The sequence below is a fragment of the Alloyangia pacifica genome, from assembly GCF_020524285.1.
Taxonomy (GTDB): Bacteria; Pseudomonadota; Alphaproteobacteria; order Rhodobacterales; family Rhodobacteraceae; genus Salipiger; species Salipiger pacificus_B.
Genome location: NZ_JAIVKX010000014.1, coordinates 1 through 47,073, shown reverse-complemented (window position 1 = coordinate 47,073; position 47,073 = coordinate 1). Strand labels below are relative to the sequence as shown.

Genomic DNA, 47,073 nt, shown 5'->3' with positions numbered 1-47,073 from the left:
CGTCTGGCGTCCCGCTCAGCGCCTCAGCGCCGCCGGTGAGGGGCCTTTTACGGATACCCCCCGGGGCCTGCAAGCGGATTTTTCCGGGGAAGCCGAAGTTTTTTGGAATTTCCTCGAAAGACACGCGATTTCAATTGGTTGACCCGCATATTTTTTGCGCATCCCCGCAGGTCGGCGGACTTTCCGCAGGGTCCGCCGGTGGGGCCAAAACCCACATCTTGCGGCGCCCACAGGGTTATCCACAAAGCCATCCACCAAGAGCCCGGAAAACGCCCGAGTCACGGGCCGAAACGGACGAGTCGCAGCAGCCCCGCAGGGCCATCCTACATGAGCAGCAGAGGCGCGCCACGTGGCCTCCACTTATAAGGGCGCGAGTCCTCGCCCCCTGCCCTTCCGCCACCAATCCGCTTACGAACAGCCCGACCATCAAGCCCGGCCCGCCCCCGCCAACGCGACCAGACCGCCCCACTGCGCCACTTTCTTGCCGCAGGCGCCTTGCCTTGTGCCGCCTGCGATGCATCTTCAGGGGAGCGCCCGTGCGAGGGCGCGTTTCGTTCCGCCTACAGCCACACCGCCGAGATGACATCCCAGGACAGCTTTCCCAGAACCCTCGGCGACTACATCCGCAAGTCACGCATCGCCCTCGCCGTCTCGAGCGTCGAGGAGGATGCGCCGCTGATCGTGGTGAACGATGCCTTCTGCAAGCTCACCGGATATGCGCCGGAAGACGTGCTCGGGCAGAACTGCCGTTTCCTGCAGGGCGAAGGCACCACCGATGAGATGCGCCGGCCGCTGCATGACTTCGTCCAGGGCACGGGCCCGGCCAACGGCCGCTTTCCGATCCTGAACTACCGCAAGGACGGCAGCGACTTCTTCAACTTTGTCTTCATGACCCGGCTCTTCGATGCCGGCGGCACGGCGCGGTTCATCCTCGCCTCGCAGTTCGACATGACCTCGGCGCTGCGCCGGGCCGGGCTGCCGCAGAACGACGAGGTGCTGAAACGCACGCTGAGCGATGTGGAGCAAATCGGACGCGAGTTCGGCCTGGCGATGGTCGGCTCGGCACAATTGATTGCGGACTCCGTTGCGCTCATGGCACGGCTGTCCCTGGATGAAGACAGCCGATGACACGGGCGGAAAGGTCCCGTGGGTGACGTGCAGCACATGAAAGAGCGCGAATGAAAGACAAGGACAGCCAGCAGGCCGCAGCCCAGGGCGGCGACAGCGAGCGTCTGTGTATCGTCGGCATCGGCGCCTCGGCCGGCGGGCTCGAGGCGATCCGCGAGATGCTGGCCGGGGCGCGGGCCTCGAGCAACCTCGCCTACGTGGTGATCCAGCACCTCGACCCCAACCACGAGAGCCTGCTGGCCGAGCTGCTCGCCCGCCACACCGAACTGCGGGTGCGGCAGGCCTCGGGCGGCGAGCGCATCGCGGCGGGCAATGTCTATATCATCCCCCCCGGCCACGGGCTCTCGGTCACGGAGGGCGTTCTGAACCTCACCGAGTTCGCGCAGCCGCGCGGGCTGCGCCGCCCCATCGACGATTTTTTCGAAAGCCTCGCGCTCGACCAGGGCCGCTTTGCCGCCTGCGTGATCCTTTCGGGCACCGGCGCCGACGGCAGCGCCGGGCTGCGCGCGATCAAGGAGCACGGCGGGCTGTGCCTCGTGCAGGCGCCGGAGACGGCAAAGTACGACGGCATGCCGACCTCGGCGCAGAACACCGGGCTGGTGGATTTCGTGCGCCGCCCCAGCGAGATCGTCGAGGCCATCGAGCAGTTCTACTCGCACACGCTGGTCGACACCGCCGACCGCGAGCTGGCCAATACGGTCGAGGCGCATCTCGAGGACATCTGCGGCGTGGTGCGCAACTTCGTCGGGCATGATTTCTCGGGCTACAAGAAATCGACGCTGATCCGCCGCGTGCAGCGCCGCATCCAGGTGCTCGATCTCGACGACGCCAGCGCCTACCTCAAGCGCGTGCGCTCGGATCCCAAGGAATGCGAGATCCTGTTCCGCGAGCTGCTGATCAACGTCACCCGCTTCTTCCGCGATCCCGATCACTTCGAGCGGCTGCACAAGCTCGCCGTGGCGCCGCTGGTCAAGGGCGCCGGCCCGGAGGACGAGATCCGCATCTGGATCCCCGGCTGCTCCAGCGGCGAGGAGGCCTATTCGCTGGCGATGATGTTCGCCGAGGAGGCGCGGCAGCAGAAGCGCTCGGTGAAAATCCAGATCTTCGCCACCGACATCGACGAGCAGATGCTGCGCATCGCCCGCGACGCGACCTACCCGCAATCGGCGCTGGCCGACATCCCCGAGGAGATGCGCGATCTCTACACCATCGCGCTCGACGGGCGGTTCCGGATCTCGGCGAAGATCCGCGACATGATCCGCTTCTCTGTGCATTCCATCGTCCGCGACCCGCCGTTCTCCAACATCGACCTGCTGTCGTGCCGCAACTTGCTGATCTACTTCGGCGACCAGCTGCAATCGACCGCCCTGCCGATCTTCCACTACGCCCTGAAGCCCGGCGCGACGCTCTTCCTCGGACCCTCCGAGACGGTGGGCCGGCATGACCACGTCTTCAAGCCGCTCGACCAGAGCGCCCGTATCTTCCAGCGCAACAACGGCCGGCCCGAATACCCGTTGCACCTGCGCAGCACGCAGCGCAGCCAACCCTCGGGGCGCCGCCACGCCGCCGAGGATGCCGAACCCCCGGCCCGGCTCGACTGGCAGGAGAGCGACGTCGCCGAGCGCATCCTCTCGGCCTATGCGCCGCCGACCCTGCGGGTGACCCAGCGCGGCGAGATCCTGCGCTCGACCGGGCGGCTCGGCAAATACCTCGAGGTCACCCCCGGCCCCGACAGTGAAACCTTTGCGCCCGCCCTCGCCCGCTCCGGCGTGCGCGAGGCGCTCTCGGCGATCCTGCGCCAGGTGACCCGCAGCAAGAAGCGCACCATCTCGCGCGATCTCACCGCGCGCTCCGAGTTCGGCACACAGGCCTTCGACCTGATCGCCGATCCGCTCGAGGACGGCAGCATCCTGCTGGTGTTCCGCGAGCGCGACCGCTTCGAGCCGCTGGAGGACGACAGCTTCGAGGAACTCGACCCCACCGACAGCCACGTGCAGAGCCTCGAGCACGAGCTGCGCGACACCCGCGCCAGGCTGCACACCACGGTGGAGGAGCTGGAGACGGCGAACGAGGAGCTGAAAAGCTCCAACGAAGAAATGATGTCGATGAACGAAGAGCTGCAGTCGACCAACGAGGAACTCTCGACAGTCAACGACGAGCTCAAGAGCAAGGTCGACGAGCTTTCCGTGGCCAATGCCGACCTCACCAACTTCTTCGCCTCGACCGCGCTGCCGCTGGTGGTGGTCGACTCGAAGATGGCGATCCGCAACTTCACCGACGCGATCCAGTCGATCTACCCCTTCCGCGGCGCCGACCGCGGCCGGCCGCTGGCCGAGGTGACCTCGTCGCTGCGCAGCAACGAAGAGGTGCTGCAGGCGATCGGCGAGGTGATGCGCAACGGCGAGCTGCGGCACATGCGGGTCAGCGACCGCACCGAGGCGCGCACCTGGTCGCTGGTCATCACACCCTACCGCAGCCGCGACGGCGATCTCAACGGCGCCACGCTGGTGTTCACCGAGGTGACAGACGCGCTGCGCCTGGAAGCGGCGCTCAAGCACGAGGGCGAGCGCCTGCGGCTGGCGCTGGATGTCTCGGGGCTGGCCGTCTGGGAGTGCGACCCGCGCGGCGGCACCGTCACGCTGGACGATTCCGGCTGCAATCTGCTCGGCGTCGAGGACCACAGGCTGCAGATCGACGCGCTGCTGCAAGGGCTGGACGACGACAGCCGCATCGGTGTGCGCCGCGCCATCTCGGCGGCCATGCAGCATGGCGAGCCGATCGACGTGATCGCCCGGCTCGACGGCGACGGCCAACACAGCCGCTCGATCCAGTTCGTCGGCCGTCGCATCGCCACGCCGCGGGCCGAGCGCGTGCTCGGCGTGCTCTTCGACGTGACCGAGGAGCAGGACGCCAAGAACGTGCGCGAGATGATGCTGCGCGAGATGAACCACCGCGTGAAGAACATGTTCTCGATCATCTCGAGCATGGTGCGCATGGCCGGGCGCCGCGCCGAGAGCGTGCCCGACCTGGTCGAGGGGGTGCAGACCCGGATCAACGCCCTCGCCCGCTCGCACGACCTGACCCAGAAGACCCCGCGCGGCCGCAAGTTCGGCCTCGAGGACGCGATCCGCGCCTCGCTGGAGCCCTACTGCGGCGACATGGAGCTGACTCCGGGAGGCCCCGAGGTGCCGGTGGCCACGCATGAGCTGACCTCGCTCTCGCTGCTGCTTCACGAGTGGTCGACCAATGCCTCGAAGTACGGTGTTCTGGGCCACAAGCCCGGGCGGCTCGAAGTCGGATGGCACCGCGACGGAAAATTCGTCGAACTCGTGTGGAACGAAATTCACGAAGAGCGTGTTGAACCTGACGACGGGGCAGCGGGCTTCGGCTCGACGCTGGTCCAGCTTTCGGCTGTTCAGCTGAACGGCACGGTCTCTGTCGATTACGGTGAAAAAGAACGAAGGATGATACTGCGTTATGTCCCTGACGAGCAGTGAGAAGACCCCCGCCCGGGGACGCGTGATGATCTGCGAGGACGAGGTCATCGTCGCGATGGATCTGCAGATGCTCGTCGAGGATTTCGGCTACGAGGTCATCGGCCCCTTCCCCGGCCTGCGCGAGGCCTTCGCCGCGCTCGGCGATCAGCGCCCGGACATCGCGCTTCTCGATGTGCGCCTGAAGGACGGAGAGGTCTTCCCCCTCGCCGACAAGCTGAACGACATGGGCGTCGGCCTCGTCTTCCAGTCGGGCCACGTCTACGACGACGAGATCCACGCCAAGTACCCTGGGGCCGGATGCTGTCTGAAGCCGATCAACCCGGCGGGACTGCGCAGCGCCCTACAAAGCGCCGAGACTGTCGGCACCGCCTGAGCCATTCCTGCCGGACGGCTCAGCCTCGCAGCACCGCCGCCAATCTTGCCGGGCGCCTCAGCCCGGCAGAACCGCCGCCATGCCGCCGATGGCAATGAGCCAGGCGGCGGCGACCGCGCCTGCAACGCGCCCGAGCCGCGCCTGCGCGAGATCGACCACCCCCCAGCCCAGCAGAACGAAGGCGGCGATCCCGAGGACGCTGCCGAGCGCCCCGAGCAGCCCCTCGCGCGTGGCGCTCACGGCGTCCCCCGAGAGCGCCGCGAGAGCCGCCCCCGCCATCGCCAGCCCCGCCAGCAGGCCGCGCGGCAACGCCCTGCCCCAGAGCGCCAGTGCGGCCAGCGCCAAGGCGACGAGCGCGCCCAGTCTTATGGAAATGGAGACCTCGGGCCACACCCCGTGCAGCGCGATGACCAGCGCCGCCGCCAGCACGGCCGCCGGATAGGCGACCCGCACCCCGGCCAGAGGCTGCCGCGCCAGCAGCAGCGCCACCGCCGCGAGCAGCAAGGTCTGCAGCGGCGCCATCACCGGATGCAGCAGCCCCGCGTAGAACGGTCCGAGATCGCCAAAGGCGTCATGCGCCAGCGCGACCTGCGGCACCAGCGCAAGCGCCGCCGCCGCCAGGACGCAGCGCCTCACAGCGCGCCGATCAGGAAACCCGCGCCAAGCGCCGCGATCACACCGCCCGCACCGCGCACCGCCAGCGCGCCCGCGCGCGAGCGGGTCAGCAGGCCGAAGGAGATGCCGCAGAGGTGCAGCAGTCCGGTGCCGATCACGAAGCCGCCCGCATAGGCCAGCGGGCTCACCGCCCCCGGCATCTCGGCGCCATGCGCATGGCCGTGGAAAATGGCAAAGAAGGCGACGATCACCGCCGCCACCGGCAGCGGCGGGCGCGCGGCGAAGAGCACCGCGAGTCCGATCACCAGCCCCGAGGCGGCGATCCCGGTCTCGATCCCCGGCAGCGGCACGCCCGCCGCTCCGAGCATCCCGCCAAGCGCCATGACCAGCGGGAATGTCACCGGCAGCAGCCAGACCGCGGGCGCCCCGAGAAAGGCCCCCCAGAGCCCGACCGCGACCATGGCGATCACGTGGTCCCAGCCGAGGATCGGGTGCAGGAAGCCCGTGACGAACCCGCCCGCGGCGGCGTCCCCGGTGTGCGCAAGCGCCGGCGAGGCGATCCCGAACGAGACGAGGGTGAGCATGACCGCGACCGCGGCGAGACTTTTGGAATACATGGCAAAATCCTTTCAGGCGTCGAAATACCCGGCCCGCGCGGAGAGTGCCATGCCCCCTCGTCAATGGCGAGGAGATTTGCGGCGGATCACTCCGGGCGGCGGGCCTCGGCCAGCATGGTCATCTCGGGGATCATCGCCCGCACGCCGACCTCGGCAAAGCCCGCCGCTGCCAGCGCCCCGGCCAGCCCCGCCGCATCCAGCGAGGCTGCCTGCGGGGTGAAGGCGGTGTGCTGCAACTGCCAGAGCGCGGTCAGATGCGGCCCGCTCCGGTCCCCGCGCACGATGAAGTCATGCAGCAGCAGTCGCCCGCCCGGGCGCAGCGCGCGGAAGGCCGCGTCGAAGAGCGGCGCATGCGCCTTGGCGGGCACGCCCGACAGCAGGTAGGACATGAGCACCACGTCCTGCCCGCCCGGCCAGTCGAGGTTCGTCGCATCCGCCTCGACATAGATGATCCGGTCCGACAGGCCCGCCGCCGCGACCTTCTCGCGCCCCACGGCCACCACGTTGGGAAAGTCGACGATGGTCGAGCGCAGCTGCGGGAAGGCCTTGCAGAAGGTGATCGAGAAGGCCCCGGTGCCGCCGCCCACGTCGAGCATGCTGCCCGCCTCCGACAGGTCCAGCCGTTTCGCCAGCACCCCAGCCGGGCCGAGCGATCCGGCGTGCTGGCTGTCGGAATAGAGCCGCGCCTCCTCGGCGTCGGCGAACCACTCGGCATAGGAGCCCGTTGCCTCCTCGGGCAGCTCGTCCTTCAGCGCCGGTTCTAGCTGGCTCATCAACGGATACATCTGTCGCCCGACCTGCAGCCGCAGGTAGTCGCTGAAGTCGTATTTCTCGCCCTTCACCAGGAAAGAGGCCGCGGCGGGCGAGTTGGAGTACCGATCGCCTTCCACCGAGACCACCCCAAGCCCGGCCAGCGCGGTCAGCAGGGTGCGGGCCCGCTCCGGGTGCAGATCGCAGGCCGCCCCGAGTTGCTCGGCGCTCAGCGGCCCGTCGGCCAATGTGTCGAATATGCCGAACTCCAGCGCCGCGAAGAGCGCCTTGGAGGCCATGAAGCCAAAGGCAATGTCCGAAATTTCATGTGCTTCGGTGAGCAAAGCCATGCCGTCTCCCTCTCCCTGTGCTGCCCCAGACCTAGCAGGCAGGGGCCGCAAAAGACAGGCCGCGGCCGGAACGGACGCCGCGTCGCGACAGGATGACCGCACAGAAGATGCCAGATGCGGCGCCGCGCGGCTGCATGGGGCCGCCAGCCCACAGGCCGCGCGGCTGCGGAAACCCGCACTTGACGCGCCTCCGAGAAGATCGCCATCTCTCTCGCAAAAGACATCCGGCACTTTGCACTACCGACAGGAAACTCCACGCATGTTCGACTTCTTCTCCGCCCGACGCCCCAGCACGCTGGCCTCGCAGGCGATGATCGCCACTTCGCACCCGCTCTCGACCGCTGCCGGGCTCGAGATCCTCTCGACCGGCGGCTCGGCGGTCGACGCGGCCATCGCCGCCGTCGCGGTGCAATGCGTGGTCGATCCGCTGATGACCGGCATCGGCGGCGACTGCTTCGCGCTCTATGCGCCGAAGGGCGGCGCGGTGAAGGCGCTGAACGGCTCGGGCCGCGCCCCCGCCGCCGCGTCGATCGCCGCGCTGAAAGAGGCCGGGCTGACCGGCGAGATCCCGCAGACCAGCCCGCATGCGGTGACCATCCCCGGCGCCATCTCGGCCTGGTGCCTGCTGCACGCCGATCACGGCACGATGCCGCTCGCGAAACTCTTCGCCCGCGCCATCGGCTACGCCGAGAACGGCTACGCGGTGACCCCGCGGGTCGCGCAGGACTGGGCCGAGGAAGCCGCGCTGATCGCCGGTGACGAGCACGCCGCCAAGGTCTTCCTGCCGAACGGCCTCGCCCCGCACGCAGGGGAACGCCACGCCCAGCCCCTGCTGGCGGACCGCCTGCGCGAGATCGCCGAGAAGGGCGCCGCCGGTTTCTACCAGGGCGACACCGCCGCGAAGATGGCCGCCCACCTGCGATCGCTTGGCGGGCTGCACACCGAACAGGACTTCCACGACGGCACCGATGCGGCCTTCTGGACCGATCCGATCTCGGCCAGCTACGCCGGCCACGAGGTGCTCGAATGCCCGCCCAACGGCCAGGGCCTCGCCGCGCTGCTGATCCTGCGCATCCTGTCGAAGTTCGACATGGGCCGGCAGATGTCCGAGGCCGACCGCATCCATCTGCACGCCGAGGCCAGCAAGCTCGCCTACCACCACCGCGATGCGCTGATCGGCGATCCGGAAAGCTGCCCGGGCCTGGTCGAGATGCTGCTGTCCGACGCGGTGGTCGACAGCCTCGCCGCGCGCATCGACATGACCCGCGCCATGGAGCCCGCGCTCTGGGACGAGCCCGAGCACAAGGACACCATCTACCTCTGCGTCGTCGATGCGAACGGCAACGCGCTGTCCTTCATCAACTCGATCTTCCACGGCTTCGGCTCCACCCGGCTCGATCCGGAAACCGGCGTGCTCTTCCAGTCGCGCGGCGCCTCCTTCCGGCTGATCGAGGGGCACCCCAACGCCATCGCCCCCGGCAAGCGCCCGATGCATACGATCATCCCCGGCATGGTCCGCAAGGACGGCGAGATCATCATGCCCTTCGGCGTCATGGGCGGCCAGTACCAGGCGGCGGGCCACGCGGCCTTCCTGTCGGGCGTGCTGGATCTCGGCCTCGACCTGCAGGCGGCGATGGATGCGCCGCGCAGCTTTGCCCATGACGGCGAACTGCAGATCGAGCCCGGCGTTTCCGCCGAGGCCTGCGCCGAGCTGGAAAAGCGCGGCCACAAGCTCAAGGTGATGACCAGCCCCATCGGCGGCAGCCAGGCGATCCGCATCGACGCCGAGACCGGCCTGCTCTCGGGCGGCAGCGACAGCCGCAAGGACGGCATGGCCCTCGGCTTCTGAGCCGCCGCCACCGCGAGCCATCCACACCGCGCCCCCGGGCGCGGTGTTTTCGTATCCGGAGCCGGGCAACGTTCCTGCCCGCGCATGGCTGCCCTGCGCAGCGCTGCATTGAACGCCCTTGCCACTGCTCTTATCTGGACCGCAGTCCAAGAACTCTTCGCACCCCGGGGGCGATGTCCTCTTCCGCGCCCCGGTTTCTCCCGCCACGCCCGCCGACCGGCCCGCACGGCACTCCGAAATTTTTCTGCGACGGGAAATCCTTGGCCGCCCGTGTAACCCCTTCGGAACGTCAAAAGCGAAGGTTTCAGGAGCCCGCAATGAGCATACGCAAGACAGGTCTGATCATCGGGCTGCTCACCCTCATCGGGGCGGGCGCAGGCTGGGCCTATCTCGACCGCACCTCCACCCCTGCAGAGACCGCGCCGCAGACCGTCGCCGTGACCCGCGGCACCGTGTCGAGCACCGTGCTCGCCACCGGGCTGATCGAGGCCACCGACCTGGTCTCGGTCGGCGCGCGCACCTCGGGGCTGATCGAGGAGCTGGCGGTCGAGGTCGGCGACGATGTGGCGCAGGGCGATCTCATCGCCCGCATCGACTCGCTCGAACAGCAGAACGCCGTCGCGCAGGCCAAGGCCGACCTGACCCAGATCGACGCAGAAATCGAGGCGAAGAAGGCCGAGGTCCGCCAGTCCGAACTGGCGGTGGACCGGCAGAGCGGGCTCAACGCCAAGAAACTCTCGGCCACCTCGGAGCTCGAGGCCGCTCAGGCGACGCTGGCGATGAACAAGGCCAACCTGCAATCGCTCGAGGCGCAGCTGGCGCGGGCGCGGATCGAGGTCGCCAGCGCCGAGCTGGACCTCGAACGCACCAGGATCACCGCCCCCATCGACGGCACCGTCGTGGCCGTGGTCAACGGCGAGGGCACCACGGTCAACGCCTCGCAGGAGGCGCCTACAATCGTCAAGCTCGCACAACTGGACCGGATGGAGGTGAAGGCCGAGATCTCCGAGGCCGACGTGGTCAACGTGCACGCCGGGCAGCAGGTGGAATTCACCCTGCTAGGCGCGCCCGACCTGACCTACAGCGCCACCCTCGCCTCGGTCGAGCCCGCGCCCTCGTCGATCAAGGACAGCGACGAGATCGATACCGACACGGCGATCTACTACAATGCCCGCTTCACCGTCGACAACGACGACCGGCTGCTGCGCATCGGCATGTCTGCGGATGTGACGATCTTCCTCGGCAAGGCAGAGGACGTGCCGACGCTGCCGCTCTCGCTGCTGCCCGCCAAGGGGCCCGACGGGCACTACAGGATCGAGGTGCCCGGCACCGGCGACAGGCCGGAGTTCCGCGAGATCGAGATCGGCCTGAAGGACGCCACGCGCTTCGAGGTCCTCTCCGGCCTGGAGGCGGGCGAGCAGGTCATCTCCACGGCGGCGCCCCCCGCCCCGGCCTCGGATGCTGGCAGCCGGGGTCCCGGCGGCCGCGGCGGCCCGCCGCCGATGATGGGCCTGTGAGGCGCGCACCATGGCTCTCATAGAAATCGAAGGCGTTGAACGCTCCTTCACGGCGGGCGAACAGGTGGTCCGCGTGCTGCGCGGCATCGACCTGTCGATCGAGGCGGGCGAGATGGTGGCGATCATCGGCCAGTCCGGCTCGGGCAAATCGACGCTGATGAACATCCTCGGCTGCCTCGACCGCCCCAGCGCGGGCAGCTACCGTTTCGACGGGCGCGACGTGCAGCAGCTTGGCGATCTCGAACTGGCCGAGCTGCGCCGCGACCACTTCGGCTTCATCTTCCAGCGCTACCAGCTCATGGCCGAGCTCGATGCCGTGGGCAACGTCGAGATCCCCGCCATCTACCGCGGCGCCGCGCGCAATGCACGGCGCGAGCGGGCCAAGGCCCTGCTCACCCGGCTCGGGCTCGGCGAACGGCTCGGCAACCGGCCCGGCGCGCTCTCGGGCGGCCAGCAGCAGCGGGTCTCGGTGGCCCGCGCGCTGATCAACGGCGGCGAGGTCATCCTCGCCGACGAGCCCACCGGCGCGCTCGACAGCGCCTCCGGGGCCGAGCTGATGGCGCTGCTGCGCGAGCTGCACGCCGAGGGGCACACGGTGATCCTCGTCACCCACGACCCGCAGATCGCCGAGGCCGCCGACCGGGTGATCGAGATCAGTGACGGCGAGATCGTCGCCGACACCCGCAAGCGCCCCTTCAGCGCCCCGGCCCGCGTCGAGACCGCCCACCCCGCCGCCTCCGGCCTCGGCGCGCTCGCCGACCGCCTGCGCGAGGCGACGCGCATGGCGCTGAGATCCATGGCGGCGCACAAGCTGCGCTCCTTCCTGACCATGCTCGGGATCATCATCGGCATCACCTCGGTGGTCTCGGTGGTCGCGCTCGGCAACGGCAGCCAGCAGAAGGTGCTCGAGAACATCTCCTCGATCGGCACCTCGACCATCGACATCCGCCCCGGCACAGGCTTCGGCGACCGCCGCGCCAACCGCGTCGACACGCTGGTCGGCGGTGACGCTGACGCGCTCGCCCCGCTCGCCTTCGCCGCCTCGGTCTCGCCCGAGGTCTCGACCAGCGCCACGGTGATCCACGGCGGCACCAGCGCCTCGGCCTCGGTCAAGGGCGTCTCGGCGGGCTACTTCCAGCTCGGCGCCTACACGGTGACCGATGGGGCGGCCTTCACCGAAACCGACCTTCAGGCCCGCGCGCAGGTCGCGGTTCTGGACAGCGACGCCGCCGAGACCTTCTTCGGCAGCGAAAGCCCGGTCGGACAGCGGGTGATGATCGGCCGGGTGCCGCTGCAGGTGATCGGCGTGGTCGACTCCTCCGGCGCCAGCTTCGGCCCGCAGTCGATCAAGGTCTTCACCCCCTACACCACCGCCATGGCACGGATCACCGGCAGCCGCACGGTGGACTCGATCTCGGTGCAGGTGGCCGACGGCTACGACATGACGCAGGCCGAGACCGAGATCACCGAAGTGCTGGCCCGCCGCCACGGCACGGTCGATTTCTTCCTGACCAACACCGACACGATCCGCGAGACCATCCAGAGCACCTCGAAGACGCTGACCTGGCTGATCTCGGCGATCGCGCTGATCTCGCTCTTCGTCGGCGGCATCGGGGTGATGAACATCATGCTGGTCTCGGTCACCGAGCGCACCCGCGAGATTGGCATCCGCAAGGCGGTGGGCGCGCGGCGCTCGGACATTACCGCGCAGTTCCTGATCGAGGCGGTTCTCGTCTGCCTGATCGGCGGCGCGCTCGGCGTGGCGCTGGCCTACGGGCTGGGCGCGGTGCTGGAGGTGGTCCTGCCCTCGATGCGGCTGGTCTACTCGGGCGCGACGGTGGCCGCGGCCTTCGGCTCGGCGACGCTGATCGGGGTGATCTTCGGCTACCTGCCCGCCCGCTCGGCGGCGCGGCTCGACCCGGTGGTGGCGCTGGCGCGGGAGTGAGGTAGAGACCGGGGCCGCCGCCGGGCGGGCGATCGCCCGGCGGTTGCGCCGTGTCTCCGGCCGCCCCCTATGCGCGACCCGAGCCGTTTTACCGATACGCCCCCGCCTCCTGCAGCCGCTGCTCGAAGCGGGTGATATTGGCCAGCGCCTCCCCGGACTGCACCACCATGCTCGCCACCAGCGCCTCGACAAGGGCGAAGGTGCCGATCATGCTCGGCAGCGGCTGCGGCCCGTGCATCTCGGGCAGCATCACCACGTCGGCGCCGCGCGCCAGCGGCCCCTTGGGATCGTCGGTGATCGCGATCGTCCGCGCGCCCTGCCGCAGCGCCAGCTCATGCGCCGCGATCGTCTCCACCGAGTAGTGCCGGAAGCTTATCGACAGGACCACGTCCTCGGGCCCGGCCAGCGCGATGCGGTCGCGGATGTCCCCCGGCGTGCCCGCCCGCGGCGCGAAGTTGTCAAAGGCCATGCGCGCGGTATAGCCGAGGTAGTCGGCGATGGCGTAGCAGCTCCGCACCCCCACCACGTAGACCTGCCGCGCCTCGATCATCAACTGCGCCGCCCGGTCGATCGCCGCCCGGCTCTCGGTGGTGAAGGCCGACTCGAGGTTGCGGTGCCCGGCCTCGCGGATCGCATCCAGCACCGACGCGCTGTCCTTCCCCGTAAGCTCCCCTGCCCGACGGCCGTAAAGCTCCCCTTCCCGGTCGCCCCCGTGGCGCAGCGCATCCTGAAAGGCGTTGCGGCAGGCCTCGTAGCCGGCGAACCCCAGCGCCTGCGACAGGCGCACGACGGTGTTGGCATTGGCCCCGGAGCGTTCTGCAAGGCTGCGCACGGAGTTCAGCGCGATTTCCTCGGGCTGGTCCGAGGCCCAGCGGGCCAGCGCCGCGACCCGCGGCGTGCCGCTGTGCCCGAGCTGGCGCAGGGCGCGGGCCAGATCGTCGAGGGAAGAAGGTGTCGTCAGCTCGGCCTCCAAGGTCTTTACGCGCAGGCGTTTCGTCTTAGGTGGTGGGTTTGGCAAGCGTGATACATTTGTATTGTTTACCTTGACCCGGCGCAATGAAATGTTTCACTGACACGCGAGAGCCGAATCTCGGACCAGATTTCAGGGAGACCCACCACATGACCAAACCTCTGATCGGCGCGCTCGTCGCCGCCTCCACCGCGCTCGGCGCAGGTGCAGTCTCGGCGCAGGAGCAGACCTTCATCTCGATCGGCACCGGCGGCGTGACGGGCGTGTATTACCCGACCGGCGGCGCGATCTGCCGTCTGGTGAACCGCGGCCGCTCCGAGCACGGCATCCGCTGCGGCGTCGAGTCGACCGGCGGCTCGGTGTTCAACATCAACGCCATCCGCGGCGGCGAGCTGGAATTCGGCGTCGCCCAGTCCGACTGGCAGTACCACGCCTACAACGGCACCTCGCGCTTCGAGGAAACCGGCGCCTTCGAGGGCCTGCGCGCGGTCTTCTCGGTGCACCCCGAGCCCTTCACCGTGGTCGCCCGCGCCGATGCCGGGATCGAGACCTTCGAGGACCTCAAGGGCAAGCGCGTCAACGTCGGCAACCCCGGCTCCGGCCAGCGCGGCACGATGGAAGTGCTGATGAACAAGCTGGGCTGGACCATGGATGACTTCGCCGTGGCCTCCGAGCTGCAGGCGGCGGAACAGTCGCAGGCGCTCTGCGACAACAACATCGACGCCATGGTCTACACCGTCGGCCACCCGTCGGGCTCCATTCAGGAAGCCACCACCGCCTGCGATTCCGTGCTGGTCGAGGTCTCGGGCGAGGCGATCGACGAGCTCGTCTCCGAGAACCCCTTCTACCGCACCGCCACCATCCCCGGCGGCATGTACCGCGGCAATGACGAGGACGTGCACACCTTCGGCGTCGGCGCGACCTTCGTGACCTCCGAGGATGTCCCGGAAGAGGTCGTCTACCAGGTCGTCAAGGCGGTCTTCGACAACATCGACCAGTTCCGCGGCCTGCACCCGGCCTTCGCCAACCTCGACCCGGCCGAGATGGCCAGCGCGGGTCTCTCGGCACCGCTGCACCCCGGCGCCGAGCGCTATTTCCAGGAAGCGGGCCTGATGGAGTAAGCTCGCGCGACAACGTGTGACACCCGGCCCGGGCGCTGCAAAGGCGCCCGGGCCTTTCAGGAAGGCGGCATCAGAGGGGCGCGCAGCATGACCGACAACCCACAGCAGGGCAAGGACGCCCAGGGCGGACGCCAGTTCAGTGACGAGGAGCTTCAGGATCTCGTCGCCAGCACCGACAGCGGCGCCCGCGCGCCGACCAACCGCGCCGTCGCGATGCTCATCGCCGGGCTGGCGCTGGCCTGGTCGCTTTTCCAGCTGTGGATCGCGCAGCCGCAGCTTTGGTTCGCCAACGTGCTGCCCGCGCTGAACTCGTCGCAGACCCGGCCGATCCACCTGACCTTCGCCATCCTGCTGGCCTTCCTCGCCTACCCGGCGCTGAAATCCTCGCCGCGCGACCGGGTGCCGCTGACCGACTGGCTGCTCATGGCCGTCGGCGGCTTCTGCGCCTTCTACGTCTTCCTCTTTTCCGACCACCTGGCGATGACCGCCCGTTCGGGCCTGCCGACGCAGATGCAGGTGATCATCGGCGCGGTCGGCCTGCTGATCCTGCTCGAGGCCAGCCGCCGCGCGCTCGGCCCGGCGCTGACCATCGTCGGCGCGCTGTTCCTGCTTTACGCGTACATGGGCACGGGCTGGCTGATCCCCGAGCTGATCGAGCACGAGGGCCTGTCGTTCACCGCGCTGATCAACGCGCAATGGCTCGACACCGCCGGGGTCTTCGGCATCCCGCTCGGCGTCTCGACCGCCTTCGTCTTCCTCTTCGTGCTGTTCGGCTCGCTGCTGGATAAGGCGGGCGCGGGCAACTACTTCATCAAGCTCGCCTTCGCCGGGCTTGGCCACCTGCGCGGCGGCCCCGCCAAGGCCGCCGTGGTCGGCTCTGCCATGACCGGCCTGATCTCCGGCTCGTCGATCGCCAACGTGGTCACCACAGGCACCTTCACCATTCCCCTGATGAAACGCGTCGGCTTCTCCAACGAGCAGGCCGGTTCGGTCGAGGTCGCCTCCTCGGTCAACGGTCAGATCATGCCCCCGGTGATGGGCGCCGCCGCCTTCCTCATGGTCGAGTTCATCGGCATCTCCTACGTCGAGGTGATCAAGCACGCCTTCATCCCGGCGGTGATCTCCTACATCGCGCTGGTCTACATCGTGCACCTCGAGGCGCTGAAGAAGAACATGCCCGCGCTCGGTCAGGCCAAGTCCTTCTCCGGCATGATCCTCAAGTTCTTCATCGGTTTCGCCGTGGCCGGTGCGGGCTTCACCGCGCTGATCTACGCCGTGGGCGCGCTGAAGTCGGTGGCCCCCGGCCTCTCGGGCCCGATCATGATGCTGGTGCTGGCGGCGGTCTACCTCTGGCTGCTGGCCATCGCCGCCCGCCGCCCCGACCTCGAGGTCGACGACCCCGGCGATCCCAACATCAAGCTGCCCACCGTGGGCGAGGTCTACGCCACCGGCCTGCACTACATCCTGCCGATCATCGTGCTGGTCTGGTTCCTCATGGTCGAGCGCCAGAGCCCGGCGAAATCCGCCTTCTACGCCACCGCGCTGATGCTGCTGATCATCATCACCCAGCGCCCGCTCAAGGCCATCATGCGCGGCGAGGGCGCACGCATGGCCGAGGAGTTCAAGGCCGGCTTCGGCGACCTGATCGAGGGCCTCATCGCCGGCGCGCGCAACATGATCGGCATCGGCGTCGCCACGGCGGCGGCGGGCATCATCGTCGCCACGGTCACCAAGACCCCGATCGGCACCGAGCTTGCCGGCCTCGTCGAGCAGCTTTCCGGCGGCAGCCTGATCATCATGCTGATCCTCGTCGGGCTGTTCTCGCTGATCCTCGGCATGGGCCTGCCGACCACAGCAAACTACATCGTGGTCTCCTCGCTGATGGCCAATGTGGTGGTCTCGCTCGGGGCGCAGGAAGGGCTGATCGTGCCGCTGATCGCGGCGCACCTCTTCGTCTTCTACTTCGGCATCATGGCCGACGTGACCCCGCCCGTGGGCCTCGCCTCCTTCGCCGCCGCGGCGGTCTCCGGGGGCGATCCGATCAAGACCGGCTTCACCGCCTTCTTCTACAGCCTGCGCACCGTCGCCCTGCCGTTCCTGTTCATCTTCAACCCGACGCTGATCCTCTACGGGGTCGACCTCGGCACCGCCTCGGGCATCGCTCATGCGGTCTTCGTCTTCATCGTCGCGACCTTCGCCATGCTGCTCTTCGCCGCCGCAACGCAGGGCTATTTCCTCGCCCGCTCGCGGATCTGGGAAAGCGCCGCGTTGCTGCTGGTGGCCTTCACGCTCTTCGTGCCCAACGTCTGGCTGAATGCCGTGCAAAGCCCGTTCGAGAACGTACCCCCGGCGGAGTTCGAGCAGGTTCTGGCCGATCTGCCCGAGGGCACCCGCATCCGGCTGGAAATCGAGGGGCCCGACTTCAACACCGGCGAGACCGCCTCGACCACGCTGGTCATGGACGCCCATGGCGCCAATGCGCAGGAGCGGATCGACAACTCCGGCCTGATGCTCTTCCCCGAGGGCGACGTGGTGAAGCTCGATGAGCCGATGTTCGGCACGCCCACTGCCGAGAAGCTGGCAAACTTCGACTTCTACGCCGACGAGCCGGTGCAGCTTGCCTCGGTGCTGGTCCCGCAGGAGCGGCTTCCGGCGCAGGTCTTCTACATCCCCGCCCTGCTGCTGCTGGGGCTGGTGATCCTGATGCAACGCCGCCGCCAGACCGTGCCGGCCTTCTGAGGAGCCTCGAGATGTACAAGACGATCCTGCTTCCCATCGACCTCTCGGCCCCCGCGAGCTGGACCAAGGCGCTGCCCTCGGCGCTGCAGCTCGGCGGCGCGGACGCGGTGCTGCACGTGGTGACCGTGGTGCCCGATTTCGGCATGTCCGTGGTCTCGGGCTACTTCCGCGAGGGCTTCGAGAAGGGCGCCCTCAAGGAGGTCGGCGCCAAGCTCAAGGACTGGGTCAACGCCAACGTGCCGGACCACGTCGAGGTGCACCCGCATGTCATGCACGGGCGCATCTACGACGAGATCCTGCGCGCCGCCGACAAGCTCAAGGTCGATGCCATCGTGCTCGCCTCGCACACCCCCGAACTCGCGGACTACCTGCTGGGGCCGAACGCCGCGCGGGTGGTGCGCCACGCCAAACAGTCCGTCTTCGTCGTGCGCGGCGAATAAGGCGAATAATCGGAGAACTTCAATGGGACATGTCTTCGGACGCTCCAACGCGCAGCTGCCCCGGGCGGTGCGCGGCGAGGGATGCTATATCCACGATGCCGCGGGACGCGCCTATCTCGACGGCTCGGGCGGCGCGGCGGTCTCCTGCCTCGGCCATTCCGACCCGGACGTGCGCGCCGCGATCCACGCGCAGCTCGACCAGCTCGCCTTTGCCCACACCGGCTTCTTCACCTCGGAGCCGGCCGAGGCGCTGGCCGACCTGCTGATCGAGAACGCGCCGCAGGGCATCGACCGGGTCTACCTGCTCTCGGGCGGCTCGGAAGCGGTCGAGGCGGCGATCAAGCTCGCCCGGCAGTACATGCTCGAGACCGGTCAGCCGCAGCGCCACCGGGTCATTGCCCGCCGCCAGAGCTACCACGGCAACACACTCGGCGCGCTGGCCGCCGGCGGCAACGCCTGGCGGCGCGAGAAATACGCCCCGCTGCTGGTCGAGACCTCGCATATCGCCGCCTGCTACGCGTACCGACTGCGCGAAGAGGGCGAGAGCGCCGAGGCCTACGGGCTGCGCGCCGCCGACGAGCTGGAGGCCGAGATCCAGCGCCTCGGGGCCGAGAGCGTCATGGCCTTCATCGCCGAGCCGGTGGTCGGCGCGACCGCGGGCGCGGTCCCGGCGGTGGAGGGCTATTTCAAGCGCATCCGCGAGATCTGCGACCGCCACGGCGTGCTGCTGATCCTCGACGAGGTGATGTGCGGCATGGGCCGCACCGGCACTCTTTTCGCCTGCGAACAGGACGGGGTCTCGCCCGACATCGTGACCATCGCCAAGGGGCTCGGCGCGGGCTACATGCCGATTGGCGCCATGCTCTGCACCGGGGCGATCTATGAGGCCATCGCGCAAGGCTCCGGCGCCTTCCAGCACGGCCACACCTACCACGGCCACCCGCTCGCCGCCGCCGCCGGGCGGGCGGTGCTGAGCGCCATTCTCGAGCGCCGGCTGTTGCCGCAGGTCCGCGCGCGCGGGCAATATCTGGACGCAACGCTGCACGACGCGCTCGGCCAGCACCCGCACGTCGGCGACATCCGCGGGCGCGGGCTGTTCCGCGGTATCGAGCTGGTGGCGGACCGGGACAGCAAGACCCCCTTCGACCCGGCGCTGAAGATCAACGCCAAGGTGAAGCGTTTCGCCATGGACGAGGGGCTGATCTGCTACCCGGCGGGCGGCACGCTCGACGGCAAGCACGGCGACCACGTGCTGCTCGCCCCGCCCTTCATCATCTCCGAAGCGCAGATCGGCGAGCTGGTCGGCAAGCTCTCGCGGGCCATAGATCGGGCCATCGCCGCATGAGCCGATTGGCAACGCTGCCGCGGATCATGCTGGCCCCGAACGGCGCGCGCCGCACGCGCGCCGACCATCCCGCCCTGCCCGAGACCATCGCGCAGACCGTTGCTGCAGCAACGGCCGCACATCAGGCGGGCGCCGAGGCGCTGCACGCCCATGTCCGCGACGCCGAGGCCCGCCATGTGCTCGACGCCGGGCTCTACCGCGAGCTGCGCGCCGAGATGGCCCGCGCGGTTCCCGAGATGCCGGTGCAGATCACGACCGAGGCGGTCGGCCTCTACAGCCCCGCAACGCAGCGGGCGCTGGTGCGCGAGGTCTTGCCCGAAGGCGTCTCGGTCGCCCTGCGCGAGATGTGGCCCGAGCCCGGCCCCGACCCCGAGGCGCAGCGCTTCTACGCCGAGACCGAGGCGGCCGGCATCGCGCTGCAGCACATCCTCTATGCGCCCGACCAGGTCACCCACCTCGCCGTGCTCTGGTCCGAGGGAATGATCCCCGCGCCGCGCCAGGTGCTCTTCGTGCTCGGCCGCTACGCGCCGCCGACCCTCGCCCGCCCCGAGGAGCTGGACGGCTTCCTCGCGGCCGCCTCAGCCCTGCCCGAGGGCGTGCAATGGGCCGCCTGCGCCTTTGGCCGCAGCGAGCAGGCCTGCCTGCTGCGCGCCGCCGGGCTGGGCGGCGGCATGCGCATCGGCTTCGAGAACAACATCGAGCGCCCGGACGGCCGCCCGGCACGGGACAACGCCGAGCAGGTCGCGGCGCTGGTGGCGGCGCTGCCAGACAACGCGTCCCCGCGGGGACAGCGGGCCTGAGCCCCGTCCCCTGCGCCCCCGTCCCTTCGGAGGCAGAAGACCCGAGCCCCATCACCGGCACGGCCTGTCCCCGTGGGGACGGAGAGCCCGAGCCCACGCGCCGCCCGTCCCCGCAGCGACGGGCGAGCCGCCTGCGGGCGAAAGTCGGCGCCGGGACACGTGGCGTCCTAGCCACCGTCGGACCGGGTGTCCCCACGGGGACGGGACGGTTGCGGGCGGCCCGACCCCGCCCCGCAAGTACCGTCCCCGCGGGGACGGTGCCGCGCGGGCCATCTCCGAAGATGTTTTCCGCCCGCCATCCCGATCCGCTCTTGACGCGGGGTCCGGACGCGCCACTCTGCCTGACATGTTCCCGATCCGAGATCACAACCCCTCGGGGCGCACGCCCTATGTCACCTACGCGCTCATCATCGCCAACACGCTGATCTTCCTCAGCTACTGGGCGCTGTTCAACGACCCGCGTGCGCTCAATGCCTTCTTCGAGCGATGGGCGCTGTTCCCGGCGCACATCACGCAGGGCTATGGCTACGGCGGGGCGATCACCTCGATGTTCCTGCATGGGGGCTTCATGCACCTCTTCGGCAACATGCTGTTCCTGTTCATCTTCGGCGACAATATCGAGGACATGCTGGGGCACGTCCGCTACCTGCTGTTCTACCTCGCCTCGGGCATCGCGGCGGCACTGCTGCAATATGTCGCCGACCCGATGTCGGCGGTGCCCACGGTCGGCGCCTCGGGGGCGATCGCCGGGGTGATGGGCGCCTACCTGCTGCTCTTTCCCAAGGCGCGGGTCGATATCCTGATCATCCTGGTCATCATCTTCAAGGTGCTGCCGATCCCCGCCTGGCTGCTGCTGGCGGTCTGGTTCGGCATGCAGATCTTCAGCGGCGTCGGCAGCGCCGGGGCCGAGGGCGGCGTGGCCTACTGGGCGCATGTGGGCGGCTTCATCGCCGGGCTGGTGATGATCGCCCCGGTCTGGCTGGCCCTCGGCGGCCCGGCCTTCTGGAACCGCACGCACGGCCAGCCGCCGCATCCTGCGGCACATTACGCCATCGGGCGCACGCATGTGCCGCGCGCCGGCACGCGGCAGAACGGGCGTAAGGGGCCCTGGTCGCGGCACTGAGCCCTGCGCCCGGACGGGCGGAGGGATCGGGACCGCCTCCGGCGGGCGTATTTTCAAAGAGAAGAAGCGCGGATGCAAAAAGGGGAGCCGCGCGGCTCCCCTTGAAGGTCGTGATCCCCGGCGTTGCGCCAGGAGCGCGCGCTCAGAGCTCGCGGATGGTCTTGGCGAAGGGATCGAAGATATTGTTGCTGGCGCAGAGGATCGAGCCGGTCTCGTAGGGATCCTGGTCCTCGCGGATGCCTTCGACCAGCGCGCCGGCCTCGGAGGCGATGAGCCCGCCCGCGGCGATGTCCCAGATGTTCAGCTCGCGCTCCCAGTAGCCGTCGTAGCGGCCCGCGGCCACATAGGCCAAGTCGAGCGCCGCCGAGCCCCAGCGCCGCACGCCGGCGCATTCCGGCATCAGGCGGGCGAGATCCTTGAGGGTCGCCGGCAGGGTCTTCTTGGCGGCGAAGGGAACGCCGGTGGCGAAGATCGCCTCGATCATCCGGTGGCGGCCCGAGACGCGCAGGCGGCGCGAGTCGTTGAGCCAGGCACCGGCGCCCTTCTCGGCGTAGAACATCTCGTCCTTGGCCGGGTCGAAGACCACGCCGGCGACGATCTTGCCCTTGTGCTCGAGCGCGATGGAGATCGCCCAATGCGGCAGGCCGTGCAGGAAGTTCGTGGTGCCGTCGAGCGGATCGACAATCCAGCGGCGGGTCGGATCCTCGCCGTCCTGACCACCGCCCTCCTCGCCGAGCCAGCCGTAGGTCGGGCGCGCGCCCAGCAGCTCGTCCTTGAGAATCTTCTCGGCGGCGATGTCGGCGCGCGACACGAAGTCGCCCGCGCCCTTCATCGAGACCTGAAGGTTCTCGACCTCGCGGAAGTCCTTGACCAGCGACCGGCCCGCCTTGCGCGCGGCCTTGATCATGATGTTGAGATTGGCACTGCCCTGCATGGCGATGTTTCCCGGAATTGGTTCAAGCCGCGCGTATACGCGGCTCGCCGGAAAAAGCCAAGTCCGTATGGCCTTGGGAGATGCGTCGAAGCGCCGCCCTAGTTGCCGGCCGGAGCGCCCACCGGGACATAGGCCCGCGGCAGCGGCGCGCCCTGCGTGGCGAGGCGGCTGCCGGCGGCGCGATCGGAGGGGTTGTGATAGACGCCGCCGGTGGGTTTGCCGCACCAGATCTGCCCGCCGAGGATCACCGGCTGCAGATCGCCGCTGCACATGTTCGGACCCGGGTAGGCCTGCACAAGCGGCTGGTCGCTGCCGCCGGTCACGAAGCCCGCGGCGCCGGGCATGTACATGTCCCCGGGGTAGCCCTGGCTGCCCGCCAGCGCCGCCCCCGCCGAGACAACCAATGCCGCTGCCGCGGCGCAAACGCTGAGAACTCGCATCCTAATCCCTCACATACCCGAACAGCGGGAAGCCTTTGGCGAGAGGCTAGCAGGCGGCGGAGGCTTGTCAAATTTTCGCCGTATTTTACTGAGCGCTCGGCGCAAGGCGAAACATTTCCGGGCAATTTGAGGTGACTGACCATGTTGAGGCAACACTGCCCAGCCCCCGAAACGGCACCAGCCGGCGCATGATTGCGCCGGCCGGGCCCCCTGACCGCATCGGCCTCATTCGGCCGGCGGCACCTCCACGGTCACCGAGGGCACGCCGTGGCGCGCGCGCAGACCGTCGCGATAGATCGCCTTGAACAGGCCAAAGCACATCAGCAGCATCACCACCGAGAAGGGCAGCGCGCCGATCACCATGGCGGTCTGGATCGCGGTGAGCCCGCCGACCAGCAGCAGCGCCCCGACTACGACGCCCAGCGTCACACCCCAGAAGATAATGTGCGGGCGCGCCTTCGGACCCTCGTCGCCCGCCGCGTTGATCGTGTTGACGATCAGCACCGCCGAGTCGGCCGAGGTGACGAGATAGGTCATCAGCAGGATCACGATGATCACCGCCATGCCCCAGCCCAGCACGTCGCCGAGCATGATGCCGGTCATGGTGAAGATCTTGGCGCCGTCGGTGGAGGCGAAGATCGCGCCATCGGCGAGGCCCGAGAGCTCCATGTCGATCGCCGTGCCGCCGGCGAAGGAGAACCAGACGAAGCACATGATCGACGGCACGATCATCGCGCCGAGCACGAACTCGCGGATCGTCCGGCCGCGCGAGATGCGCGCGAGGAACAGGCCGACGAAGGGCGCGAAGGCCACCCACCAGGCCCAGTAGAACACCGTCCAGGCGCCCTGCCAGCCCGAGAGCGCGTCGCCGGTTTCCGACCCGTCGGCGCGGTAGACGGTGAACAGCATTTTGGGCAGCGCGATCAGGTAGTCGATCATGCCCACGAACAGCGCCTGCAGGCCGAACCAGGTGGAGCCGAAGATCATCAGGAAGGCGAGCAGGAAGATCGACAGCCCCATGTTGAGGTTCGACAGCCACTTGATGCCCTTGCCGACGCCCGAGAGCGCCGAGAGGGTCGAGGCCCCCATGATGACCACCAGCGCGACGATGATGCCGGCGGGCGAGGCGTTGCCCTCGGCGGTCACCAGCCAGTCGCCGATGCCGATCTTGCTCATGCCGGCGACGAACTGCTCGACGCCGAAGCCCAGGGTCTGCGCGACGCCGAGGATGGTGGCGATCACCGCCACGATATCGACGAGGTGGCCGAGCGGGCCCGAGAGCGCCGAGCCGAAGAGCGGCGTCAGCGAGGAGCGAATTGTCAGCGGCAGGCCGCGGCGGTAGGTGAAATACCCCAGCGCAAGCCCGGCGATGGCATAGGAGGACCAGGCCGAGAAGCCCCAGTGCAGGTAGCTGTACTTGTAGGCGTTCATGAAGTTGTTCATGCTCTCGCCGTCGGCCAGCCCCTGGATCACCTCGGGGTTGTTGCGGAAGTGGTAGATCGGCTCGGCCACCGCCCAGGTCAGCATGCCGACCCCGATTCCCGCGCCGAACATCATGGAAAACCACGAGAAGTTGTCGAACTCGGGGCGTTCGTCGTCATGACCGAGCCGCAGCTTTCCGGCCGCCGGCCAGAGCGCCAGCGCGAGGCAGACGATCACGAAGAAGGCCATCACGTAGATGTACCAGGTCGCGAAGTTGGCGAGGATGAAGGTGTTGAGCCCGCCGAGCACGCCACCGGCCTGCTCGGGGAAGGCGACGGCCCAGAGCACCAGCCCGCCGACGGCGAGCTTGGAGGTCACGGTCACGTCGAGCGAGAAGCCGTTGTAGAAGCCCTTGTCGGCTGTCTTGATCGGCAGGTCAGAGAGGGGAGGTTCAATCTTTGCCATTCGGGTGTGTCCCTGTTGATCGGGCGTTGGGATAGTCCCGGCCGCAGCGCCCGTGGGCGGCCGGGTTGTGGTTGTTCGGCAGAGGCGCGCGGAAGCGACGCAAGGTCACTCGCCGCGGGGGAAGCGCGCGTTCTCCTCGACGACGTTGAGATCCATGTGGTTGCGCATGTAGCGCTCCGACGCCTTCTGCAGCGGCTGGAAGTCCCAGGGGTAGTAGTTGCCGTTGCGCAGCGCCTCGTAGACGATCCAGCGCCGGGCCTGGCTCTGGCGCACCTCGGCGTCGAAGCGGCCGAGATCCCAGCGGGCATCCGCCGCCGCGCTGAACCGCGCCAGCGTCTCGGCGTGCGCCGGGTCCTGGGCGAGGTTGGTCAGCTCGTGCGGGTCGGTCTCGAGATCGAAGAGCTGATCGGGGTCGAGCGCGCAGCGGGTGTATTTCCAGCGGCCCTGGCGCAGGCAGACCAGTGGCGCGTAGGAAGCCTCGGCGGCGTACTCCATCGCCACCGGCGTCTCGCGCGTGCCGCCCTGCCCCAGCGGCACGAGGCTCTCGCCATCGGTCCAGGGGGCGATCTCGTCGATCGCCACGCCGGCGAGGTCGCAGAGCGTCGGGCAGACGTCGATATTGCTCACCGGGGTGTCGACGCGGGCCGGTGCCATCTGCGGCGCGGCGATCATCATCGGCACGCGCGCCGAGCCCTCGAAGAAGGACATCTTGAACCACAGGCCCCGGTTGCCGAGCATGTCGCCGTGGTCCGAGACCAGCAGGATGATGGTGTTCTCTTCCTGGCGGGTGCCGCGCAGCGCCTCCATGACCTCGCCGATCTTGTCGTCGAGATAGGAGATATTGGCGAAATAGGCGCGGCGCGAGCGGCGCACGTCGTCCTCGGTGATGTCGAAGCTGCGCCAGTCGTTGGCGTCGAAGATGCGCTTGGAGTGCGGGTCGTGCTCCTCGTAGGCCATCGGGCCGACCTCGGGCAGCAGGTGCTCGCAGTCTTCGTAGAGGTCCCAGTACTTGCGGCGCGCCACGTAGGGGTCGTGCGGGTGGGTGAAGCTGACGGTCAGGCACCAGGGGCGGTCGTCGTGGCCGCGGCCGAGGTCGTAGACCTTGCGCGTGGCGTTGTAGGCGACCTCGTCGTCATACTCCATCTGGTTGGAGATCTCGGCGACGCCCGAGCCGGTGACCGAGCCCATGTTGTGGTACCACCAGTCGATGCGCTCGCCGGGCTTGCGGTAGTCCGGGGTCCAGCCGAAGTCGGGCGGGTAGATGTCGGTGGTCAGCCGCTCCTCGAAGCCGTGCAACTGGTCCGGCCCGACAAAGTGCATCTTGCCCGACAGGCAGGTCTGGTAGCCGGCGCGGCGCAGGTGGTGGGCATAGGTGGGGATCGAGGAGGCGAACTCGGCGGCGTTGTCATAGACCCCGGTGCGCGAAGGAAGCTGGCCCGACATGTAGCTCGCCCGGCCCGGCGCGCACAGCGGCGAGGCGGTATAGGCGTTGCGGAACCGGGTGGAGCGTGCCGCCAGCGCCTTGAGGTTGGGGGCGTGCAGCCAGTCGGCCGGCCCGTCGGGGAAGAGGGTGCCGTTCAGCTGGTCGACCATGAAGATCAGGATATTCGGGCGGCTCGTCTGGCTCATGCGGGGCGCTGTCCTTTCCACGCGTCGTTGCGCCCGCCGGAGGGCGGACGTGTCTGTCGCAACATGGCGCGACCCACCCGCTGGGCAAGCGGGGCGCGCGGCGATTGCGTCGGTGTCGTGATATAAGTTTTGGAGAGAGTAGTTGACTTTCACCAAGATGCACCGCGAAATCAGCTTATGCCTGATATTGACATTACTTATGGCACATTCGCGCGCTACGCTGCCGATCTGAGCCTCTTCCTGCTGGTCGCGGACTGCGGGCAGCTGTCGCGCGCCGCAGAGATCGCGGGGATGTCGCAGCCGCGGCTGAGCCAGCGGATGAAGTCGCTCGAGGAGGCGCTCGGCAAGGTGCTGCTGCGGCGCGAGCGGCGCGGGGTCGCGCTGACCCGCGACGGGCAGGCGCTGCGCGCGGCACTGGCGCCGCATCTCGGCGAGGCCGCCGCCGGCTTTGCCCGGTTCCAGCGCCCCGCGCGCCGCCGGACGGTGGTGATCGAGACCGACCTCGCCTTTGCCAGCCTGCGCTTTCTGCCGGTGTTTCCCTCGCTCTGCGCCGCCTTTCCGGACCTCGGCATCTCGCTGCTGACCCGGCAGCTTCCCGAGGCGGGCGCGGACCGCGAGGCGGACCTGCGGATCCGCATGGAGCCGCGCCACGAGGGGACGGACACCGCCTGCTGCCTGTTTGCCGAACGGGTGATGGCCGTCTGCAGCCCGGCCTTCCGCGACGCGCACCCCGGGCTCGGCGATGCGGAACCGCTGCAGGGGCTGCCGCTGATCGAGCTGACCTCGGCGACCGGCGCGCCCTGGTTCACCTGGGGCAGCTGGCTGGCGCAGCTCGAGCCGGACACAGGCGTCCGCGGCGGTGGCGAGCGGATCAGCTTCAACAGCTACGACCACGTGATCCAAGCGGCGGAAAAGGGGCTGGGCGTGGCGCTCGGCTGGCGCGGGCTGATCGACAGCCGACTGGAGACCGGCGCGCTGGTGCCCGCCCTGCCCGACGCCGCGGGCACCGAGCTGGAGAGCGGGCACGGCTACATGCTGCGGATGCTCGCCCGTCAGCCGGGCGAGGACGTGCGCGCGGTCTACGCGTGGATCCGCGACAGTTTCAGTGGCTGAGGCTCCGGCAGGGCCCGGGCTCAGCCCTCGCGGCTCAGCTTCTCGGCCCGGCGCCGCACCAGCACCCCGCGCAGGTCGTGCATGGCCAGAAGCAGCGCATCCGTGACGTCCTCGAGCTCGGCGTCGCTGGCCTTCGACTGCGCCCATTGCGCGGCGGCGTTGAGCTGGTCGACGGTGCGCAGGATCTCGTCGTGGCTGCGCCGCGCGAGCTGCGCCTTGCGCGTCTCCACCCAGTCAGCGATCGCCGCCAGTTCCTCGGGCGTGAGCTGGTGATCGCCGTGAGCGCGCACCTCGCCCTTGGCGAGGTTGACCACGGCGATCTGGTTCAGTTCGATGCGGCGCTGCCGGTTCTCGCCGTCCACGCGGAACACGAGGGCCCCGTTGTCGCGGGTGCGGAAGAAGAACTCCGGCAGCGCCCCAGACACTACTTGAGACCTTCGCAGAAGGCGGCGATGCGCTTGCAGGCCTCGGTCAGCGTTGCATCCGAGGTGGCATAGGAGATGCGGAACGCCGGCGACAGGCCGAAGGCCGCGCCGAAGACCACGGCAACGCCGTTTTCCTCAAGCAGGGCGGTGGCGAAATCCTCGTCGGTGTCGATCTTCTTGCCGCTCGCCGAGGTCTTGCCCAGCAGACCGCCGATGGTGGGGTAGACGTAGAAGGCGCCCTCGGGGGTTGGGCACTCGATGCCCTCGATGGCATTGAGCGCGTCGACCACGAGGTCGCGGCGGCGCTTGAACACCTCGACCCACTCGCCGAGGAAGTCCTGCGGCCCGTTCAGCGCCTCGACCGCCGCCCACTGGCTGATCGAGCAGGGGTTGGTGGTGCTCTGCGACTGGATCTTGCGCATGGCGGCGATCAGCGGCTCCGGCCCGCCGGCGTAGCCGATGCGCCAACCGGTCATCGCGTAGGCCTTGGAGACGCCGTTGCAGGTCAGCGTGCGCTCGTAGAGCGCCGGCTCGACCTCGGCCGGGGTGCAGAACTCGAAACCGTCGTAGGCGAGGTGCTCGTACATGTCGTCGGACATGATCCACACGTGCGGGTGCTTCATCAGAACGTCGGTCAGCGCCTTCAGCTCGGCGCGCGAATAGCCCGCGCCGGTGGGGTTGGACGGCGAGTTGAACAGGAACCACTTGGTTTTCGGGGTGATCGCCGCCTCGAGCTGCTCGGGGGTGATCTTGTAGCCGCGCTCGGGGGCGCCCTCGATGATCACCGGCTCGCCCTGCCCCAGCTTCACCATGTCCGGGTAGCTCACCCAGTAGGGCGCGGGGATGATCACCTCGTCGCCGGGGTTCAGCGTCGCGAGGAAGGCGTTGAACAGCACCTGCTTGCCGCCGGTGGAGACCGAGATCTGCGACGGCTTGTAGCTCAGCCCGTTGTCGCGTGCGAACTTGGCGCAGATCGCCTGCTTCAGCTCGAGGATGCCGTCGGGGGCGGTGTACTTGGTCTTGCCCGCGTCCATGGCGGCCTTGGCGGCGTCCTTGATGTGGTCGGGCGTGTCGAAGTCCGGCTCCCCGGCGCCAAGACCGATCACGTCCTTTCCGGCGGCCTTCAGCTCGTTGGCAAGCTGGGTCACCGCCACAGTCGGCGAGGGTTTCACGCGGGAGAGGGTCTCGGAAAGAAAGGGCATTTGGGCACCGTTTGTATTGCTGCGCCTCATGTCATAGGCTGCGCCCCGACACCGTTCAAGCGGCTTCCCCCGCGTCGCCCGATGCGGTGGCACGAATGCCGCGAAAGGAGAGTCATGATCGACGAGAACGACTGGTACGGCCCCGATGCGGCCACTTTCGGCGACCGGCTCGCCGCGGCCCGAGAAACCGCCGGAATGGAGCAGGATGCGCTGGCAAAGCGCCTCGGCGTGCAGCTCAAGACCCTGCAGGGCTGGGAAAACGACCTGTCCGAGCCGCGTGCCAACCGGCTGCAAATGCTGGCGGGACTGCTCAACGTGCCGATGGTCTGGCTGATCACCGGCGAGGGCGACGGGATCTCGGCGCCGAACGAGGATGCCCAGGAGATTTCCCCCGATCTCGATGAAACGCTGCTTGAACTTCGCGCGCTGCGCGGCGAAATGCGGGCGGCGGGCGAACGTCTCGGCCGCCTCGAGAAGAAGTTGCGCAAGATGCTCAAGGAAGGGGCCTGAGAGATGACCGCAGAACTCACCGGTGAGACCCGCGAGAACCGCCTCAAGCGGCTGCGCATGCGCTCGATGCGCCGCGGCACCAAGGAAATGGACATCATCCTCGTGCGCTACGCCGACGCGCGGCTCGAGGCGATGACCGAAGCCGAGCTCGACGCCTACGAGGCGCTGCTCGACGAGTATGACCCCGATCTCTACCAGTGGATCTCCGGCCAGCGCCCCGCGCCCGAGGAGCTGCGGCCGCTGATCGCCGAGATTGCCCGGGTCGCCGCCAACGGCTGACACGCCGCCGCAATGCGCGTCGAGCGCGCATTTCGACGTATCTGACTAGATTTAACCTATTCTTGGTCTTTTCCCTTCAGAACCTTCGGTCATTCGGCATTGGGCCGCATGGAACTGGCGGAGAAGATCATGAGCATCCACGCCCCCCTGGGTAGAAAGCCGGTCACGGGATACGTGGCGGGTTACCTCGAAACCCTGTCGCTGCTCGAGCGGCTGCACCGATTGCTGCTCGACGTGGTCAAGGACGAGTTCGAGCGCGTCGGCATTCTCGAGATCAACGCGGTGCAGGCGCTGCTGCTGTTCAACATCGGCGACAACGAGGTGACGGCCGGCGAGCTGAAGTCGCGCGGCTACTACCAGGGCTCGAACGTCAGCTACAACCTCAAGAAGCTGGTCGACATGGGCTACATGCACCACCAGCGCTGCGAGATCGACCGCCGCTCGGTGCGGGTGCGGCTGACCGAGAAGGGGCGCAATATCCGCACCCTCGTCGACGAGCTGTTCCAGCGCCATTCTGAGGGGCTGGAGGCGCGGCAGATCGTCGACCTGCAGGGGCTGGAAGACGTGAACAGCGGGCTGCGCCGGCTCGAGCGCTTCTGGACCGACCAGATCCGCTACATCTACTGACCCGCCTGGCCGGCGGCTCGGGCGGGTACGGGCGCACGACGTGTACGGGTCGCAGCGGCTATCCCTGTTGTCTCGTCCTGGGCAGGGCCGCGCGACCGCCGATCGGGCTTGTCACTGAATGGGTTGGCCACCTTGATCAGCGCTCGACTCTTGATCAGCGATCACTTCGTGTCCCAGATCATTGCTTGCGCCTTGCCCGACTGGCGGGCTCTCCGGCAACCGGCCTGATCAGCTCCAGGGACCCTCATCCCCACCACGGTCGCCGCCGCGACGCTTGCGCGGCACGGGGCGCGGGCGGCCCGCGACGCTGGGGCGGTCCGGCGAATCCTCGATCACCTCGAGACCACTGTCCCGGCCCGGCGGGCGACCGGCGAACTCGCTCCCTGCCCCGGCCCAGTCGCCGCTGCGCTGCGCCGGACGCGCCTGGCCGAAGCCGCCCTGCGCCGCCAGTTGCTGCAGGGCCGCGATGCGGTTCTCGGTGGCGGGGTGGGTAGCGAAGAGGTTGTCGCGCTTGTGCATGTGCAGCGGGTTGATGATGAACATATGCGCCGTCGCCGGGTTCCGCTCGGCCTGCGGGTTGTCGATCCGAGCGGCGCCGCGCTGGATCTGCGCCAGCGCCGATGCGAGCCACAGCGGGTTGCCGCAGATCTCCGCCCCGGCCTTGTCGGCGGCATATTCGCGGGTCCGGCTGATCGCCATCTGCACCAGCCCCGCCGCCATCGGCGCCAGGAACATCATCGCCAGCGTGCCGACGATGCCCATGCGGTTCTCGTCGCGCGAGCCGCCGAAGAAGAAGGCGAAGTTGGCCAGCATGGAAATCGCGCCCGCGAAGGTCGCGGTGACCGTCATGATCGCCGTATCGTGGTTGCGGATATGCGCCAGCTCATGCGCCACCACCCCGGCCAGCTCCTCGCGCGAGAGGCTGCGCAGCAGGCCCGAGGTCACCGCCACGGCGGCATTCTGCGGGTTGCGCCCCGTGGCGAAGGCATTGGGCTGCGGGTTGTCCATCAGGTAGACCTTGGGCATCGGCAGCCCGGCGTTGCGCGCCAGTTCCGCCACCATGTCGTGCAGCCCGAAGCGGTCGCCCGGCGAGAGCGGCTGCGCGCCGTGCATGCGCAGCACCATCTTGTCGGAGTTCCACCAGGTGAAGACATTCATCCCCCCGGCGAAGATCAGCGCGATCACCATGCCGGAGCTGCCGCCGATCAGGTAGCCGAGCCCCATGAACAGGGCGGTCATCGCGGCCATCAGCAGGGCCGTCTTCGCATATCCCATGGCGAGTCTCCGTCAGGCTGGATGAGGGCGTGTCGCTGGACATATAGGCCCGCGCCCCGCCCGAACCAAGACGGGCTCAGCGCAGCTCGGACTCCGTCACGTCTTCCGGCCCGGGAATGGGCACCAATTCGCCCACCATCATGTCATTGATCTCGCGGAAGAGCTTGCGCGACATGGCCCGCAGGAAGTCCTCGTAACCCGAGGCGACCTCGACGAAGGCGCCCGGCCCGTGCCGTACCTCGCCCTCGAAATATTCCACCACCCGCGGGTCCGAGCCCATCACCGCCAGACCGTTCACCGTCACCCCCTCGAAGGGGTAATGCGCATAGGCCTGCTGCGGGCGGAAGCCGTCGTTGGTGATGCCGTCGCCGGAGACGTCGATGACCTGCCGCTCGCAGGCCGGCGCCACCTCGAGGACGCCCGCGCCGAAGCCGAGCGCATAGCCCATGGCGGTGGGGTAGCGGTTGTAGCTGCGCGGCGCGGTCAGCAGGCGGACCACGGCGGCGTCGATCGCCGCCTCGTCCTGCAGCATGGTCCAGTCGAGCACCAGCTGCGACTGGTTGCGCCCGCTCCATTCATAGGCCGAGAGCGCCACGAGCCCGCCGCCCTGCAGGATCGCGCGGCGCACGTCGGCATCGCGCAGCGCCCCGGCGAGCCCCTCTTTCTGCAGGCGGTATTCCTGGTCATCGACCGAGGAGGAAACGTCGAGCGCCAGCACCAGCGCCAGTCGGCAGGGCGTCTGCTGCGCCATGGCGGCGGCGCCGGACCAGAGGCCCAGCCCCAGCGTCAGGGCAGCGGCGAGACGCCCCCCCACCGGCTTACCAGTGGCCGGTGTTGGGCATGCTCGCCCAGGGTTCTGCGGGCTCCTTGGCATCGCCCTGCTGAAGCAGCTCGACCGAGACGTTGTCGGGCGAGCGCACGAAGGCCATGTGCCCGTCGCGCGGCGGGCGGTTGATCGTCACCCCCGCATCCATCAGCGTCTGGCAGGCCTCGTAAATGTCGGGCACCGAATAGGCGAGATGGCCGAAATGGCGCGAATCCGACGGCAGCCCGTCGTCGCCATCCCAGTTGTAGGTCAGCTCGACATCGGCGGTGCCGTCATCCTGATCGGGCGGGCAGAGGAAGACGAGCGTGAAGCGACCCTTTTCGCTTTCCGTCCGGCGCCGCTCCTTCAGTCCCAGCAACTCGTAAAATGCGATGGATTTGTCGAGATCCTTCACGCGAACCATGGTGTGCAGGTAGCGGATCGGCATTTCTTGCCCTTTCCTCTTAGTCTTGGAGTCTTTGATCCATAGGCTAGCAGGCCGCGCCCACTTGTCGAGACTTCACATTCAGAAGCGCGATTTGAAGCCGAGGCTGAGGGCGAAGGTCTCGGTCTCGAACCGGCTCACATTGCTCTCGGATCGCTCGGCGCTGAGATCGAGCACGGGCACGAAACCGGCGTAGTCGAGCTTGTCGAAACGCAGTTGCATCTCGGCCCGCCAGACCTCGTCCTCGCGCCCGCCGGGCACCGGGAAGAGCACGCGGTAATCCGGGTAACGGTGCTCGAAGGCCGAGAGCCCGAACGACAGGCGCACCGGTCCCAGCGGCGCGCCGGGCTCGTAGCCGAGCCGCAAGCCGAGGGTATCGCGGGTGATCTGACCGTTGTCGGAGTCGGCCGCCCCGCCGACGAGCATCGCCGACACCGCGCCCCGCGCGCCGAAGTCATGGATCACCCCGAGCTGATAGCCCAGCGTGTCGACATCGTCGAAGTCGTTCTCCGCATCCTGCTGGTGCTGCCACGACAGGCCGCCGGTCAGCGCGGTGAGCGCCCCGAGCGGCTGCACGAAACTGAGCGCGGCGCGGCGGTAGTCGTAGCTGCGCTCGCCGCCCTGCCAGGCGCGGCCGAGGGTCGCGCTGCCGGACACAAGCGGCCCCTCCTCTCCGAGCTGGCGCCGATGCTGCAGGCCGATCTCGAGCGACGAGGCGCCGAAATCCGAATTCTCGACGTCCGGCGCCTTGTCCCGCGACTCGTCGCTCAGCCAGACGCGGCGCAGCGTGCCGTAGCCGCGCAGCCTGGTTTCGGATGTCGGACCGCGCTGCAGCGCGTAGCCCAGCGACAGCGCGCCGCGCGCCGAAACCCCCGAGAGCGCCTGCGCCGAGGGCGAGAGGATTCCGACCAGCGGCAGCCCGTCGACGGTGCTGATCTCCTCCGAGGCGCCGCCGTTGACGTTCGACGAGGGCGCGACCGACAGATCGAGCGACAGGCTGAGCCGCGACAGGCTGCGCAGCGCCCTGTATTCGCGCCCGGCCCGCTGTTCGAGCGCCTCGCTCGGCACATCCATCATCGCCCGCCGCATCCAGAGCTGCGACAGGAAATAGCGGCCGTCGAGCGCATGCGCCGCCGCCATGACCCGCGCCGCCTCGTGCTTCTGCACGTCCGTCTTCGCATAGCGCAGCGTCTGCCGGGCCGCCTTGCGCGCCTCGGCGGGGTTGCCGCGGCGCAGCTCGGCCTGTGCGATGACGAAATGGCCGTAGGGATCGGCGGGGTCGGCGCGCAGCAGCAGCCCGCCGAGTTCCACGGCCAACGCGTAATGACCGGTCTGCACCGCCCGCAGCGCCGCGATCCGCATCTGCGTGGCGCTCAGCGTCATGCCGCCGAGGGCCGAGGCAGCCTCGGAGGACACGGCACGGGTTGCGGCGCCCGCCGCGGTGGAGGCAGGCTGCGCCATGGCCCCTTCCGCCTGGACGGCAGCGCCGGCAAGAGAAGACGCAGCCAGCACCGCAGCGACAAGGGCGGCCCGAAGCATCATGTCGGCTTCAGTCAAGAAGGTCGCAGATCTCGCTCGCCGCACCTGCCGAACCGCATTGGGTCAGAACGAACATCCCGACTTCTTCCATCGTGCCTCCCTCGACCCCCAGGATCCCGTCCGCACTGTAGGACATGTTCGTGAGCCCGGCGACATAGCGCGCGTTCTCGCCGCCGAAAATCCCGCCGTAGGAGCCGCTGATCGAAAGATCGTCATCCGGATTGTTCTTCACCGAGCCGAGGAATTCGCCAGAGTCGTCGATGTCCGCCAGCTCGAGGAAGACATCATTCAGGCGTTCGGTCGTACCAGTATCGGCGGGAGAGATGATGTCGCGGTTGAAGATCTGCCCGTTCACCTCGTTGTCCACGAAACTCACGTTCAGGAAGATCACCCCGCGCATCATCGCGGGTTGGCCCGGCAGGTCGAGTTCATCGTACCCGTCGGGCAATGTGCCCGGATCGAGCAACTCGGTACCAGCGCGCGTACTGAGATTGGTCACCGCCGCGTAATCCCCGGCGTAGGTGACCTGCTGGTCCTCGCCGGCTGCCGGAGGGTCGTAGCTGCCGTCGCGGGCGTAGATGCCGCCCTGGAAATGCGTGTCGAACTGCCCGCCGGACCCCACGCTGGCCGCGGCCACGCTGCCGTCGATGCTGGTTGCCCCCAGCGCCATGAAGAACCGGTCGAGCGGGTCCTCCTGCAGCGAGTAGGCGATATAGTCATCGAGCCCCAGCACGTCGGTGAGCGTGTCGTTTCGCGTGTAGACCGCGTCCGCCGAGCCCGAGTCGAGCCCGTTGATGGTCACCGTCACGCTGTTCATGTCTTCCGCGAAACTGAATTTCGCGAGGTTCTCCGCCAGCTCGTCAGGAATGCCGTCCGTGTCCGTGGTATCGTCGTCGCCGTCCTCCCCGTCGTCGTCGCTGCCCTCGCACTCCTGCAGCGGGTTGTCGCGGACGCAGTCCTCATCGTCCTGCAAGGGGTTCTCACCACTGCCGCTGCTGCTGCCGCAGGCCGCGAGCAGCGCCACGAGAGAGAGCGCAATACCAAGTGTTTTCATGAATCTGCCCCGGATCCGGCCGCGTGTGTTTTGCCGCCAAGGCTAGGAGCGGACGGCGCACCGATCAATCTCCCCCACAGGCGATAACGGCCGTGTGAGACAATTCTGCCGCCACAGCATATCGGCCACCCGGCGCCTTCTTACCCCACATCTTGCCAAAAAACGGCGGTTCCGCCTTTGCCTCGCCGCCGCGATCCGCTATCTCGGAGGGGCAACACGACCAGCCCGGAGGCCCCATGCGCCAGTATCTCGACGCCCTGCGCACCGTGCGCGATCTCGGCACCCGCTCGACCGACCGCACCGGCACCGGCACGATTTCGTATTTCGGGATGCAGTGCCGCTACCCGCTGGCCGAGGGTTTCCCGCTGGTGACCACCAAGAAGCTGCACCTGCGCTCGATCATCCACGAGCTGCTGTGGTTCCTCGCCGGCGACACCAACATCAAGTATCTCAAGGACAATGGCGTCTCGATCTGGGACGAATGGGCCGACGAAAACGGCGATCTCGGGCCGGTCTACGGCCACCAGTGGCGCCACTTCCCGACCATCCGCGAGGAGATCGGCGACGACGGCGCCTCCCGCGTGCTGCTCGGCGAGGTCGACCAGATCGCCCAGCTGGTCCAGATGATCAAGACCAGCCCCGACAGCCGCCGCCTCATCGTCTCGGCCTGGAACCCGGGCGAGATCGGGCAGATGGCCCTGCCCCCCTGCCACACGCTCTGGCAGGTGCGGATCATCGGCGGCAAGCTGCACCTGCAGCTCTACCAGCGCTCGGCCGACATGTTCCTCGGCGTGCCGTTCAACATCGCCTCCTACGCGCTGCTGACGGTGATGCTGGCGCATGTGACCGGCTACGAGCCCGGCGATTTCATCCATTCGATCGGCGATGCGCATATCTATCTCAACCACCTCGAGCAGGTGGAGACGCAACTTGCCCGGACGCCGCACGCGCTGCCGTCGCTCAAGCTGGCGCGCGACGTGCCCTCGCTCTTCGATTTCCGCTTCGAGGATTTCATCATCGAGAACTACGCGCCCGAGCCCGGCATCAAGGCCCCGGTGGCCGTCTGATGCTGACGCTGATCGTCGCCCGCGCCCGCAACGGCGCCATCGGCCGGGACAATGACATCCCCTGGTTCAAGCCGGAGGATCTGAAGATGTTCCAGCGCGAGACCTCGGGCGGCGCGCTCATCATGGGTCGCCGCACCTGGGAGAGCCTTCCGGTCAAGCCGCTGAAGAACCGTCTCAATATCGTGGTCTCGCGCGACAGCTCGCTGACCGAGCACGTCTGCGGCTCGCTGGACGAGGCCGTGGCGCTTGCGCAGACCATGGGCTACTTCCGCGTCTACGGCATGGGCGGCACCTCGGTCTACGAGGGGCTGCTGCCCAAGGCCGACCGGCTGCTCGTCACCGAGGTCGACCTCGAGGTCGAGGGCGCGGATGCCTTCTTCCCGGCGTTCGACGAGGCGGACTGGCACGAGCTTGGCCGCAAGGAGCTGGGCGGCGACGCTCCGGCCTGCGTGGTGCGGGAACTGCTGCGCCGCTAGCCTTCCCTGCCCCCGGGCAGCCCCTCTCCGTGCTGCCCCGGGGAATTGCGATTCATTCGCGGCCCTGGACTCGCCTTATGCTTGTGGCGACCCTCTCCGGCGCATTGCCCGCACGGGCCGCGCGCGAAGCCGCTGCGGTGACGCTCTTCCACCATCTCCAGCTTTGCTGCCCTGCGCGCACATGAGGGCGGGTGTCGGCCGCCCGTGAGCGCGCGTTTGTCCGGCCCCGGTGCTCAGCCTGCCGCCGACCCAAGGCGCGATCCTGAAGGCTGGCGCTCCCAGCCCAAAGGCGCCAGCGCCTCCCCCCTCGCCTTACATGACCGCGGCGCCAGCCAGCGCCTCCCGTGCCCCCGACGAGGCACCGGCGCGCGCACATGTTCCGCACATGAGTCGGGCGGCTTGCTCCGAATGTGCCAATTCTCTGTTCACGGGCGCGTGTCAAACCTGACACTTCCGTAGCGTAATGTGATCAGAAAAGGTTCCAACCCCTCAGGATAATGAGCCAATTTCTGCCTGCATGGCTACACGCTACGGCTGCATTTGGCCGAGACCCCTCTGCGCGGTCGATTTTCGTGGTGGTTCCGCCACAGCACGTTCATGTGACCGATATGTGTGGATCGTTCCGGACGGTTATCTGGTTGTATCCTCAGTCACACGCTCCGAAGCGAGCATGGACAACACATGACGAAACATGAAGAATATGGAGCAGACCCAATGAAATTCGCTCGTATCGCTCTCCCGGCCCTCCTCGCAGGCACCGTGGCAGTTCCCGCTTTCGCCGGCAGCCTCGAGCCGACCGTTGTCGAGCCCGTGGTCACCCCCGCTCCCGTTCCGGTTGCGGTCGGCCGTGACTGGACCGGCTTCTCCGGCGGCCTGCAGCTGGGCTACGGCGGCTTCGACACCGACGGCACGCCGGACGACTATGATGACGCCATGACCTATGGCCTGAAGGCGTACTACGACTACGACTTCGGCGACTGGGTTCTCGGCGGTGGCGTCCAGTACGACTGGACCGACGCGGAGCTCGGCGACGCCGGCGACCTGGACGGCATCATGCGCGCTGGCGCACGTCTCGGCTACGACATGGGTGACACCATGGTTTACGGCACCGGCGGCTACGCCAAGGCCTTCACCGACGGCGGCACCATCGACGGCGGCGACTCCGACGGTTACTTCGCAGGTATCGGCACCGAGACCTTCCTGAACGACAACTGGACCGTCGGCACCGAGCTCACCTACAACGAGTTCACCGACTTCGACGCCGACGACATGGAACTGAAGAACACCCAGTTCAACGTCTCGCTGAACTACCGCTTCTGATCGAGGCAAGTTGCAGGGCCGTCGGCCCTGCGACGGATGCCCGGCCTCCGCGTGAGGCCGGGCATTTTCTTTGCAGGACCTGATTTTCTTTGCAGAGCCAGGACGTTCCGAATTTTCCGCGGTGCCGTTAGGGATTTCGTCATGAAGGCGTTACACTTTTCCCCATGTGGCGCATGCAGTCGATTCCCCTTTCCGCGTGCCTTGCAGGCATGATCCCGGCGCTTGCCGGGGCATCGTATGCCAGGGCTTTGTGTGGCAGCGCGCTCGGGCTCGCACTGAGCCTCGCCCTGTCCGCCGCCCCCGCCGCCGCGACCTCGCCCATCGCCGAGGTGATCTGCGAACCCTCGACGCGCATGACCCAGCGCCTGAAACGCCAGCAGGGCGCGACGCTTGCCTCCACCGGCGTGCGCAGCCCCGACGAGGTGCTCGAGCTCTGGCTGGATCCCCGCGACAACTGGACGATGGTCATCGCCTACGCCAGCGGCACCTCCTGCATCGTTGCCATGGGCGCCCATTGGTCCAGCATGCAGACACAAGATCCGGCCTGATCCACAGCGTCATCCCCATGATGATGGGGTGCGGGGCTTTTCTGGCAAGCCGCGCTCTGCCATACTCGTCAGCAATCAGAATCCGGGAACGAGCAGCAACACATGGCCGACGATCTTCTCGCCGCAACCGAATCCGCCTCCTATGACGCCTCCTCGATCGAGGTTCTCGAGGGGCTCGAGCCGGTGCGCAAACGCCCCGGCATGTACATCGGCGGCACCGACGAGCGGGCGCTGCACCACATGGTGGCGGAGATCCTCGACAACTCGATGGACGAGGCGGTGGCCGGCCATGCCAACCGCATCGAGGTCGAGCTGCTGGCGGATTACTCGATCACCATCCGCGACAATGGCCGCGGCATCCCGATCGATCCGCACCCCAAGTTCCCGGGCAAGTCGGCACTCGAGGTGATCCTCTGCACGCTGCACGCGGGCGGCAAGTTCTCGGGCGATGCCTATGAGACCTCGGGCGGCCTGCACGGCGTCGGCGCCTCGGTGGTCAACGCGCTGTCGGATTCCATGGTCGTGCAGGTGGCACGCAACAAAGAGCTCTTCGAGCAGCGCTTCTCGCGCGGCATCCCGCAGGGCCCGGCCGAGAAGATCGGCGCCGCGCCGAACCGCCGCGGCACCACGGTGACCTTCCACGCCGACGAGGACATCTTCGGGCACCACCGGTTCAAGCCGTCGCGCCTGCTTAAGATGGTGCGCTCCAAGGCCTACCTCTTCTCGGGCGTCGAGATCCGCTGGAAGTCCGCCATCGAGGAAGGCGACACCCCGATGGAGGCCACCTTCCACTTCCCCGGCGGCCTCGCCGATTACCTGACCGAGACACTGGGCACGGCGAGCACCTATGCCGACAAGCCCTTCTCAGGCACCGTCGACTTCCGCGAGAAGTTCAACGCGCCGGGCAAGGTGGAATGGGCGATCAACTGGACCCCGTCGCGCGACGGCTTCATCCAGTCCTACTGTAACACCGTGCCCACCCCCGAGGGCGGCACCCATGAAGCGGGCTTCTGGTCGGCCATCCTCAAGGGCATCCGCGCCTACGGCGAGCTGGTCAACAACAAGAAGGCCAATCAGATCACCCGCGACGACCTGATGACCGGCGGCTGCGCGCTGGTATCGTGCTTCATCCGCGAGCCGGAATTCGTCGGCCAGACCAAGGACCGCCTCGCCACCACCGAGGCGCAGCGCCTCGTCGAGGGTGCGGTGCGCGACCACTTCGACAACTGGCTGGCCTCCGACACCAAGTCGGCGGGCGCGATCCTCGACTTCCTCGTGCTGCGCGCCGAGGAACGTCTGCGCCGCCGCCAGGAAAAGGAGACCGCCCGCAAGTCGGCCACCAAGAAGCTGCGCCTTCCGGGCAAGCTGACCGACTGTACCGCCAAGAACCGCGAGGGCACCGAGCTGTTCATCGTCGAGGGCGACTCGGCCGGCGGCTCGGCCAAGGGGGCGCGCTTCCGCGAGACCCAGGCGCTGCTGCCGCTGAAGGGCAAGATCCTCAACGTGCTGGGCGCGGCATCGAACAAGCTGGGCTCCAACGCCGAGATCCGCGATCTCTGCGAGGCGCTCGGCGTCGGGCTGGGCACCAAGTTCAACCTCGACGACCTGCGCTACGACAAGATCATCATCATGACAGATGCGGACGTCGACGGCGCCCATATCGCCTCGCTGCTGATGACCTTCTTCTTCACCCAGATGCGGCCGCTGATCGACCAGGGGCACCTCTACCTCGCCTGTCCGCCGCTCTACCGGCTGACCCAGGGCGCGCGGCGCATCTACGTCGCCGATGACGCCGAGAAGGAGCTGATGCTGGCCAAGGGGCTCGGCGGCAAGGGCAAGATCGACGTGCAGCGCTTCAAGGGTCTGGGTGAAATGGACGCCAAGGACCTGAAGGAAACGACGATGGATCCGGCGACCCGCAAGCTGATCCGCGTCACCATCGACGAGGACGAGCCCGGTGAAACCGGCGACCTGGTGGAGCGCCTGATGGGCAAGAAGCCCGAACTGCGCTTCCAGTACATCCAGGAAAACGCCCGTTTCGTGGAAGAACTCGACGTCTGAGCCGGCGCGATGCCGCGGGCGGCGGAAGGTGCAATCGCAAAACGGTTGTTTTCCGTCCCCGTTTGGCACACCCTTAGGGCGTTCCATTCACGACAGACGAACGCCTGACCCGATGACCAGACCGACGCTCCTGCGCCTTCAGATTACCAGCTTCGTGCTGGTGCATATCCCTCTTTTCGCCCTGGTGCTCTACGCGCTGACGGATGGCATCGCCGGCAAGCTCGACCTGCTGCTGGTTGCGCTTCTGGCCACCGTGGTGGCGGCGATCGCGATCTGGATGACCCTGGGCCGCGCGCTCGGCGGCACGGCGCAGCCGGTTCAGAACAGCGCGTAAATCAGCAAGGCGATCACGCCCAGCTTCACCGCGATCACCAGCGCCAGCAGGCCGCGGTGCTCGGGCGCCAGAAGTTCCTGCCAGAAGCTCCGCGGCGACGGCGCCCCGAAAAGCCGCGCCTGCACCGCATCGAAGACGCGCGGCGGCGGCGCCTGCTCCTCGACCGGCCCCATGAAGCCGATCAGCCGGCTTTGCCAAAAATCCATCTCGCGCTGCATCTCGGGATCGCGCGCGACCGCGCGCAGCCCGTCCTCCCGCTCCTGAACGGGCAGAAGGCCGAGCGCGAGCTCGGCGGCAAGCAGGGATTTCTCGGGGCTGGTCATCTGGCTGGTCCCGCGGTGATCCTCCGGCGCAGCGGCCTGCCGCCCGGAGATTGTCCGGGCCCAAAAGGCCGCTGGCATTCATCCAGAGTGCCGCATCCCGCGCCCCGGTGCAATCTTGCCGTGGCTTAAAGGCCAATAAGGACTTGCGGGCCGGGACTTGCTTACGGGCCTGTGACTTTCTTTTGCGCCCGCGCGATGGCAGGCTTGGACACGTGCCTGCAACGCAAGGAGCCGTAGATGCGTCCCCTGTTCCTGAGCCTCGCCCTTGCCTCTTCTGCCGCCTGCCCCGCCGCCGCCTTCGCTCAGGACACCGACCTGGAACTCGTGCTGCTGGCCGATGCCTCCGGCTCGATCACTCCGGGCGAGCTGCAGTTCCAGCGTGAGGGCTACGCGCAGGCGATCACCGACCCCGAGGTGCTCGCCGTGATCGCCGGCACCGCCTACGGCCATATCGCCGTGACCTACGTCGAATGGGCCGCCAACCAGGCGCAGGTGGTGGACTGGACGCTGATCGACAGCGCCGAGGCGGCGCAGGGCTTCGCCGCCGCGCTGCTCGACGAGCCGCGGCAGGCCTATGGCCGCAACGCCATCGGCGCCGCGCTGCTGGAAGGGCTGCGGCTGATGGAGGAGAATGAGATCGAGGGCTGGCGCCGGGTGATCGACTTCTCGGGCGACAGCGCCAACAGCTGGGCCGGACCGAGCATCGAGTCGGCGCGTGCGCAGGTGGTCGCTGCCGGGGTGACGATCAACGCCCTGCCGATCCTGCCCCCGGGCGATCCCGGCCGCGCCCACGGCGGGCTCGAGACGCTCTACGAGGAGCTGATCATCGGCGGCATCGGCGCCTTCGTGGTCACCGCCGACACCCGCGACAGCTTTGCCGAGGCGGTGAAGAAGAAGCTGATCCTCGAGATCTCCGGCTTGCCCGGCGCGAGCTACGCGGCGGCGGAGTAGTTCCCTTGCACACCTTGGAAAAAGCGGTGCACCCTGTCCCCATGCGTATCCTGTTCTGCCTGTTGCTCGTGCTCGGCCTCGCGGCCTGCGGGCGTCCGCTCACCCCCAACGAAACCGCCTTTCTCGAGGCCATGCAGGGCCCGCAGCTCGACCGGGGCCGGGTGCGCTTCCATGACGGGCTGGCCTCGCGCGCGGTGACCTTCGAGCGGCCGATCCGCCCGCGCCTCGCCTGCACCGAGCGCATCTGGCCCCCGTCGAAAGGAGAGACCGTTACCGTCTCGCCAGCGGCGCTGACGCTGTTCAACCACATCTTCTACCGCGAGGATGTCTATCTCGACGATTACCTGCCGCGCTATCCCGAGCGGCTGAACCTCTACGCCGCCATGCTCTTCGCGCATGAGATGACCCACGTCTGGCAATGGCAGAACCGCAAGACCACCGGTTACACGCCGCTGAAGGCCGCCACCGAGCACCAGTCCCACGCCGATCCCTACCTGATCGACCCGGACACCACGGCGCGGTTCCTCGATCACGGATACGAGCAGCAGGGCGCCATCGTCGAGGAATACGTCTGCTGCCAGCTGCTTGACCCCGAGGCGCCGCGCACCTCTCGGCTGCGCGCGATGATCTCCGAGGCGATGCCCATCGGCGGGCTCGACGCGGCGCTGGACGGGGCCGAGGTCGTCATTCCCTGGAAGGACGCGGAGATCGAGAACATCTGCCACTAGGCGCACAACAAAAAGCGGGACCGAATGGCCCCGCCGACGTTGCGTGTCTTGGTCTTGGCGCTCGATCAGAGCTGCTTCTGCCAGGCCGCGACCTGCTCCTCGGCCTCTTCCTTGGCGATGCCGTATTTCTTCTGGATCAGGCCGGCAAGCTGCTCGCGGTCGCCCTTGGCCTGCTGAACCTCATCGTCGGTCAGCTCGCCCCATTGCTCGCGCGCCTTGCCTTTGAATTCCTTCCAGTTTCCTTCGATCTGGTCCCAGTTCATGACGGGCCCTCCTTGAGATTTCGTATGCCTTGAAAACCCCCGAAGGCCCGTCAGGGTTCCGCAACCGGACGGCGACTTTTCCGTGAGGAAGGCACCTTTCCGCGCATCACTCGGCGCGTTGCAGCGCCTGCAGGTAGGCCACCAGGTCGGCGACGGGCTGGACGGTCGGAACCTCTCCGGTCAGCGCCGCCTCCGCATAGAAACCGAAGTACTGGCCGTAGACCGGCATCGGCGAGCCGTGGCTGACCAGCGGGTCGCGCCCGTCGATGCGCTTGACCACCCGCTCGAGAGGAAAGCTGCCGCCATTGGCCGCGGCGAGCTCGGTCAGGTTCACCGGCTTGATCATCAGCACCCCGGCCATCGGCCCCTCGCCGCGCCCGTCGATGCCGTGGCAGGTAGCGCAATGCTCTGTGTAGAGCAGCGCGCCCCGGTCGGCGTCCTGCGCGAGGGCGGCGCCGAGCGGCAGCGCGAGGGTCATCAGGGCGGCGAGAGCAAGAAGGATATGCATGATCGGGACTCCTTTGTGCCCCGAACATGCCTCCGCGATCGCTGCTGCACCTTGATCGGCGTCAAGCGCCGGTCAGATCACCGCGAGATGGGCGCTGCGGCGCTCCGCCAGCATCGGGAAGCGCGTCGGGCGCCCGTCACGGCGCAGCGTGACCCCGACCACGCCCGAGCGGCGCAGGTGGCTGTCGAGGCGCAGCGCGTGGCCATCGAAGTCGGTCATCTCCATCGAGACGCCCTGCGGCAGGCCCCGCACCCAGCCCTGCAGCACCTGCAGCGCCAGCGCCTCGCCGATGCGCAGGTTCTGATGGGTTTCGGCCGGGAACTGTGCCCCGAAGATGACCGGCGCGCGGGCGATGTCGCGGGCGAGCCGCTCGACCTCGCGGCCGATGTCGATGCCCGGCTCGGGGTCGGTCGCCATGCGCAGCCGCGGCGCGGGGCGCGTGTCGAACAGCGCCTTGAACAGGGTCGAGAGCGCCCCGGCGATCACCACCTGCAGAGCGCTGTCCGCGGCCTGCGGCGGCACTCCCCCGGCAGTCATCTCGGGCAGCATATGCGCAAGGCTCCGGCGCGGCTGACGCTGCCCCTGGCGGTTGGCCAGCTCGATCCAGTGCAGCAGATTGGGCGCATAGGTCCGCAACTCCTCGGCGGCGCCGCGCAGCGGATCCCCCTTCCCGGGCCGCAGGTCATCGCGGGCGAGCAGGCCGCCGACGCGCGCCGCGGTCACCGCGGGCGGGCTCGGGCGGTCGGCGCGGGACTGGTGGCGCATGACGGCCTCGAAGGCCCGCTCCGCCGCCTCGGACATAAGCGCCAGAAGCCGCTGCGCGCTGACGGGATCCTCCCCCGCGCCGCAGTCCAGGCCGGGATCGAAGGCGGTGCCGCGCGCGATCAACATCAACGCGGCGTTGTAGAAGACCCGGCAGGGGTGCGCCGCCTGCAGCCGTTCGACAAGCTGCCGCGGCGTGTCCAGCGGCGAGAGCTCTTCGGCCTCCGCGGTCGGCAGCGCGAGCGCGGCGCCGGACTGGCGTGCCACCCAGTCGACCCAGGCCGACATCGGCGCCTCTGCGTCCGGCGCCGCGCCAGAGGTGTCCTGCAAATCCGGCGCACTGCGGTCGACCCAATGGAAGAGCGAAAGCGACGTGCCCGGCCCGTCACCCGCGCCGAACAGCCGGCCAAGCGTCAGCTGCCCGTCACGGCCGAGCCGCTGCGCCCGGCGCGCCTCGCTCTCGGGCGCCAGCGCACCCTCGCAGCGGCGGTCGAACCAGCTGAGGCTGCGGATCTCGCAGAGCAGCTCGTGCAGGGTGAAACGGGTGCGCCCGTCGACCCAGATCACGCAATGCGGATCGCGCAGCGCCGAGAAGGGCACATCCCGGATCAGCGCCAGCGCGTAGAGCTCGGCCAGTTCCGCCGCCAGCTCCGGCGCGGCCATCTGCGGCGGTGGTGGCAGTTGCAGGCAAGGCGTCACACCGCCGCCGGTGCGGCGTCCTCCGTCGATCACCTGGAAGCGCGACGTGTCGACTTTCCGTTGTTCGGTCATCTCGGTTCCCCCCTCTGCAGCGCGACGTTCGCCGTCGCCGAATGGTTAACTTTACGTAAAGCGAAGGTGGGCCGCCCGCGTGAACCGAGCGTGATTGACGCGAGAAAACTCGGTGAAGGTGCCGTGATTTCTCGATTTATCTGCGTCACCTGCGTGAACTTCGCCGAAATTTTGTCGGATCACGCGCGCAATGACGGGCTCTCGCGGCAAATCCGGAGGGCGCGGGCGCCAAATCGGCGGCGCGCGGCGCCCGAGTCGGAGGCCGCGGCGGGCAATCTTGCGGGTCTCGCGCGATGGCGCGCAGGTCAAACTGGTCACGCGTTCCACTCCTGGCCGCCGCGCGCGCCGCGCCGGGGGCCGCAAGCCTGATGGCTGGTCTTCCAAACATGCCGCGACGCCCGTCACCGCATCGGACGGGCGTCGTGACCTGGCGAAGGGGGCCGCCGGGCGCGGCCCCCGGAGGCGTCAGACGATCGGCAGATCGCCGACGAAGGCGTACTCCAGGAAGTCGATGCGCAGCGGCTCGCCCCCGTCCGGCGTGCCGGAGAGCTGCAACAGGTCGCCCGTCTCGATCGAGATCGCCACGATCTCGCGCTCGGCGTAGGACGTGCTGTTGACGATCGATCCGCCGGCATCGGCATCCCAGACGAAGCTGTCGATCTCCTCGCCGTTCAGCAGCAGCGAAAGCTGCGACTGGCCGTCGGATTCGTCGAAGTAGCCCAGCTTGAGATTGTAGACCCCCTCCGCCCCGGCGAAGTTGAAGCCCGCGACATTGGTGCCCCCGCCCGGCGCCTGGATGAACTGACCGTTCGAGGCGTGCACGTTGTTCGCGGCCACGAAACCCTGCAGGTCCATGGTCTCGGCCTCCACCCGCACCGGCTCGGCGCTCGGCGGCGGTGTGACCGGCACGGCGACGTTGAAGCTGGTGAGCGCCGCATTGGCCGCCACCGCGTTGCCGCTGGTGTCGAGCACCTGCCCGCCCGCCAGCGCCACCGTGTAGGCGCCGTTGTCCGCCGTGTCCCAGCTGCCGCCCGGCGCCGCCACCGTGTAGGTGGCGCTGCGCGGGGTGCCGTCGCCGCCGGTGTTCAGCGTGACCCCGGTCACCGTCAGCGCCCCGCCGGGGCCGCTGACCGAGATGTCCGCCACGTCGATGCTCGAGGCATCCAGCGCCACGTTGTCGGCATAGGTCACCGTCACCGTCGTCGTGCCGCCGCCGGCACTGGCGATCCCCGCCGCGCTCACCGAGGTGACGATCGGCGCCTGCAGGTCTTCCACCGGCTCGCCGCCGCCATCCACCGAGGTGAAGTCGAGGTAGTCCACCCGCAGCGGCTCGCCGCCGTCCGGCTGGCCCGAGATCGCCACCACGTCACCCGCCGCCAGCGCCACGCCGGCAAAGGTGTACTCGTTGAAGGACGAGGGGTTGGCGATGGCATCCCCGGCGTTCTGGTCCCAGGTGAAGGTCTCGCGGACCACGCCGTTCACCAGCAGGCTGAGCACCGCGTTGCCGTCCGACTCGTCGAAGTGGCCCACGGTGATCTCGTAGGTGCCCGCCGTCTCGGCGAAGCTCATGCTGGCGACATTCGTCCCGGCGCCCGGCGCCTGGATGAACTGGCCGTTC

44 protein-coding genes are annotated in these 47,073 nt (G+C 68.3%); 24 read left to right on the top strand and 20 right to left on the bottom strand.

All coding sequences use genetic code 11. The annotated features are described in order from the left end of the window. The first annotated feature begins 579 nt into the window (after positions 1-579). The 3 genes from LC039_RS18760 to LC039_RS18750 are packed head-to-tail and all read left to right on the top strand — an operon-like array spanning position 580 to position 4,998. The gene (locus LC039_RS18760; protein WP_226627306.1) at positions 580-1,128 is read left to right on the top strand and encodes a PAS domain-containing protein; all 549 of its coding nucleotides are present in this window, start codon (positions 580-582) and stop codon (positions 1,126-1,128) included. A gap of 50 nt (positions 1,129-1,178) precedes the next feature. Further along, positions 1,179-4,625 (top strand): chemotaxis protein CheB, encoded by a 3,447-nt coding sequence (locus LC039_RS18755; protein WP_226627304.1) that lies wholly within the window; start codon positions 1,179-1,181, stop codon positions 4,623-4,625. Then, positions 4,606-4,998 carry a response regulator gene (locus tag LC039_RS18750; protein WP_226627302.1) on the top strand — a complete coding sequence of 131 codons (393 nt, stop codon included), beginning with the start codon at positions 4,606-4,608 and terminating at the stop codon, positions 4,996-4,998. Before LC039_RS18755 ends, LC039_RS18750 begins: the two co-directional genes overlap by 20 nt. Positions 4,999-5,055: 57 nt before the next feature. Here the strand turns inward: LC039_RS18750 and LC039_RS18745 are convergent, their stop codons facing one another. The 3 genes from LC039_RS18745 to LC039_RS18735 all read right to left on the bottom strand — a co-directional run bounded on the left by LC039_RS18745 (position 5,056) and on the right by LC039_RS18735 (position 7,330). Next, a complete protein-coding gene (locus LC039_RS18745; protein WP_226627300.1) occupies positions 5,056-5,634 on the bottom strand; it encodes a hypothetical protein in 579 nt (192 codons plus the stop codon). Then, positions 5,631-6,230, bottom strand: a complete 600-nt coding sequence (locus LC039_RS18740; RefSeq protein ID WP_226627299.1) for a HupE/UreJ family protein — start codon at positions 6,228-6,230, stop codon at positions 5,631-5,633. Before LC039_RS18740 ends, LC039_RS18745 begins: the two co-directional genes overlap by 4 nt. Positions 6,231-6,316: 86 nt before the next feature. Next, on the bottom strand, positions 6,317-7,330 hold the full coding sequence (locus LC039_RS18735; protein WP_226627297.1) for a methyltransferase: 1,014 nt from the start codon (positions 7,328-7,330) through the stop codon (positions 6,317-6,319). A 259-nt stretch (positions 7,331-7,589) separates the two neighbouring features. On the opposite strand from LC039_RS18735, the gene LC039_RS18730 reads away from it, so the two are divergent. The 3 genes from LC039_RS18730 (at position 7,590) to LC039_RS18720 (ending at position 12,641) form a co-directional block, all read left to right on the top strand. After that, positions 7,590-9,179, top strand: coding sequence for a gamma-glutamyltransferase family protein (locus tag LC039_RS18730; protein WP_226627295.1), 1,590 nt, complete (start codon positions 7,590-7,592; stop codon positions 9,177-9,179). A gap of 317 nt (positions 9,180-9,496) precedes the next feature. Then, complete coding sequence (locus LC039_RS18725) at positions 9,497-10,696, top strand: efflux RND transporter periplasmic adaptor subunit (protein ID WP_226627293.1); 1,200 nt, start codon at positions 9,497-9,499, stop codon at positions 10,694-10,696. 10 nt (positions 10,697-10,706) lie between these two features. Beyond that, positions 10,707-12,641 (top strand): MacB family efflux pump subunit, encoded by a 1,935-nt coding sequence (locus LC039_RS18720; RefSeq protein WP_226627291.1) that lies wholly within the window; start codon positions 10,707-10,709, stop codon positions 12,639-12,641. 88 nt (positions 12,642-12,729) lie between these two features. Here LC039_RS18720 and LC039_RS18715 read toward each other — a convergent pair whose 3' ends face one another. After that, entirely contained in the window at positions 12,730-13,614 is an 885-nt protein-coding gene (locus tag LC039_RS18715) for a MurR/RpiR family transcriptional regulator (protein ID WP_226627289.1), read from the bottom strand. Between the two features lie 146 nt (positions 13,615-13,760). Between LC039_RS18715 and LC039_RS18710 the strand changes: the two genes are divergently transcribed. The 6 genes from LC039_RS18710 to LC039_RS18685 all read left to right on the top strand — a co-directional run bounded on the left by LC039_RS18710 (position 13,761) and on the right by LC039_RS18685 (position 21,179). Continuing rightward, positions 13,761-14,732 (top strand): TAXI family TRAP transporter solute-binding subunit, encoded by a 972-nt coding sequence (locus LC039_RS18710; protein ID WP_226627288.1) that lies wholly within the window; start codon positions 13,761-13,763, stop codon positions 14,730-14,732. A gap of 87 nt (positions 14,733-14,819) precedes the next feature. Next, entirely contained in the window at positions 14,820-17,471 is a 2,652-nt protein-coding gene (locus tag LC039_RS18705) for a TRAP transporter permease (RefSeq protein WP_226627286.1), read from the top strand. Between the two features lie 11 nt (positions 17,472-17,482). Continuing rightward, on the top strand, positions 17,483-17,911 hold the full coding sequence (locus LC039_RS18700) for a universal stress protein (RefSeq protein ID WP_226627284.1): 429 nt from the start codon (positions 17,483-17,485) through the stop codon (positions 17,909-17,911). Positions 17,912-17,933: 22 nt separating this feature from the next. Next, complete coding sequence (locus LC039_RS18695; protein ID WP_226627282.1) at positions 17,934-19,256, top strand: aspartate aminotransferase family protein; 1,323 nt, start codon at positions 17,934-17,936, stop codon at positions 19,254-19,256. Positions 19,257-19,261: 5 nt separating this feature from the next. Further along, complete coding sequence (locus LC039_RS18690; protein ID WP_226627309.1) at positions 19,262-20,056, top strand: 3-keto-5-aminohexanoate cleavage protein; 795 nt, start codon at positions 19,262-19,264, stop codon at positions 20,054-20,056. A gap of 346 nt (positions 20,057-20,402) precedes the next feature. Beyond that, entirely contained in the window at positions 20,403-21,179 is a 777-nt protein-coding gene (locus LC039_RS18685) for a rhomboid family intramembrane serine protease (protein WP_226627281.1), read from the top strand. A 142-nt stretch (positions 21,180-21,321) separates the two neighbouring features. Here LC039_RS18685 and LC039_RS18680 read toward each other — a convergent pair whose 3' ends face one another. The 4 genes from LC039_RS18680 to betC all read right to left on the bottom strand — a co-directional run bounded on the left by LC039_RS18680 (position 21,322) and on the right by betC (position 26,069). Further along, positions 21,322-22,113, bottom strand: a complete 792-nt coding sequence (locus LC039_RS18680; RefSeq protein WP_092422508.1) for an inositol monophosphatase family protein — start codon at positions 22,111-22,113, stop codon at positions 21,322-21,324. A gap of 98 nt (positions 22,114-22,211) precedes the next feature. Beyond that, the gene (locus LC039_RS18675) at positions 22,212-22,553 is read right to left on the bottom strand and encodes a hypothetical protein (RefSeq protein ID WP_226627279.1); all 342 of its coding nucleotides are present in this window, start codon (positions 22,551-22,553) and stop codon (positions 22,212-22,214) included. A gap of 225 nt (positions 22,554-22,778) precedes the next feature. Beyond that, a complete protein-coding gene (locus tag LC039_RS18670) occupies positions 22,779-24,440 on the bottom strand; it encodes a BCCT family transporter (RefSeq protein ID WP_226627277.1) in 1,662 nt (553 codons plus the stop codon). A gap of 105 nt (positions 24,441-24,545) precedes the next feature. Next, the gene (betC, locus tag LC039_RS18665) at positions 24,546-26,069 is read right to left on the bottom strand and encodes a choline-sulfatase (protein ID WP_226627276.1); all 1,524 of its coding nucleotides are present in this window, start codon (positions 26,067-26,069) and stop codon (positions 24,546-24,548) included. A gap of 177 nt (positions 26,070-26,246) precedes the next feature. On the opposite strand from betC, the gene LC039_RS18660 reads away from it, so the two are divergent. Continuing rightward, positions 26,247-27,182, top strand: coding sequence for a LysR family transcriptional regulator (locus LC039_RS18660; RefSeq protein WP_226627274.1), 936 nt, complete (start codon positions 26,247-26,249; stop codon positions 27,180-27,182). 20 nt (positions 27,183-27,202) lie between these two features. Here LC039_RS18660 and LC039_RS18655 read toward each other — a convergent pair whose 3' ends face one another. Beyond that, positions 27,203-27,607, bottom strand: a complete 405-nt coding sequence (locus tag LC039_RS18655) for a hypothetical protein (RefSeq protein ID WP_226627272.1) — start codon at positions 27,605-27,607, stop codon at positions 27,203-27,205. Beyond that, positions 27,607-28,809, bottom strand: a complete 1,203-nt coding sequence (locus LC039_RS18650) for a pyridoxal phosphate-dependent aminotransferase (RefSeq protein ID WP_226627271.1) — start codon at positions 28,807-28,809, stop codon at positions 27,607-27,609. Before LC039_RS18650 ends, LC039_RS18655 begins: the two co-directional genes overlap by 1 nt. 114 nt (positions 28,810-28,923) lie before the next feature. Here LC039_RS18650 and LC039_RS18645 point away from each other — a divergent pair, with 114 nt between their 5' ends. The 3 genes from LC039_RS18645 to LC039_RS18635 all read left to right on the top strand — a co-directional run bounded on the left by LC039_RS18645 (position 28,924) and on the right by LC039_RS18635 (position 30,225). Continuing rightward, on the top strand, positions 28,924-29,319 hold the full coding sequence (locus LC039_RS18645) for a helix-turn-helix domain-containing protein (RefSeq protein WP_226627269.1): 396 nt from the start codon (positions 28,924-28,926) through the stop codon (positions 29,317-29,319). A gap of 3 nt (positions 29,320-29,322) precedes the next feature. Next, positions 29,323-29,598, top strand: a complete 276-nt coding sequence (locus tag LC039_RS18640; RefSeq protein WP_226627267.1) for a succinate dehydrogenase assembly factor 2 — start codon at positions 29,323-29,325, stop codon at positions 29,596-29,598. A 129-nt stretch (positions 29,599-29,727) separates the two neighbouring features. Then, complete coding sequence (locus tag LC039_RS18635; protein ID WP_226627265.1) at positions 29,728-30,225, top strand: winged helix DNA-binding protein; 498 nt, start codon at positions 29,728-29,730, stop codon at positions 30,223-30,225. Positions 30,226-30,453: 228 nt separating this feature from the next. On the opposite strand, the gene htpX is transcribed toward LC039_RS18635, so the two are convergent. The 5 genes from htpX to LC039_RS18610 form a co-directional block, all read right to left on the bottom strand. Then, positions 30,454-31,500: a zinc metalloprotease HtpX gene (gene htpX, locus LC039_RS18630; RefSeq protein ID WP_226627264.1), complete on the bottom strand. Its 1,047-nt coding sequence runs from the start codon at positions 31,498-31,500 to the stop codon at positions 30,454-30,456. A 76-nt stretch (positions 31,501-31,576) separates the two neighbouring features. After that, a complete protein-coding gene (locus LC039_RS18625) occupies positions 31,577-32,251 on the bottom strand; it encodes a DUF1194 domain-containing protein (RefSeq protein WP_226627307.1) in 675 nt (224 codons plus the stop codon). A 67-nt stretch (positions 32,252-32,318) separates the two neighbouring features. After that, the gene (locus LC039_RS18620; protein WP_226627262.1) at positions 32,319-32,753 is read right to left on the bottom strand and encodes a VOC family protein; all 435 of its coding nucleotides are present in this window, start codon (positions 32,751-32,753) and stop codon (positions 32,319-32,321) included. A gap of 78 nt (positions 32,754-32,831) precedes the next feature. Then, positions 32,832-34,211, bottom strand: coding sequence for a hypothetical protein (locus LC039_RS18615; RefSeq protein ID WP_226627260.1), 1,380 nt, complete (start codon positions 34,209-34,211; stop codon positions 32,832-32,834). A gap of 88 nt (positions 34,212-34,299) precedes the next feature. Beyond that, entirely contained in the window at positions 34,300-35,343 is a 1,044-nt protein-coding gene (locus LC039_RS18610; protein WP_226627259.1) for a hypothetical protein, read from the bottom strand. 236 nt (positions 35,344-35,579) lie between these two features. Here LC039_RS18610 and LC039_RS18605 point away from each other — a divergent pair, with 236 nt between their 5' ends. The 6 genes from LC039_RS18605 (at position 35,580) to LC039_RS18580 (ending at position 41,149) form a co-directional block, all read left to right on the top strand. Beyond that, complete coding sequence (locus LC039_RS18605; RefSeq protein WP_226627257.1) at positions 35,580-36,410, top strand: thymidylate synthase; 831 nt, start codon at positions 35,580-35,582, stop codon at positions 36,408-36,410. Next, complete coding sequence (locus tag LC039_RS18600) at positions 36,410-36,886, top strand: dihydrofolate reductase (RefSeq protein WP_226627255.1); 477 nt, start codon at positions 36,410-36,412, stop codon at positions 36,884-36,886. Before LC039_RS18605 ends, LC039_RS18600 begins: the two co-directional genes overlap by 1 nt. Before the next feature lie 714 nt (positions 36,887-37,600). Beyond that, complete coding sequence (locus tag LC039_RS18595) at positions 37,601-38,206, top strand: outer membrane protein (protein WP_226627254.1); 606 nt, start codon at positions 37,601-37,603, stop codon at positions 38,204-38,206. A gap of 173 nt (positions 38,207-38,379) precedes the next feature. Next, positions 38,380-38,754, top strand: coding sequence for a hypothetical protein (locus LC039_RS18590; RefSeq protein WP_226627252.1), 375 nt, complete (start codon positions 38,380-38,382; stop codon positions 38,752-38,754). Between the two features lie 102 nt (positions 38,755-38,856). Continuing rightward, complete coding sequence (gene parE / locus LC039_RS18585; protein ID WP_226627250.1) at positions 38,857-40,815, top strand: DNA topoisomerase IV subunit B; 1,959 nt, start codon at positions 38,857-38,859, stop codon at positions 40,813-40,815. A 112-nt stretch (positions 40,816-40,927) separates the two neighbouring features. Beyond that, complete coding sequence (locus LC039_RS18580) at positions 40,928-41,149, top strand: hypothetical protein (protein ID WP_226627248.1); 222 nt, start codon at positions 40,928-40,930, stop codon at positions 41,147-41,149. Here the strand turns inward: LC039_RS18580 and LC039_RS18575 are convergent. After that, positions 41,134-41,472, bottom strand: a complete 339-nt coding sequence (locus LC039_RS18575) for a hypothetical protein (RefSeq protein ID WP_226627247.1) — start codon at positions 41,470-41,472, stop codon at positions 41,134-41,136. The genes LC039_RS18580 and LC039_RS18575 overlap by 16 nt on opposite strands. 237 nt (positions 41,473-41,709) lie before the next feature. On the opposite strand from LC039_RS18575, the gene LC039_RS18570 reads away from it, so the two are divergent. Further along, positions 41,710-42,423: a DUF1194 domain-containing protein gene (locus LC039_RS18570; protein WP_226627245.1), complete on the top strand. Its 714-nt coding sequence runs from the start codon at positions 41,710-41,712 to the stop codon at positions 42,421-42,423. A gap of 41 nt (positions 42,424-42,464) precedes the next feature. Continuing rightward, positions 42,465-43,151 carry a hypothetical protein gene (locus LC039_RS18565; RefSeq protein WP_226627243.1) on the top strand — a complete coding sequence of 229 codons (687 nt, stop codon included), beginning with the start codon at positions 42,465-42,467 and terminating at the stop codon, positions 43,149-43,151. Between the two features lie 65 nt (positions 43,152-43,216). Here the strand turns inward: LC039_RS18565 and LC039_RS18560 are convergent, their stop codons facing one another. From LC039_RS18560 to LC039_RS18545, 4 genes are all read right to left on the bottom strand, one after another. Then, complete coding sequence (locus LC039_RS18560; RefSeq protein WP_226627242.1) at positions 43,217-43,414, bottom strand: CsbD family protein; 198 nt, start codon at positions 43,412-43,414, stop codon at positions 43,217-43,219. A 106-nt stretch (positions 43,415-43,520) separates the two neighbouring features. Then, positions 43,521-43,922 carry a c-type cytochrome gene (locus LC039_RS18555; RefSeq protein WP_226627240.1) on the bottom strand — a complete coding sequence of 134 codons (402 nt, stop codon included), beginning with the start codon at positions 43,920-43,922 and terminating at the stop codon, positions 43,521-43,523. A 72-nt stretch (positions 43,923-43,994) separates the two neighbouring features. Continuing rightward, a complete protein-coding gene (locus LC039_RS18550) occupies positions 43,995-45,455 on the bottom strand; it encodes a bromoperoxidase (protein ID WP_226627238.1) in 1,461 nt (486 codons plus the stop codon). Between the two features lie 465 nt (positions 45,456-45,920). After that, on the bottom strand, positions 45,921-47,073 hold a 1,153-nt coding region (locus LC039_RS18545; RefSeq protein WP_226627236.1), incomplete at its 5' end, for a hypothetical protein.

Coding starts and splice junctions, on each gene's coding strand:
- LC039_RS18685 (WP_226627281.1), top strand. CDS start 20,403: ATGTTCCCGATCCGAGATCACAACCCCTCGGGGCGCACGCCCTATGTC.
- LC039_RS18640 (WP_226627267.1), top strand. CDS start 29,323: ATGACCGCAGAACTCACCGGTGAGACCCGCGAGAACCGCCTCAAGCGG.
- LC039_RS18675 (WP_226627279.1), bottom strand. CDS start 22,553: ATGCGAGTTCTCAGCGTTTGCGCCGCGGCAGCGGCATTGGTTGTCTCG.
- LC039_RS18670 (WP_226627277.1), bottom strand. CDS start 24,440: ATGGCAAAGATTGAACCTCCCCTCTCTGACCTGCCGATCAAGACAGCC.
- LC039_RS18660 (WP_226627274.1), top strand. CDS start 26,247: ATGCCTGATATTGACATTACTTATGGCACATTCGCGCGCTACGCTGCC.
- LC039_RS18710 (WP_226627288.1), top strand. CDS start 13,761: ATGACCAAACCTCTGATCGGCGCGCTCGTCGCCGCCTCCACCGCGCTC.
- LC039_RS18635 (WP_226627265.1), top strand. CDS start 29,728: ATGAGCATCCACGCCCCCCTGGGTAGAAAGCCGGTCACGGGATACGTG.
- LC039_RS18705 (WP_226627286.1), top strand. CDS start 14,820: ATGACCGACAACCCACAGCAGGGCAAGGACGCCCAGGGCGGACGCCAG.
- LC039_RS18610 (WP_226627259.1), bottom strand. CDS start 35,343: ATGAAAACACTTGGTATTGCGCTCTCTCTCGTGGCGCTGCTCGCGGCC.
- LC039_RS18590 (WP_226627252.1), top strand. CDS start 38,380: ATGCAGTCGATTCCCCTTTCCGCGTGCCTTGCAGGCATGATCCCGGCG.
- LC039_RS18560 (WP_226627242.1), bottom strand. CDS start 43,414: ATGAACTGGGACCAGATCGAAGGAAACTGGAAGGAATTCAAAGGCAAG.
- LC039_RS18695 (WP_226627282.1), top strand. CDS start 17,934: ATGGGACATGTCTTCGGACGCTCCAACGCGCAGCTGCCCCGGGCGGTG.
- LC039_RS18750 (WP_226627302.1), top strand. CDS start 4,606: ATGTCCCTGACGAGCAGTGAGAAGACCCCCGCCCGGGGACGCGTGATG.
- LC039_RS18580 (WP_226627248.1), top strand. CDS start 40,928: ATGACCAGACCGACGCTCCTGCGCCTTCAGATTACCAGCTTCGTGCTG.
- LC039_RS18615 (WP_226627260.1), bottom strand. CDS start 34,211: ATGGCGCAGCCTGCCTCCACCGCGGCGGGCGCCGCAACCCGTGCCGTG.
- LC039_RS18735 (WP_226627297.1), bottom strand. CDS start 7,330: ATGGCTTTGCTCACCGAAGCACATGAAATTTCGGACATTGCCTTTGGC.
- LC039_RS18755 (WP_226627304.1), top strand. CDS start 1,179: ATGAAAGACAAGGACAGCCAGCAGGCCGCAGCCCAGGGCGGCGACAGC.
- LC039_RS18600 (WP_226627255.1), top strand. CDS start 36,410: ATGCTGACGCTGATCGTCGCCCGCGCCCGCAACGGCGCCATCGGCCGG.
- LC039_RS18760 (WP_226627306.1), top strand. CDS start 580: ATGACATCCCAGGACAGCTTTCCCAGAACCCTCGGCGACTACATCCGC.
- LC039_RS18555 (WP_226627240.1), bottom strand. CDS start 43,922: ATGCATATCCTTCTTGCTCTCGCCGCCCTGATGACCCTCGCGCTGCCG.
- LC039_RS18725 (WP_226627293.1), top strand. CDS start 9,497: ATGAGCATACGCAAGACAGGTCTGATCATCGGGCTGCTCACCCTCATC.
- LC039_RS18730 (WP_226627295.1), top strand. CDS start 7,590: ATGTTCGACTTCTTCTCCGCCCGACGCCCCAGCACGCTGGCCTCGCAG.
- LC039_RS18605 (WP_226627257.1), top strand. CDS start 35,580: ATGCGCCAGTATCTCGACGCCCTGCGCACCGTGCGCGATCTCGGCACC.
- LC039_RS18650 (WP_226627271.1), bottom strand. CDS start 28,809: ATGCCCTTTCTTTCCGAGACCCTCTCCCGCGTGAAACCCTCGCCGACT.
- LC039_RS18625 (WP_226627307.1), bottom strand. CDS start 32,251: ATGGCGCAGCAGACGCCCTGCCGACTGGCGCTGGTGCTGGCGCTCGAC.
- LC039_RS18565 (WP_226627243.1), top strand. CDS start 42,465: ATGCGTATCCTGTTCTGCCTGTTGCTCGTGCTCGGCCTCGCGGCCTGC.
- LC039_RS18645 (WP_226627269.1), top strand. CDS start 28,924: ATGATCGACGAGAACGACTGGTACGGCCCCGATGCGGCCACTTTCGGC.
- LC039_RS18700 (WP_226627284.1), top strand. CDS start 17,483: ATGTACAAGACGATCCTGCTTCCCATCGACCTCTCGGCCCCCGCGAGC.
- LC039_RS18575 (WP_226627247.1), bottom strand. CDS start 41,472: ATGACCAGCCCCGAGAAATCCCTGCTTGCCGCCGAGCTCGCGCTCGGC.
- LC039_RS18550 (WP_226627238.1), bottom strand. CDS start 45,455: ATGACCGAACAACGGAAAGTCGACACGTCGCGCTTCCAGGTGATCGAC.
- LC039_RS18680 (WP_092422508.1), bottom strand. CDS start 22,113: ATGCAGGGCAGTGCCAATCTCAACATCATGATCAAGGCCGCGCGCAAG.
- LC039_RS18595 (WP_226627254.1), top strand. CDS start 37,601: ATGAAATTCGCTCGTATCGCTCTCCCGGCCCTCCTCGCAGGCACCGTG.
- LC039_RS18740 (WP_226627299.1), bottom strand. CDS start 6,230: ATGTATTCCAAAAGTCTCGCCGCGGTCGCGGTCATGCTCACCCTCGTC.
- betC (WP_226627276.1), bottom strand. CDS start 26,069: ATGAGCCAGACGAGCCGCCCGAATATCCTGATCTTCATGGTCGACCAG.
- htpX (WP_226627264.1), bottom strand. CDS start 31,500: ATGGGATATGCGAAGACGGCCCTGCTGATGGCCGCGATGACCGCCCTG.
- LC039_RS18720 (WP_226627291.1), top strand. CDS start 10,707: ATGGCTCTCATAGAAATCGAAGGCGTTGAACGCTCCTTCACGGCGGGC.
- LC039_RS18620 (WP_226627262.1), bottom strand. CDS start 32,753: ATGCCGATCCGCTACCTGCACACCATGGTTCGCGTGAAGGATCTCGAC.
- LC039_RS18570 (WP_226627245.1), top strand. CDS start 41,710: ATGCGTCCCCTGTTCCTGAGCCTCGCCCTTGCCTCTTCTGCCGCCTGC.
- parE (WP_226627250.1), top strand. CDS start 38,857: ATGGCCGACGATCTTCTCGCCGCAACCGAATCCGCCTCCTATGACGCC.